The following is a 57,671-nucleotide window of genomic DNA, read 5'->3' as shown; positions in this document are numbered from 1 at the left end:
TTTCACCGAGTAACTCATCTGTTGGTGCTCCAAGTAGTACACTCCCAGCCTTATTTACATTTAAGAATATTCCATTTAAATCAATGGTGAAAATAGGGTCAGGATGATATTCATATAATGATTTGAATTTTTGTTGTTTTTGAGAAAGAGCCTCTGATTTATGAACTAAATCAGAAGTCCGTAAAGTAACTTTTTCTTCTAGTTGGGCATTAAATGCCTGCAAACGTTTTGTTAAGGAATTGTTTTGCATACGTACGATAGAATGACGAATGAGTACGAAAATAAAAGTAATACAATTTCCTGTAATGAGAGTTGAAGATGATGTTTGTTCTTTTAATGTAAACCCGATTAGTATTGCAACAGCAAGATAGGGAAATACAACTAAAGCTTTTTTTCCTATTATAGGGTTTACAAGGAAATAATTTTTATGGCTATTATGATCTTCTGAAATAGAGCCAGCTATTGCAATAAGTAATATAGGTATTCTATATAAAAGACGTAATAATATTATCGTTTCAGTTGATAAGTGGTTATTTAAGTAAAAATAAATATAGTTAAAAGTTGCAGAACTTATTAATACAAAAATAAAGATATAAATTTTCCGTTTGGAATTAAAAATTGTTGGACGGAAAAAGAGACTAACACCTAGCAGTAGAAATAATAAATCTGCAATTGGGTATAAAAATGAAAGGAAAACATCTCCTAGTGAAAGAGCGAATATATTTAAATTTGGTTGATTAAATAAATACCATTCTAATGTAAATATGGAAGTAAGCACTATGCATATATCACAAATAAAGAACGCTTTTTCCCATTTATTGCATTCCTTTAAGATTTTATAGCAGAAAGCGATAAGACAGAAAAATAGAAAAAACATGTAAAATACATCAGAAACCGTAAAACGATGTATTGGAATTTCGAAGAAGCTATCTTGATATGTATATACTATTTTCCCTAATAAAAAACTACCAATTGCTATTGTAATACATATCCAAAACGGATTTGAACTGACTTTTTTAGAATATATAGAGTAAATCAGTGATACAAATGTAATGGCTTCAACGACAAGTGAAGCGAAGCGTACATCTGAATTTGAAAAATGAGTAGGGAACAGATAGAAAAACATAAAATAGATTGAATAGCATATTAATGTTCCGATTAATATACATAATTGTAAATTTTTATTTAATTTCAATGAAATCACCTTCTTTAATTATGCACTATGTTCGTTATATCTATACATAATAATATTATTTAAGAATTGTATCAGATTTCCTTATAAAAATCATGTTTATAAGGAAAGTGTTAAAGAGTGTAAGTATTCTTAAGGTTGAAAAAATATTGCGGTTGATAGTATAGACTGTATCAAGACTTTAAATAGAAATTGTATATTTAGTCATCCTTTGAATTGTAAAGTTTTTTTAGTGATTTGTAAGTGGAGATGCAAAATTGCATATAAAATGATGAGTATCTTTTTTTGGTGAGCTTTTTATTTTTAATCTGAAGATTAATATTTGTGAAAATGTTGAGAAAAGATATAAAATAAGAACGTGTATTCTTACAGAGTGGAATAGTATTGCCACTAAATAGGGAGGCTTTTTTATGATATATCGAATTAAAGATTCAGAAATATACTATGAAATTGTGGGAGAGGGTAAACCGGTCATTATCATACATGGCTGCGCCCCTGACCATAGGTTAATGATGAAATGTATGGAATCAGTATTTCAGAAATATGAAGGTTATAAGCGAATATATATTGATTTACCTGGAATGGGAAAATCGAATGCTCCAAATTGGATAAATAGTTCAGATCGTATAGTAGAAGTGCTTATCACATTTATTGAGGAAATCATTTCTACTGAAAAATTTTTATTGGTAGGAGAATCATATGGAGGCTATTTAGCCAAAGGTATACTTGCAAAGATGTTTGAGAGAGTTAGCGGATTACTATTAGTATGTCCTGTTGTTGTAGCGGAGCCAGAAAAAAGGATTCTTCCAGATAAACAGGTAATTGTACAAGATGAGGAATTTTTAAATACGCTCACTTCCACAGAAAGAGAGGAGTTTTGTGAGTTAGCTGTAATAGCAAATGAATATACATATAAGCGATTTAAAGAAGAAATTAAGCCTGGGTTAGATGTTGCTAATTATGAATTTATTGAAAGGTTGCAAAAGAATTACTCTCTTACTATGGATTTTCAGCATGAAAAATATGAAAATCCCGTTCTTTTACTGACTGGAAGACAAGATATATCAGTAGGTTATCAAAATATTATAGAAATTATTGAAGAATATCCAAGGGCAACATTAGCAGTGTTAGATATGGCAGGGCATAATTTGCAAATTGAGCAGCCTGAATTATTTGAGAGTTTAGTAGGAGAATGGATTAGACGAACAAATCAGCACAGTTTATAAAGTATTTTAGTATTACCCCTAAGTGTTGAAATGGGATAAATGAACGTGATTTATTAACTTATCTCGCTATTTGCCGGGCAGCCCGATTAGTGAGGGCTGATTAAAGTTTCACTTTATAAAAAATTTTAAGGAGAAATTATGAGCACATATATTTATATGGTTAGACATGGTGAATCACCAAAACTAGAAGGAAATGAAAGAATGCGTGGATTAACTGAGAGGGGACATATGGATGCCCGTAGAGTAACTGACATATTAAAAGCGGAGAGGATTGATACTTTTATTTCCAGTCCTTATAATCGGGCTATGCTAACGATAGAGGAGTCAGCTAATTTCCATGAAAAAGAAATAGTAGTATATGAAAATCTTAAAGAGTGTATGTTTTCAAGTGAGGATCAGGTTATATCAGACAAAGAGGTGTATCCACTTGTACAGAAGATGTTCTCTAATCCGGACTTTGCACGAACGGAAGGAGAGTCATATGCAGATTGCCAGAGAAGAGTAGTGAAAGTATTAAAAGAAATCTTAATGGATTTTCGAGGATGCAAAATTGTAATTGGTACACATGGGCTTGTCATGACATTAATGATGAACTATTTTGATAAACAATATGGTTTTGAATTTTTAATGAATACGTCAAAACCGGATATATATAAGATGGAATTTAAAGAAGAACAATTAATGAATGTAGAGAGATTATGGAAAGTTGAATAAAATTAGTTGCATGGATTTTGTTGTAAAAGTTACTTTTATAGCAAAGTCTTTTTTTGAATAGAAAGCATCTTTATCAACTATTGTTAGAATGTTAAATAAATAAGTAATTATTCAGTCTTTGAATAAATTATGGAGAAATTGGTTTAGGGAAACAATTTTAAATGTGCCAAAATTCCAAACGTTGGATTTATATTCAATAGGAGAAAAAGATGTAGAATTTTGTCTTACAGTCCCCGTTTACTTTTCATTTCATTACATATAGGCTTTGTGGTGTAAGGGAGGACATTGCCTTTACGTAAAATCTATAAGGAGGTCATTGTAATGAAACAGATTAAAAAGTTTGCGGGAGTTGCTTTAGCGGGGACGATTGGATTAAGTGGATTACTGTTTTTAGAACCAAGTGTAAGCGTTGCGGAAGCACAGCAAGTGAAAGTAGAAAATTTCAATACAATTGATGTAACGATGAATCTAAATGAATTGTATGTATTAAGTGGCAGAAGCATTGATATTCTTTCTGGAGATAAAGAAGCAATTCAGTTAAATAAATACACAATTAGTTTTAATAAACCTGGGAAGTATGTGATTAAAGTAAATGGCTGTATTTATGATGATGTATATACTTTTATTGTAAATGAGTAGTATATATTCTTAAATTGCGAGATAAAAACAGAAACACCCTATTTGCGATGAGAGTCGTAAATAGGGTGAATTTATTTGTATTAAGCTGTACTTTAAATATGTTCACTAATATTCTTTTTGTTATGTAAAAGTGTTAACAATGTAAATGAAATATACATCTTCACAGTCAAAAAAGTTAAAATATTTCGTTTTAAGGATTATAATGGAGGGAGGAACATAAAAGGGAGTGAATGAACTTGAAACAAGAACTTATTGAAAGATTTACGAGATATGTAAAAATTGATACGCAATCAAATGAAGAAAGTCATACAGTACCAACAACACCAGGACAAATTGAGTTTGGTAAGTTATTAGTGGAAGAGCTAAAAGAAATTGGTTTAACAGAAGTAACGATGGATGATAATGGCTATGTAATGGCAACACTTCCAGCTAATACGGACAAGGATGTTCCTGTAATCGGATTTTTAGCCCATTTAGATACGGCAACAGACTTTACAGGGAAAAACGTCAAACCACAAATTCATGAAAATTTTGATGGTAATGCAATTACGTTAAATGAAGAGCTAAATGTTGTGTTAACACCAGAGCAGTTCCCGGAATTACCATCATATAAAGGACATACCATTATTACAACTGATGGTACAACACTTCTAGGAGCAGATGATAAAGCTGGTCTTACAGAAATTATGGTTGCAATGAACCATTTAATACATAATCCGCAAATTAAGCACGGGAAAATAAGAGTAGCATTTACACCGGATGAAGAAATTGGTCGTGGGCCAGCGCATTTTGATGTAGAAGCGTTTGGTGCATCATTCGCTTATACGATGGATGGAGGTCCATTAGGTGGTTTAGAGTATGAAAGTTTTAATGCTGCAGGTGCTAAGTTAACGTTTAACGGAACGAATACACATCCTGGAACAGCGAAAAATAAAATGCGCAATGCTACTAAACTGGCTATGGAGTTTAACGGGTATTTACCAGTAGAAGAGGCGCCAGAATATACAGAAGGCTATGAGGGATTCTATCATTTACTTTCTTTAAATGGTGATGTTGAGCAAAGTAAAGCGTATTATATTATTCGAGACTTTGATCGTGAAAATTTTGAGGCACGTAAAAATAACGTTAAAAATATTGTGAAGACTATGCAAGAAAAATATGGCGAAGATGCAGTCGTTTTAGAAATGAATGATCAATACTATAACATGCTTGAAAAAATTGAACCGGTAAGAGAAATTGTTGATATTGCATATGAAGCAATGAAAAGTTTAGACATTGAACCAAATATTCATCCGATTCGCGGAGGCACAGATGGATCACAATTATCATATATGGGATTACCGACGCCGAATATTTTCACTGGTGGTGAAAACTATCACGGTAAATTTGAGTATGTTTCGGTAGATACTATGGAAAAAGCTGTTCAAGTTATTGTGGAAATTGCAAGACGTTTTGAGGAGCAAGCTTAAAAAAGAACCAAGTAGTACGAATGTGCTACTTGGTTCTTTTAATATAGTACTCGCCACAAATAAAAAGTCGCATAAGACTCCCAATTAGCCCAGTTTGCCGCGAAATCTTTTATTTCATTTTTTGTCGGTTTATTTTCGGAACCTGTTATAAATTTAATTGCATTATGCAGACCAACATCATCAATTGGAAAAGCCGAAGGAAATCTTAAACAACGCATTAAAACATAGTTGGCAGTCCATGGCCCTATACCATGGATAGCAGTTAATTGTTTCTCAGCAACCTTTACATCTTGTGTTTGCAGTAAATCCTCTTTTAATAGTTTTCTCTCTGTAATAAGCTTCGCAATACCGATTAAATATTCACATTTTCTAGTCGTCATTTTTAATTGTTGGAGATCTTCTACATGTAGATTTGCAATTGTTTCAGGTGATGGGAATATCCAATGCTTTCTACCGTCCCATTCTACATAACTTCCAAATTGCTCAACTAATCTCCTTTTTAGTGTATAAGCATATGTTAGGTTAATTTGTTGACCGATAATTCCCCAGGAAAGTGCCTCAAATAAGTCTGGAATGCCTAAAGTACGAAGGCCATAATATTGTTCAATTGGTCCTTGAAGGAGTAAATCATGTTTAGCTAATGTATAAAATGGGGCTAAATCAGTAGTTAAATCAAACCATTCTTTTACATAGTTAACTACAGCTTCACGTATCGATTTTTCAGATGTATATGGTTCTTCTAAACAACGTATTTGAATATTCCCATCTGTATTCACACTAATTTCAACTAAAGGATTTACATCTTGAACAGGGATAACTTTATAAATTTTGTTATCTTCAATATGGAACATACATTCATTGTTAGAGCGTGATAGATAACGTAAATTTTCTTGGAAACAAAATTCTTTTGGAACTGCTATAGATAATGCGCTATTATATTCTGCTGTCATATGAATTCCACCTGCAACTTTTCTAATGTAAGCAATTTTTTCTTCATTTCTAATCCACCCCTAAATCCGGTTAGTTTCCCATTCTTCCCAATAACGCGGTGACAAGGAATGGTAATAAGAAGAGGGTTAGCAGCAATAGCAGAAGCAACGGCGCGCACAGCTTTAGGTTTTTGAATTCTTTCAGCAATTTCTGTATAAGAATATGTCTTTCCATAAGGAATTTCACGTACCGTATTCCAAACAGATAATTGAAAATTAGTTCCATAAGCATCGATAGGAAATGTAAAAGTTTCTCGCTTGTTTTCTAAATACTCGATAACTTCTTGCGTATATATTTGCAAGTAATCTGGACTATGGGTCAATATATGTTGGGGCAGTTTTTTTCTAGCCCATATATTTAATTCTTCAAAGTTTTCGTCTTGTGATCCAATGAAACATAGTCCATTTTCAGTTGCAGCAATATGAAATCGCCAATTTTTATGTGTAAGTAGCGTCCAATATATATAATTATTTTTGTAGGAATTCATTATCGTATCCCTCTTTCATTTCGTTCTTTTTTCGATATTCAGTAGGAGTAAATCCGGTTTTCTTTTTAAATAAAGTTGCGAAATACTCTGGGTTTTCTATCCCGACAGCAGTACTAATTTCTTTAATAGATTGATTTGTGTGTAAAAGGTATTCGGTTGCTTTAAGAACCCTGAATTGTTGCATATATTCTATAGGAGTTAACCCTATTATTCTTTTGAAAGTACGTTGTAAATGAAAAGGGCTACCGTGACACATTTCCGCAAGCATGTCGAGAGTTAAGGATTCGTCATAATGCTTTTCGATATAGTCTTTAATTTGTTCTACCCACTCTTCATTAGGTAAAGTGATTCCATTTGGCTTACAACGTTTGCACGGGCGAAAGTTCTCACTTAATGCTTGCTCTGCATGATGAAAAATTCGTACATTGTTTCTATTCGGTATTCTTGATTTGCATGATGGCCTGCAAAAGATTCCAGTTGATTTCACAGCATAAAAGAATTTGCTATCATAGGAAGAATCATTATGAATAATTGCTTGCCAATACTCATTTGTTAATGTAACTCCTTCATTGTGCATAGAACATCACCTCTGAAATTAGTATAACCTGAATAAAGTGCGTATGTATGTATTCATAAATGTAAGAGCAAGATTACAAAGGTGAAAATATAATTGTTTTCTATTTTGTGATAGCATGAAATTTGGAAATAAACATCAAGAGGAGGACTATAGATGAAGTTAATTTCATGGAATGTAAATGGTTTGCGAGCTGTTATCGCAAAAGGTGGATTTTTGGAATATCTTGAGGAATCAAGTGCTGACATATTTTGTCTACAAGAGATTAAATTACAAGAAGGGCAAATTGATTTAAATTTAGAGGGATATTATACATACTGGAATTATGCTGTGAAAAAAGGATATTCAGGAACTGCTATTTTTTCGAAAAAAGAACCGCTTTCAGTTACATATGGTTTAGGCATTGAAGAGCATGATCAAGAAGGGCGACTTATTACTTTAGAATTCGAAGATTTTTACATGATAACGTTATATACACCAAATTCAAAACGTGGATTAGAACGATTAGATTACAGAATGAAATGGGAAGATGATTTCAGGTCCTATATCAAACGATTAGATGAGAAGAAACCAGTTATTTTTTGTGGAGACTTAAATGTTGCTCATAAAGAAATCGATTTGAAAAATCCGAAAAGTAATCGTAAAAATCCTGGATTCTCTGATGAGGAACGAGAGAAATTTTCATGTATTTTAGAAGAAGGATTTATTGATACATATCGTTACCTTTATCCTAATCAAGAAGGTGCATACTCGTGGTGGTCGTATCGTATGGGCGCGAGAGCGAAAAATATCGGATGGCGTTTAGATTATTTTGTTGTTTCGGAAAGAATGAAAGACCAAATAACAGAAGCGAAAATTAATAGTGAAGTAATGGGGTCAGACCATTGTCCAGTTGAATTACATATAAATTTCTAAAAAAAGAAGTATCTCCCTAATATTAGGGAGATACTTCTTTTTTTAATTCAGTTTGTTAAAATTTTTCAAATCATTCTTGAAATAATTTCATATTAAATATATACTTAGTAACGATAATCATTATCAGTGAAAATGATTATCAAGTGATGAAGGCGTAAAAGAATTATAGTCTAGGGGAAGTGAACGGGAATGAGTTCTGGATAAAATTATTAATCTAATGAAATATATATATGGGACAAAGTTCATATAGTTAAATTTTATTGAGAATATAGTTTGAAAATTCGAGAGGAGACATATAAAGATGAACAAGAAATTATTTACTTTAGGGATGGTTACAGTTTTAAGTGTAGGTTTAGCGGCATGTAATAGTGCGGATAAAACTTCAGGCGAGCAAAAACAACAGACAAAAGCTACGGAAACGAAAAAAGATGAAAAACGAAAAATCACATATTTAGGTAAAGAGTATACAGTGCCAGCAAAAGTAGATAAAATTGCGACAGCTAGTTTAGAGTCAATGGAAGATGCGGCAGTACTTGGAATTAAACCAGTTGGTGCCATTACTGTAGGTGGTAAATTACCAAAATATCTTGAAAAAGAGTTAGAAGGTGCTAAATCTGTTGGTGAGAAAATGCAACCCAATTTCGAAACATTACTACAATTAAAACCAGATGTTATTACATCGAGTACGAAATTCCCAGCAGAAACAGCTGAAAAGTTTACGAAAGTAGCTCCTACATTCCCGGTATCACACGTTTCAACAAATTGGGAAGATAACTTAAAGTTAATGGGAGAATTAACTGGTAAAAAAGATAAAGCAGAAAAAATTATTAAGGATTACAATTCGGACGCTGAAAAAGCAAAAGCAAAACTAGGAGATAAGTTAAAAGATAAAAAAGTACTTGTCATAAGACTAAGAGCAAACGAATTATTCCTATATCCAGAAGGAGTATACTTCAACCCTGTAATTTATAAAGATCTTGGACTAACTGCTCCAGAACAATTGAAAACTGTAAAAGCACAAGAGAAAATTTCATTTGAAAAACTTGCTGAACTTAACCCAGATTATATTTTCTTACAATATGAGGCAAGTGAAAATAAAAACCCGAAAGTGTTAGAAGAAATTGAAAGTAATCCAATTTGGCAAAGTATGAATGCTGCGAAGGAAAAGAAAGTATTTGTAAATGTTGTAGATCCAATGGCACAAGGTGGTACAGCTTGGAGTAAAACAGCATTCTTAAAAGAAGCCGTGAAAAATTTATCTAAATAATACAATAAGTAAGGTGCGTTGAATGATATGCAGAAAACAAATGCAGTACCAGTAACTATATTATGTATAGCACCCATACTCATCTTATTTACAATTATACTTTCGATTTTGTATGGGGCAAAAAGTATTGACGCTGAAACAGTGTGGAACGCATTATTTCATTTTGATTCAAGCGATGTAAATCATAATATTATTATTACTTCACGTTTACCAAGGGTAGTTGCAGCTCTTTTAGTCGGAGCATTTCTAGCCATATCAGGAGCACTTATGCAGGGGATGACAAGAAACTATCTTGCATCCCCTTCTATTATGGGTGTGACGGATGGCGCTGCCTTTGTTATTACACTTAGCATGATTTTTCTTCCGGGAATGTCATCAATTGGTATGGTTGTATGTTCAATGATTGGTTCTGCACTAGGAGCCGGTATCGTGTTTGGTTTTGGTTCGCTCCTTCAAAATGGCTTATCACCAGTTAGGTTAGCGATTATAGGAACAGTTATTGGAACATTTTTAAGTAGTGTATCGGCTGCAATGGCTTCGTATTTCCAAATTTCTCAAAATGTTAGTTTTTGGTTTAATGCAAAGTTAGATCAAGTAGATCTTAATATCATTAAAATCACGATACCGTTTGGGATAATTGGAATAATTTTAGCATTGTTAATATCAAAATCTATTACCATTCTTTCATTAGGCGAAGAGGTTTCTATTAATTTAGGGCAACGTACAAAACTAGTTAAAGCGATGGCAATTTTATCGGTAATTTTCTTAACAGGAACAGCAGTTGCTTTAGTGGGGAAAGTTGGTTTTGTAGGTTTAATTATTCCGCACATTACGCGCTTTATAATTGGGGTAGATTATAAGTGGATTTTGCCATGTGCAGGTGTTATTGGTGGCGTTTTCTTAGCGTTATGTGACGTTTTGAGTAGATTTGTAAACTATCCATTTGAAACACCTATTGGAGTCGTTACCTCTTTAATTGGAATTCCTTTCTTCCTTTATTTAATCCGTACTAGAGGAGGAGAGAGACATGCTTAAAAGTTCAAGTCAACGTTTCGGAATGACGATGGGGATTATTATATTTTTAATACTATGTGCTATTTATATTAGTTTAACAAATGGTACGTTCGACATTACGATTACAGATATATTTAAAACACTGTTTAGAATTGATCCAGTACCAGAACATGATTTAGTTATTTTTGAGTTTCGCCTTCCGCGCATCGTAATTGCTGGATTAGTAGGATTAGGCCTTGGTGTTGCGGGTGCCGTTATTCAAGGGATTACGAGAAATGGGTTGGCGGACCCAGGTATTTTAGGCGTAAATGCCGGAGCAGGAACAGCGATTGTCATTTTTATGTTTTTCTTTCAAGGGCAATTAAAAAGCACAGACTGGGTTTCTATTATGATGATGCCAATGTTTGGTTTAGTAGGCGGATTAGGTGCAGCTATCATCATTTATCTGTTTTCTTGGAAAAACGGTAAATTAGATTCGCAGCGACTTTTATTAACAGGGATTGCAATTGGATCAGGATTTGGAGCCTTTTCTATGTACTTATCACTCAAAATGAAGTCAACTGATTTTGAAATGGCCGCAGTGTGGGTGTCTGGAAGCATATATAGTGCAAACTGGAAGTATATTGTGGCTATGTTACCATGGCTTATTATCTTAATTCCGCTTATACAAAAGAAAGCTTATTTATTAGATTTATTTCAATTGGAAGAAACGAGTATTACAAGTTTAGGTGTTTCAGTAGAAAGAGAGAAATCGATTTTACTATTAAGTAGTATCGGGCTTGTGAGCGCATGTGTTGCTGTTTCAGGGAGTATCGGTTTTATTGGCTTAATGGCACCGCATATAGCGAAAAGGCTTGTCGGTATTCAACATAAGTATATAATTCCTACGTGCGGCGTAATCGGAATGTTTCTTGTAATTGCTTCAGACTTTATTGCGAAAACAGTTTTTACACCTGTAGAGCTACCAGTTGGAATCGTTATTTCTATTGTCGGTGTACCGTATTTCTTATATTTACTTTATAAGGCGAAAGCGTAAGAGGAGGAATAAAAGTGAGTATTTTAAGTGCAAAAAATTTAGAAACAAGTTATGAAAAGCTTACAGTGTTTCGCGATTTAAATGTGGAAATACAAGAAGGAAAAGTAACGACAATTATAGGTCCAAACGGTTGCGGTAAATCGACATTGTTAAAAACAATGGGAAGAATTTTAAAACAAAAAAGCGGTAAAGTATATTTGCAAGGACAGGATTTACATACAATTCCAACGAAAGAAATTGCGAAGCAGTTAGCTTTACTCCCGCAAACTCCAATTGCACCAGGTGAGCTTAAAGTGGAAGAATTAATTTCTTATGGACGCTATCCACATCGAAATAACGTAAATAAGTTAACGACAAAAGATAAAGAAATGATTGATTGGGCATTAGATATAACGAAAACTTCTGAATTTCGAACGAGACAAATTGCAAATTTATCAGGTGGTCAAAGACAAAAGGTATGGCTAGCGATGGCATTAGCACAAGAGACAGAAGTGTTGCTATTAGATGAGCCAACTACATACCTTGATATGTCTCATCAATTAGATGTATTACAAATTGTAGAGAAGTTAAATAAAGAACATAATTGTACGGTTGTTATGGTATTACATGATATTAACCATGCATCAAGGTTTTCAGATGAAATTATTGCAATGAAGGAAGGCGAAATTGTTACAACTGGTAGCCCAGAAGAAATCATTACAAATGAAGTGTTAAAAGAAGTATTTCATATTGATGCGCGTGTCATGATTGATCCGTATAATGGGGCTCCTGTTTGTTTCGGTTATGATAGCGTTGTATCTCAAGAAGAAAAAATCGAAATATATGTAACAAGTTAAAAGGGGGGGATAGGGTGAATACTATAATTGAAAAACAGCAGATTATAACATCTAATACAGAGCAGTGGAAAATGTATTCAAAATTAGAAGGTAAGGAATATCAAATTCATATTTCAAAGCCGAGGCAACCAGCACCGGATTCAGGATATCCCGTTATTTACGTATTAGATGGCAATGCCTTTTTTCAAACATTTCATGAAGCAGTTAAAATACAATCAGTAAGAGCGGAAAAAACTGGTGTTTCACCAGCTGTTATAGTTGGAGTGGGTTATCCGATTGAAGGCGCATTTTCAGGGGAAGAAAGGTGCTATGATTTTACGCCTAGCGTAATTTCAAAAGATGCCCCTTTAAAACCAGACGGTAAACCGTGGCCTAAAACAGGAGGAGCACATAATTTCTTTACTTTTATTGAAGAAGAACTGAAACCACAAATTGAAAAGAATTTTGAGATTGATAAAAGTAAGCAAACGTTATTTGGACATTCTTTAGGTGGACTATTTGCTTTGCATATACTATTTACAAACTTGAATGCTTTTCAAAATTATTTTATTAGTAGTCCATCTATATGGTGGAATAATAAATCCGTTCTTGAAAAAGAAGAGAACCTTATAATTGAATTAAACAATGCTAAGTTTGAAACAGGAGTGTTCCTTACAGTTGGATCACTTGAACGAGAGCATATGGTTGTAGGTGCAAATGAATTATCAGAGCGCCTTCTCCAAGTAAACCACGATAAACTTAAATTTAAGTTTTATGAAGCTGAAGGGGAGAATCATGCATCTGTTGTGCCGACGTCTTTAAGTAAAGGATTGAGGTTTATTAGTTACGTATAGGAAAAAAGGTTATGGATGAAACATTCCATAACCTTTTTTAATGTGTAGAATTGTCCTTTTCGAAAGTTTTGTTTCAACTTTTCGTCTAAAGAGACAAAAAGTTGTCACAATTCGGTCACAATTAGCATAAACATGAAATAGACGAAATGAACTTATTTCCAAAAGGCTTGGTTTATTACAATCAGGATTCGTAGAGCTGAAAAAGCATGGATGAAAAGTTCACTATATTCCCAAGGAGGTAGATCGTATGAAAACAATTCTTGCTATCGCTGGACTTATTTGGGTTCTATCACATGGCATTCCAATTTATGAAGGAGAACAAATTCGCAGTGCTCTAAATAAAAATTTTAATGAATATCATATCATTGATCGGCAAGATAATGTTGTGACAGTTCGAGTAAATGACTGTTTTCATACGGTAACCGTTGAAGGAACTTCAGTAGTGAATGATACAAAAGTATGTGATCAGCAATAATTATATATGGAAAGAAAAAATTCTCAGGTTAAATATCTGAAAATTTAAATTAAAACATTATAGACGAAGAATAAGCGGGGGCGGGTAATCCCCGCTTATTCTTGTTTCACTTTATTGAATTTTGATGAGAGATATAATGATTTTTTGACAAAAAGGAAAGGGTATACTGAAAATTGAGATTAAGAAGCTAATGCGTTGTTAAGAATAATCATAAAGTGTAAATATACTCTTATGGGGTATCATGCGTAGATATTTAATGCTATAATTGGTATACTCATAAAAAACAATTGTTTTATTGGATGAAGAGAAACTTTAAGAAGGTGATAATATGGATCATAAAGAGCATGAAGCAGTAACACATAGATCAGAAAAAGAAAAAGAACAGATTATAAATAGATTAAAGAGAATTGAAGGACAGGTCCGCGGTATTCAAAACATGATTGAAAATGATCGTTATTGCGTAGATATTTTAGTGCAAATTTCAGCGATTAATGCAGCGATGAAAAAAGTAGGAATGGGCGTTCTCAAAAATCATACGAGTCATTGTGTTTCAGGAGCTATTAAAAATGGAAATGGTGACGAAGCAATTGAAGAATTAATGACAGTATTTGAACGTTTTTCAAAAGCGTAAAAACAAGCTAGTATTTAACTGGCTTGTTTTTTTGTTTACCCTCATATTGGATTTGGGTGTATTGTAGTGAAAAAGTGTGTGTAAAATAAACTTTTAGAAAATAATTGAAAAATCATGATACAAAACCATTGATTACCTTAGGGGGGTATGGTAAGATGTAATTGTGATTAACAAACAATGAATAAACAAGAGGAGGATTTTAAATGGAACAGTTAACATTACAGGTTGAAGGTATGTCTTGTGGACATTGTGTAAATGCTATCGAAAGCAGTGTGAAAGAGCTAAACGGTGTTGAACAAGTGAAGGTTCAATTAGCAGAAGGAACTGTTGAAGTTACTATCGACTCGTCTGCTGTAACATTAAAAGATATCGTTGCTGTAATCGAAGATCAAGGATACGATGTTCAATAATTATTTTTAGATATGGAAATAAATCGTACTTTAAATGAAGTACGATTTATTTTGCTAATCATTATACCTCATAAGGGTATATAGAGGTGAGAGACATGAATGAAAAAAAAGAGGCCAATCTTCAAATATTAGGAATGACATGTGCGGCATGTGCAAATAGAATTGAAAAAGGTCTAAAAAAAGTAGAAGGTGTTCATGAGGCAAATGTAAATTTTGCGCTTGAAAAAACAAAAATAATGTACGATCCAACTAAAACAAATCCGCAACAATTTAAAGAAAAAGTTGAATCATTAGGATATGGAATTGTAAGTGATAAAGCTGAATTTACTGTTTCAGGAATGACATGTGCAGCATGTGCAAATAGAGTTGAAAAGCGTTTAAATAAGTTAGATGGTGTGAACAAGGCGACAGTAAATTTTGCTTTAGAATCAGCCACAGTAGACTTTAACCCTGATGAAGTTAATGTAAATGAAATGAAGAGCGCGATTACGAAGCTAGGATATAAATTAGAAGTGAAACCAGATGATCAAGATGCATCAACTGATCATCGATTACAAGAAATTGAAAGACAAAAGAAGAAGTTTATTATTTCGTTTATTTTATCTTTCCCACTATTGTGGGCAATGGTTAGTCATTTCTCATTTACGTCATTTATTTATTTACCGGATATGTTAATGAACCCTTGGGTGCAACTAGCACTTGCAACTCCTGTTCAATTTATCATTGGTGGACAGTTTTATGTTGGGGCTTATAAAGCGTTACGCAATAAAAGTGCTAATATGGATGTTCTCGTGGCGCTTGGAACGTCGGCCGCGTACTTCTATAGTGTATATTTAAGTATTCAATCTATTGGTTCTTCGGAACATATGACAGATTTATATTTTGAAACGAGTGCGGTACTTATTACATTAATTATTTTAGGTAAATTATTTGAAGCGAAAGCAAAAGGGCGCTCATCAGAAGCAATTAAAAAATTGATGGGTTTACAAGCGAAGACAGCTACAGTTGTGCGAGATGGAACAGAAATAAAAATTTTGATTGAAGAAGTAGTAGCTGGTGATATCGTCTATGTAAAGCCTGGTGAAAAAATACCAGTAGATGGTGAGATTGTAGAAGGAAAGTCAGCAATTGATGAATCGATGTTAACGGGTGAAAGTATTCCTGTTGATAAGTCAATTGGGGATGTAGTAATAGGTTCGACAATAAATAAAAATGGATTTTTAAAAGTGAAAGCAACTAAGGTAGGAAGAGATACTGCATTAGCTCAAATTATTAAAGTAGTAGAAGAGGCACAAGGTTCAAAAGCTCCTATTCAAAGGGTAGCAGATCAAATTTCAGGTATTTTCGTACCGGTTGTAGTTGTGATTGCGATTATCACATTTGCAGTATGGATGATATTTGTTACACCTGGTGATTTTGGCGGAGCACTTGAGAAAATGATAGCAGTACTTGTTATTGCTTGTCCATGTGCATTAGGTCTTGCAACGCCTACATCTATTATGGCAGGATCAGGAAGATCGGCTGAGTATGGTATTTTATTTAAAGGTGGAGAGCATTTAGAAGCAACGCACCGATTAGATACGGTTATTCTAGATAAAACGGGTACAGTGACAAATGGGAAGCCGGTATTAACAGATGTAATTGTAGCAGATGGATTCAATGAAAATGAACTGCTTAGATTAGTAGGGGCAGCAGAAAGAAATTCTGAACATCCGCTTGCAGAAGCGATTGTAGAAGGAATTAAAGAAAAGAAAATTGATATCCCGAGTTCAGAAACGTTTGAAGCGATTCCGGGATTTGGTATCGAATCAGTTGTAGAAGGAAAACACTTATTAATTGGTACACGTCGATTAATGAAGAAATTCAATATTGATATTGAAGAAGTTTCTAAATCAATGGAAGCGCTAGAACGAGAAGGAAAAACAGCAATGCTTATTGCAATCGATAAAGAATATGCTGGTATAGTTGCCGTTGCAGATACTGTGAAAGATACTTCAAAAGCAGCTATCGCAAGACTGAAAAAAATGGGTCTAGACGTTGTGATGATTACAGGAGATAATACACAAACTGCTCAGGCAATTGCAAAGCAAGTTGGTATTGATCACGTAATTGCAGAAGTATTGCCAGAAGGAAAAGCAGAAGAAGTGAAAAAACTGCAAGCAAATGGTAAGAAAGTAGCGATGGTTGGAGACGGGATAAATGATGCTCCTGCTCTTGCTACAGCGAACATTGGTATGGCAATTGGAACGGGAACGGATGTAGCGATGGAAGCAGCGGATATAACGTTAATCCGCGGTGACTTAAATAGTATTGCTGATGCGATATTTATGAGTAAAATGACGATAAGAAATATTAAACAAAATTTATTCTGGGCATTAGCTTATAACGCGTTAGGAATTCCAATTGCGGCATTAGGTTTCTTAGCCCCTTGGGTTGCTGGAGCAGCGATGGCATTTAGTTCTGTATCCGTTGTATTAAATGCATTACGATTACAAAGAGTTAAATTAAAACCTTAAAAAGCTACATTAAGTAATTGAATAGAATTAAAAAACAATACTTGAATAAGTATTGTTTTTTTGTTCGTATAGAAATTAAAACGATATAATAAAGCAGAAATATAGAATCGTATGTAGTAGAAAAGTTAAGAGGTAGTTTGGTAAGGAGACTTATATATGTTAAAAGATATTATAATTAGAACATTCCAGAAAAAAGATTTAGATCAAGTATTACAATTGTTCTATGAAACAGTTCATACGGTTAATGCAAAAGATTATAATGAGTTACAGCTACAGGCGTGGGCACCGGAGCGACTAGATAGAGAAAATTGGTTACAGTCTTTAGAAAAGAATATTAGCTATGTAGCGGATCATAAAGGTATGATTGTGGGGTTTGGGGATTATAACGATGATCGTTACGTAGATCGTTTATTTACGCATAAAGATTATCAAGGGAAAAGAGTCGCTTCATACATACTACAGAAGTTAGAAAAAGAAGCAGTGAACTTGGGACATAGGGAGATATATACAGAGGCGAGCATTACCGCAAAACCTTTTTTTGAAAGTAAAGATTTTATTTGCATAAAAGAACAAAAGAAACAGCATAATGGTCAGATTTTTATTAATTATGTTATGAAAAAATATCCTTCTCATAAATGAGAAGGATATTTTTCATTATTTTACAGCTTCTTTTAGTTCTTTACCAGCTTTGAAAGCAGGTACTTTAGAAGCTGCGATTTGCATTTCTTCACCAGTTTGTGGGTTACGGCCTGTACGAGCAGCTCTTTCGCGAACTTCGAATGTACCGAATCCGATAAGTTGTACTTTTTCACCAGCGGCTAAAGTGTTAGTGATTGATTCTACTACAGTTTGTACAACTACAGTAGCTTCTTTTTGAGAAATCTCAGCATTTTGTGCTACGTTTTTAATTAATTCTGTTTTGTTCATGTTTTTCACCTCATATGTAAATAATGCTATTTAAGTTGTTATTATAACGTATAAAACATTCGAGAACAAGTGTACGTACATATATTCGCAAAAAAAATGAAATTTGTAATATTTTTAGGGTTCTTTATAGACATTCTATTTAAGCCGACAGAGATTTGTTCTTCATTTCAGTCTTCTCTTGATAAGAAGATAGTTTCTTATTATAAGATATGAAGTAAGGTAGTGCTACAAATAACATACCTCCTACTAAATTTCCAAAGAAAACAAAAATAAAGTTTGGAAAATATTCAGCCCAAGTGAAATGACCGGCAAAAATTGCGGCTGGGATGACAAACATATTTGCTACAACGTGTTGAAATCCAATCGTAACAAAAGTCATAACTGGGAACCAAATACCGATAATCTTTCCGATAAATTCTTTACTTCCCATACTGAGCCAAACAGCTAAACAAACGAGCCAATTACATCCGATTGCAGAAATAAATGCTTGCAATGGTGTATCTTGTAGTTTCGCTTGAGCGATAGAAATAGTTTTCGCTAAAAAAGCTCCTTCAGTTAAGCCAACGATATGGCCAAAAAAGTAGGCTACAAATACAGCCCCTATGAAATTGCTAAACGTAACAATAACTAAATTTCGTATGAAATGAAATAAAGTAATTTTCTTTTGAAGCCAAGCCATAGAAACTGTCATCATGTTACCAGTTACTAGTTCACCGCCTGCAAGAATAACGAGAATAAGACCGATAGGGAATACAGCAGCGCCTAGAAAACTAGTAAATGATCCCCAATATTTTGGCATTGTTCCAATAACATGAATATCGAGTAAATACCCTAATGCGATAAAAGCACCGCCAAAAAAACCGAGAATTAGCATAGGGAGTAATGATAAATGAGCTTTTTTCCTTCCGGAATTCGCAGCAAGTTCCGTAATTTCTTCTGGTGTAAATACAGACATGAATAACCCCTCCGTAATAAAATGATGGAATGAATAGAAAAAGATTCGAAAATATATGTATTATAAAAATATGGTATGACTTCTGTATAAAATTGTCAAAGTGAATAGGGAGGAAATTACATATTAATAACATTGTTCATGTTGTCACATTAATGTAACAATAAGGATTTAAAGTGTTTCTAGAGGTGAAAACATGAATACGAATCATGTAAAAAAAGAACGAAAAAAATCAATCGTAAAGATATTTATTATTAGTTTTATAAGTATATTAATGATACTAGTAAGTTTGTATTATTATGCGACAGAAATAGAACGAAAACTAGTAACAGTTACATGGAATGAAATAGAAGCTTCTGCAATTCCTAAAGAATTTAATAATAAAAAAATATTACAGTTTTCAGATGTACATTTAGGGCCAGAGTTTACATTGAAGCAACTTGAACATTTGGTGGAGAAGATGAATGAATTACATCCAGATATAGTAGTTTTTACCGGAGATTTAATAGATAAATTTGGTTCTTATAGTGCAGAAAGAGAGGGAGCGAAGGCTATTTTGCAGAAAATTTATGCTCCCTTAGGGAAATATGCTGTGTTTGGGAATCATGATAGGGGCGGGGGCGGTAGTTTATTTTACAAAAAATATATGGAGGAAGCTGGTTTTTCTGTATTAGTAAATGAAGTGCAGAAAATTAAAGTGGAAAACGGCAAATATATTACAATATCAGGTTTGGATGATTTTCTATTAGGGAAGCCGAAAATAGATTCAACTTTAAAAAACTTGAAACAAAATGATTTCAACATGTTATTAGTACATGAGCCGGATGTTGTAACCAAAATAAATCGTTACCCAGTTGATCTTCAACTGTCAGGACATAGTCACGGAGGACAAGTCCAAATCCCTTTTGTAGGTCCGTTAATTACTACCAAACTAGCTGAGAGTTATGTTGAAGGTATGTATGAAGTGGAGGGGAAGAGTAAGCAGTTATATTTATATGTAAATCGTGGTATTGGGACTACTAGGATGCCTGTTAGATTTTGTAGTGTACCTGAACTTTCAGTTTTTGTGTTGAAGCAAAAGAGTGACTAGAATATTTAACAATATGATTCGGAGGAACGTGCGATGTTGGGCGATGGAAAACAGTTTCTTAAAACTTTAGATGTGACAAAGTAATTTTCATAAATAAAAAACAACAATAGGACCTATAAAGGGTCCTATTGCTGTTTTTATCCTGCATTGATTGCCCATAAATGTCCGATTGATGGGGGCTAATTATAGTTTTACTTTGTTATTTTTGCAAGGAAAGACCATCAAAATATGTTCTATAGTTATTTGAGAATTCGAAGTTGTTTTTTGCATCCCAATTAATAGACCAAGACATTAGGCCGCGGAATGCAGGATAGCCACTCTGGTTAGAAAGTTTATACTTTCCTCCGAACGGAACTCCTTTAATGATATAATTTAAAGCTTTTTTCATTTCAGTTGGCGAAATGTATCCACCACTTGGAGCTGCCGCTGGTGCTGCTGGAAGCCCAATCATGACTTGATCTGAACGAAGAGCTGGGAAAATGTTATTTGCATTACCACCTACAGGAAAACCATGTAAGAGCATATCTGCCATAGCGACCTCGTAGTCTGCAGTACCTTGATTGTAGTTATTACCGTCCATTCCAATCCCGCTACCAGCGTTGTAGTGTTGAACATGAATGTATGTTAGTTTATCTTTCACTCCGTAAATAATTGGTAAATATGCACCCCATATGCTTCCATATGCGCTATAACCGCCTTGAACATAAGCTGTTTCAGGAGCCATGCTTAATAGAAAATCTGGACCATAATGATCTGAGATTGTTCGAATAGCTGATATAAGATTTACGATTTGGGGAGTAGTTGGATTTTTGAAATTAGTATCATTTCCGTTTAAGTAAATACCTGATTCAAGGTCAATATCTATTCCATCAAAACCGTATTTATCGATTAGAGACTGTATGGAATTAATAAAACGATCCTTAGCGGCATTGTCAGGAAGTAAAACGACTCCATTTTGTCCACCTATTGAAAGAACTACTTTCTTTCCTTTACTTTTTAAATAAGAAATATCTGATTTGAAGTCTGCATCTGTACCATACACAGGAGAAAATTCAACAGTGGAACGATCACCACCAGTTTCACCAAAAGATACATTGATTACATCCCATTTTGGTGAAACGTCTTTTAATTTAATAATGCCAGTACCGTTATCAAAGTTATGCCAATATCCAACGAGTAATTTTGAACCTAAATTGTTTGCTGCTTGTGCTTGGAAAGGGGATAGCGGTAGAAGTAAGAACATTACTAAAATGCAACAAAAAAATTTGAACTTGTTTAACATATCAACACTCCTATACAAAAAGTTGTCTAGATGTATAATCTTGTTTATTTAATAATATCTGAAAATTCTTTCTTTTGAAAGGGGACTATAATTTTCTCAACAATTGTGTATGGGAAAGTATTAAACCTAATGTAATAATTTTTGAAGAAGGTTGAATTGTAATTGTTAAATTCAGAATATTTTGATATATTTTAACGTATAGAACAAAATCTTTCGCACAGTACTCTTACATAAGTTTCAAAATTTAGTTTGGAAGGGGATGTACAAGATTTGGATAAAAATCTAAAGAAAGACCTCAAAATACGCCACATTACAATGATTTCAATTGGCGGCGTAATAGGGGCTGGTTTGTTTGTTGGAAGTGGTGCAGTTGTACATTCGGCAGGACCAGGTTCTATCGTTTCATATGCATTAGCAGGACTTCTAGTCATTTTCGTCATGAGAATGCTAGGAGAAATGGCAGCTGTTAATCCGACAAGTGGTTCATTTGCAACGTATGCAAGAGAAGCGATTGGTCCTTGGGCGGGTTATACAATAGGCTGGTTATACTGGTTTTTTTGGGTAATTGTTATTGCAATAGAAGCCACAGCAGGTGCTGGTATTATCCAATATTGGATTCCACAAATACCGCTTTGGTTATTAAGTTTAATATTAACAATTTTATTAACGCTGACGAACGTTTTTTCGGTGAAATCATTTGGAGAGTTTGAATATTGGTTTTCTTTTATTAAAGTAATAAGTATTGTTTTGTTCCTTTGTCTAGGTCTTGCTGTTATTTTAGGATTTGTTCCAGGAACAGAAGCACCCGGCACTTCGAATTTAATTGGACAAGGTGGATTTATGCCAAACGGTATAAGTTCGGTCCTGCTTGGAATTACTGTTGTTATATTTTCATTTATGGGATCAGAGATTGTAGCAGTAGCCGCAGGTGAATCTGCAGAACCTGTAAAAGCAGTAAAAACAGCAACAAACAGTGTGATTTGGCGTATTCTTGTATTTTTTATTGGGTCTATAGCAGTAGTTGTTACGCTACTGCCATGGAATTCAGCAAACATATTAAAAAGTCCATTTGTAGCTGTACTTGAACATATAGGAATACCAGCGGCAGCACAAATTATGAATTTTATCGTTTTAACAGCTGTACTTTCTTGCTTAAATTCAGGCTTATATACAAATTCAAGAATGCTTTTTTCAATGGCAGAAAGAGGAGATGCTCCAAAGTCATTTTTAAAATTGAACAGTAGTGGTGTTCCCGTTCGAGCGGTTTTATTTGGAACTTTCTTCGCTTATATTGGAGTTGTGTTTAGTTACATTTCTCCAGATAAAGTCTTTTTGTTTTTAGTGAATGCATCTGGCGGGATTGCGTTACTAGTTTATCTCGTTATTGCAGTTTCGCATTTAAAGATGCGTAAAAAAATGGGGAAAGTAGAACAACAAAATTTGAAAGTGAAAATGTGGCTTTTTCCGTATGTAACGTATGTTACAATTGCTGCTATTATAGCAGTTTTAGTTGCGATGTTCGCAATTGATACTTTACGTTCACAAGCATTTTTAACAATGTTTGTTACTGTTCTTATCATACTTTCTTATTTTATTTTTAATAGAAATAAAAATAGCACAGTTTTGCATCCTAAAAGTAAGAATGAGGAATCTGTTCGATTCTAATTTTCTTATTTTCGAAGAGAGTTACACCCAATCATTGCTATAAAAGAATCATATATAATCATAGAAACAAGTAATTACTATTGTCATAGTGAATATAAACTTTTTTCTTGACTTTTTATACGAAGGCGAGCAAAATGGTAAAAAAGGAAGGGGGGATGATGATGGAAGAGTACGTATTAGAGCTGTATAACCTGTTATATACGACAGAATGGCAAGATATTGTTTCGTTTCTAGGAATCGTATTTTGCATGAAAATTGTAATTGTATATATGGAAGAGCAAGGTATGTTCTATTCCTTCTCATCTCCGTTCGATGTGCAGCGCGAGCCGTTGCTAAACTATGCCAATGTGAATTACGAACAATTTCCTTTTGTAGTTTTCTTTATGATTCGATTTATTACAGCAATTGTAAGGAAAAAGGAAAGTGATGATGAAGAGTGCCACGCAACTTGTAAGGTAGCTAACGTTTTTTAAGCTAAATACAAGGAGGAGATTTATATGTGGTTTCGATTTCTTATGATTGGTTTCTTTTCATTAACAGCAATTTCATTAATGGGATATCAAGTGTCTGAAATTTTTCAAGCATATAGCGATACATTTTTTAACAAAAACTAATCGCATTGCTATTTGAATAATAAAGCGATAAAATCCTTCTTAAGAAGTTTTATTAAGAAGGATTTTTTTCTTTGTCTGGTCTTGCTGTGTCAAACTATTGTCACATTTACACTGTGAATAATATGTTAAAATAGTGAGGTTATGTATACATACTTAAAGGAAGAGGGAGTGACCATTTTGGTGGATCAATCAACAAATCAGAAAAGCTATGCTCCTATTGTGATAACGCTTTCTGTAATTGTAAATGCGATTATTTTATTTTTGTTCTTTGGACCTGTTGGCTATGAAGGAGAAGTACATTTTGATGTAACGATTTTACCAATGTTAAACGCGATTTTTAATAGCTTTACGTTCGTATTTTTATTAGCAGCGTTATTCTCTATCATTAAAAAGAATGTGAAAATGCATCGTGGTTTTATCCTTGCAGCATTTACGACAACTTTACTATTTTGTGTGTCGTATTTATCGTATCATTACTTAGCACCGGCAACACATTTTGGCGGAGAAGGATTCATTAAATATGTGTATTTCATCATTTTAATTACACATATTATCCTAGCAGCAATTATCGTACCACTTGCATTGTTTGCGCTTGTATTTGGTTTTACAAATCAATTAACACGTCACCGTAAAATTGTACGTTGGACGATGCCGATTTGGTTATATGTAAGTTTATCTGGTGTTATTGTTTACTTAATGATCTCACCTTATTACCAATAAAAAAATCTCAGCCTGTAGGCTGGGATTTTTTTATTAAGCAAATATTTTTGTGAAATGAAAAAAATATGGTATACAAAAGTATAGTTGCTTTTCATATAGAAGGGATGGTAAAGAAATATGCAAAATTTTGTATTTCGTAATCCAACGAAACTTATTTTCGGTAAAGGTCAATTAGAACAGTTAAAAACTGAAATTCCACAGTTCGGTAAAAAAGTTCTTCTCGTATACGGGGGAGGCAGCATTAAAAGAAACGGTATTTATGATAATGTAATTTCTATTTTAAAGGATATTAATGCAGAAGTATTTGAATTAACAGGTGTTGAACCGAATCCACGTGTATCAACTGTAAAGAAAGGGATTCAAATTTGTAAAGAGAATGGTGTTGAATTTATTTTAGCAGTTGGTGGAGGAAGTGTAATCGACTGTACGAAGGCAATTGCAGCTGGTAGTAAGTACGATGGAGATGTATGGGATATTGTAACGAAAAAAACATTTGCTAATGAGGCATTACCATTTGGTACTGTACTTACTCTTGCAGCAACAGGATCTGAAATGAATGCAGGCTCGGTAATTACAAACTGGGAAACGAATGAAAAGTATGGATGGGGTAGCCCGGTTACTTTCCCGCAGTTTTCGATTTTAGATCCAGTTCATACTACTTCTGTACCGAAAGATCAAACAATTTACGGTATGGTAGATATTATGTCGCACGTATTAGAACAATATTTCCATCATGGAACGAATACAGAACTGCAAGATCGTTATTGTGAAGCTGTTTTAAAAACAGTAATTGAGACAGCTCCTAAGCTTTTAAGTGATTTAGAAAATTATGAGCATAGAGAAACTATTTTATATTGTGGTACTATGGCGTTAAACGGCATTTTAGCAATGGGAGTAAAAGGAGATTGGGCGACTCATAATATTGAGCATGCAGTTTCTGCTGTTCATGATATACCACACGGGGGTGGCCTTGCGATTTTATTCCCGAACTGGATGAAGCATGTTGTAGAGGGAAATGTAAGTCGTTTTAAACAGTTTGCTATTCGAGTATTCAATGTAGAAACAGATGGAAAGACTGATCGAGAAATTGCGTTAGAAGGAATTCAGGCGTTACGTCAATTTTGGACTTCAATTGAGGCGCCAGTAACATTATCTGATTACGCTATTGGAGAAAATGAAATTGATTTAATGGCGGATAAAGCGATGGCGTATGGTGAATTTGGTAACTTTAAAAAATTAAATAAAGATGATGTTTTAAGTATATATAAAGCTTCTTTATAAGTGAATTTAGAAAAGAAATCTATTTGATTGTTTGATCGAATAGGTTTCTTTTTTTGCTGTTTATAAATGTTTGTGGATGTTTTTGATTATTTTTGATTGTTTATGGTTGATTTTTGTGACCGTTTTCATTATACTGTAATCAAAGAAGAGGTGAATAAAATGTTAACTCCTGAACGTCATCAAATGATATTGCAACTTGTAAAAGAACAGAAAGTTGTAAAATTACAGCAATTAGTTGAAAGAACAGAAAGCTCTGAGTCGACAATTCGCCGTGATTTAGCACAATTGGAAAAGCAAAGGTTATTAAAAAGAGTTCATGGTGGTGCCGCTGTTTTAACAGGAAAAGGGCAAGAACCAACGATGGTCGAAAAATCATCCAAAAACATTCAAATAAAACAACAAATTGCTAAGTATGCGGCTAGCGTTATTGAACAAGGTGATTGTATTTATTTAGATGCAGGAAGTACAACATTTGAAATGATTCCATTTTTAATAAATAAAGATGTTACTGTCGTTACGAATGGACTTATGCATATTGAAGCTTTAGTTGAAAATAATATTCGTGCGTATTTACTAGGCGGAATGATGAAGAGTAGGACGAAAGCTTTAATCGGTGCTATGGCACAGGAAAGTATGCAGAAGTATCGTTTTGATAAATGTTTTTTAGGTGCAAATGGTGTACATGAACAGCTTGGCTTTACAACGCCAGATCCAGAAGAAGCGCTCTTAAAACAAATGGCATTAACATTAGCAAACGAAGGATATTTCTTAATTGATGAAAGTAAGTTTTCAGAAGTTGCGTTTGCGAAAATTGCAAATGTTGAAGATGCAAATATTATTACAAACCATTTAGAAATTGATTTAGAAAAATATAAACAACAAACCAATGTAATTGAGGCTGATAAACAATGATCTATACAGTTACTTTAAACCCATCTATTGATTATGTAGTGCAAGTTTCTTCCTTTGATTTAGGAACAATAAATCGAACGGAAAAAGATATGAAGTTTCCTGGAGGAAAAGGAATTAATGTTTCTCGTGTTCTTCAGCGTTTAGGTGTTAAAAATATAGCACTTGGATTTACTGGTGGATTTACTGGTCAATTTATTAAAGAGGTATTACAGACGGAAGGTGTAACAACAAACTTCGTCCAAGTAGATGAAGATACTCGCATTAATGTGAAAATAAAAGGGGAAGAAGAAACAGAATTAAATGGCCAAGGTCCTATTGTAACAAAAGAGCAGTTCGAACAGTTAATGAAAAAAATTGAGAGTATGCAACCTGGAGATTGTGTTGTACTTGCTGGGAGTGTACCAGTTTCTATTCCAAGTACCTTTTACGAATCAATTGCTGCGTTTGGAGCTGAAAAAGGTATTCGTGTAGTAGTAGATGCAAGTGGAAGTGCACTGCAACATGTAATTAAAAATAAGCCATTTTTAATTAAGCCAAACCACCATGAACTTGGTGAGTTGTTTGGAGTGGAGCTTTCAACAGTAGAGGACGTTTTACCTTATGGAAGAAAATTAATTGAACAAGGTGTAAAACACGTTATCGTATCGATGGCTGGAGAGGGAGCTTTATTATTTACGGCAGAAGGTATATATGAAGCGACTGTTCCAAAAGGTGTTGTAATTAATTCAGTTGGGGCCGGGGATTCTCTTGTTGCAGGGTTTGTAGGCAAATATGAACAGACAAAAGATATTGAAAAGGCATTTCAATACGGCGTTGCAACAGGGAGTGCAACAGCATTTTCAGCTGATTTATGTAAGAAGGAAAAAGTAGAAGAATTATTGTCGCAAGTAATTGTAGCTAAGCGATAGGGGGAAGCAACATATGAAAATTACAGAACTATTAAAAAGGGATACAGTCATTATGGATTTGACAGCTTCAAATAAAGAAGCTGTCATAGATGAATTAGTTGAGAAATTAAACGGGGCAAATCGTTTAAATAGTAAAACGGAATTTAAAGAAGCTATTTTAAAGCGGGAGGCCCAAAGTACGACTGGAATAGGGGAAGGTATTGCAATACCTCATGCGAAGACAAAGGCTGTTAAACAACCATCGATTTGTTTTGGTAGAAGTGTAAGCGGTATCAATTATGAGTCGCTTGACGGACAGCCAGCACACTTATTCTTTATGATTGCTGCAAGTGAAGGAGCGAATAATACTCATTTAGAAACGTTGTCTCGTTTATCGACATTATTAATGGATGAAGGATTTCGCAAGCAACTATTAGAAGCAAAGGATGAAAGTGAGCTTCTTCAACTATTTGATGAAAAAGAGAATGAAAAAGAAGAAGAGATTGAAGTCGCAAAACCAGAAGGAAATGAACCGTACGTACTTGCTGTTACAGCTTGTCCAACTGGAATCGCTCACACATATATGGCAGCGGATAGCTTAAAAGCAAAAGCGACAGAGTTAGGAATAGCGATTAAAGTTGAAACAAACGGATCAACAGGTATTAAAAACGGTTTAACGAAAGAGGATATTGAACGTGCAACAGCTATTATTGTTGCGGCGGATAAACAAGTAGAAATGAATCGTTTTGCTGGTAAACATGTCATTCAAGTGCCAGTTGCTGATGGGATTCGAAAAACGGAAAATCTGCTTAAGCGAGCTGTCAAACAAGATGCACCAATCTTTAAAGGTGTAAAAGAGGACGGGAAATCAGAAAGTATTGAGGGAGAAAAAGGATTAGGAATTTATAAGCATTTAATGAGCGGTGTAAGTAATATGCTTCCATTCGTTGTTGGTGGCGGGATTTTAATAGCGCTAGCGTTTTCGTTTGGTGGTATAAAGGCGGAAGGTCCTTTAGCTGAATTGTTCATGTCAATTGGTGGAGGAAAAACAGGTGCGTTTTTATTCCTTGTACCAATTTTAGCTGGATTTATTGCAAGTTCTATTGCTGATCGTCCTGGTTTTATGCCTGGTGTTGTAGGTGGATTTTTAGCGGCGAATGCGAATGCTGGATTTTTAGGTGGATTAATTGCTGGTTTCTTAGCTGGATATGTTGTTTTAGGGTTGAAAAGATTATTTTCAGGACTACCAGTACAATTAGAAGGAATTAAACCTGTATTGTTATATCCAGTCTTTGGATTATTGATTACAGGAGTTGTAATGCAAAAAGTAGTAATTCCGCCTGTAGTAGCATTAAATGAAATGTTGACAGGGTGGTTAAATGGTTTAAACGGTACGAATGCTATATTACTAGGTCTTATTTTAGGTGGTATGATGGCAATTGATATGGGGGGGCCAATTAATAAAGCGGCATTTACGTTTGGTATTGCTGCAATAGAAGCGCAGAATTTTGGAGTGCACTCAGCAGTTATGGCTGGTGGGATGGTACCACCACTTGCGATTGCATTCGCAACTACATTCTTTAAATCAAAGTTTACAGAAGCGGAACGTAAATCTGGTTTAACAAATTATATTATGGGAGCGTCGTTCATTACAGAAGGTGCGATTCCGTTTGCAGCTGCAGATCCGGTTCGAGTAATCGTAAGTTGTGTTGTTGGTTCAAGTATTGCAGGTGCGTTATCTATGTTATTCCAAATTACATTACCGGCACCGCATGGTGGATTATTTGTAATAGCGTTAGTAAATAAACCGTTACTATATATTTTCTCTATATTAATTGGAACAATTGTCTCGGCTGTTATGCTAGGTGTTTGGAAAAAGAAAGTTCAATAACAAATAAAAAGAGAGCAGTTTTTAGTAGCTGCTCTCTTTTTATTACAAAAAAATAGGTTAACAATTGAATATTGATGTTTTTTGGTAAAAGATGTAACGAATTGTGAATTTTTTGTAACAAAAAAGTAACACTGTAATTTTTTCTGGAAAAAAGTTCTTGTGCTCGTATATGAAAAATATATGAAAACCACTGGAGATTGTATTAGAAATGCATTTTATTAATATGGAAATTTATGTTACAACTCGTTAATCGTATATTACGAATGCTTTGTAATTGTGTGATTTCTAAAAATTCTAAAAATCTGTTGCTATAATGAAAATACGAAAACAAAGCAAATGGAGGCTATTCATGAAAAAATTATTAGGTATAGCAACAGCAGCAGTTTTTGGTCTTGGGATTTTTGCGGGTTCTGCTAAAGCGGAAACAATTGTAACAACAGACGTATTAAATGTTAGAGAAAACCCAAATGTAGAGTCAAAGCTTGTAGGTAAAGTGTTCAGTGGGAATACACTAGATGTTATAAATACAGAAAATGGATGGACAAAAATTAAGTTGAACGGTAAGGAAGCGTTTGTAAGTGCCGATTTTACAAAGAGCACATATTATGTAACGGCGGGCGTATTAAATGTTCGTGCTGGAGCGAATACTGATTCTGAAATTTTAGGTAAACTTAATAAAAATGATGTGATTGAAACGACGAATCAAGTTCAAAATGAATGGTTACAATTCGACTACAATGGAAAAGTTGGATATGTTCACGTGCCATTTTTAACAGGAACAGCACCTGTAATCGAAAAGAAAGAGGTTGTAGCTCAAGAAGAAGCGCCAGCTAGAACAAATACGCCAGTTAAAAATAATACAGTAGTTAAGAATAAAGAGTCTGTTAAGAGTAACGATTCTATTAAGAATGTAGAATCAAGTAAACCTGTAGTAAAAGAAAAACCGGCTGCAAAACCAGTTGCAAAATCTACTGAAACAAGTGCGCCTACTGGTGGTCGTGAAATTACAGTAGAAGCGACGGCATATACAGCAGATCCGAGTGAGAATGGTTCGTATGGTGGTCGTGTATTAACTGCAATGGGGCATGATTTAACAGCAAATCCAAATATGAAAGTAATTGCTGTTGATCCGAAAGTAATTCCGCTTGGATCAAAAGTATGGGTAGAAGGATATGGAGAAGCGATTGCTGGAGACACCGGTGGTGCGATTAAAGGAAATCGTATTGATGTATTAGTCGGTTCAGATGGTAGTGCTAATAGCTGGGGGCGCAAATCTGTAAAAGTGAAAGTTATACAATAGGTTATCGATATTAATATAAAAAGCGGTTGCTTGAAACTATGTAAGCAGCCGCTTTTTATGGATTATTGAAATGGATAAATAGTTTTACCTGTAATAATTTTATATGCACTGCAAAATTGCGTTTGTATATATTCTGTATTTTTATTTTCTGGATGTAATGTTGTTTCATGGAGAGTAGAATGAAAAGCCCGTAGTAAACAATTTAGGGCGAAGTATAATTCCTCTTGTGAACAATTTTGTTCTTTTGTAGAAGTGGCTAAAATGAGGTCTTTTGTCAAAGATGAAAAATTGATGGTGGATTGTTTCATAGTTAACTCATCCTCTCGAAACTATTTTTATCATGTATATGCAGAATTGGACAAACTATGTTCTTTTTTCTGTATAATTTCATGTACCGAAATGAAAGAACTTGCAATCATGCCGTTAAAATTGGTAAGATTGGGTATAATCAATAGATGGAGTATATTACATAAAGAGAGTTGAATGATATGGGAGAAGTGCAACGTGAAAAAGTTGCTGTCATCATTGGACCAACTGCTGTTGGAAAGACGAAGTTAAGTATCGATCTTGCCAAAGCGTTGAACGGTGAAATTATTAGTGGTGATTCCATGCAGATCTATCGAACGATGGATATTGGAACCGCAAAGGTAACAAAAGCAGAGATGGACGGAATTCCACATTATATGATCGATATAAAAAATCCGGAAGATTCATTTTCTGTCGCGGAATTTCAAGAACGTGTTCGCAAGCATATTCGAGAAATTACAGAACGTGGTAAATTACCAATTATAGTTGGTGGGACCGGTCTTTATATACAATCTGTTTTATTCGATTATCAGTTTACAGATGATGCTGGTGATGTGATATACCGAGAGCAAATGGAAAAGTTAGCTTTAGAACGCGGTGTGGAATATGTACATAAAAAATTGCAAGAAGTAGATCCAGAAAGTGCGGAGCGTATTCATGCAAATAATGTACGACGTGTCATTCGGGCGTTAGAAATTTTCCACACGTCGGGTGAAAAAATGAGTGAACAAATTGAGAAACAAGAAAAAGAGTTACTCTATGATGTTTCATTAATTGGCTTGACAATGGATCGAGAAATGCTATACGATCGCATTAACTTACGAGTGGATTTGATGATGGAACAAGGCCTATTAGAGGAAGTAGAAGGGCTGTATAATAGAGGGATACGAGATTGTCAATCTATTCAAGCGATTGGATATAAAGAAATCTATGATTATTTTGAGAATCGAGTCTCTTTAGAAGATGCGGTATCACAATTAAAGACGAATTCGCGTCGTTATGCAAAACGTCAATTAACGTGGTTCCGTAATAAAATGGATGTCACGTGGTTTGATGTTACAAACGGTGAAAAAACGTCAGAAATTTTACGATACATAGAAGGAAAGTTACAAGTAAAGTCGAATAATAGTAAGTAGAGAAAAAGAGGAGGATTCGACATGAAGCAATCAATCAATATTCAAGATCAGTTTTTAAATCAACTCCGTAAAGAAAATACGTTTGTTACGCTGTACTTATTAAATGGTTTCCAGCTTCGTGGACTAATTAAAGGATTTGATAATTTTACAGTCCTGCTGGAAACAGAAGGTAAGCAACAGCTTATTTATAAACATGCAATTTCTACATTTGTACCACAAAAAAATGTTTCAATTGAATTAGAATAGTAATGAATTATTGTACATAACAAAAAAGAGCGAGTTTCCTCGCTCTTTTTTTATTTGTCATAAACAATATATAGTGAAATTTAAGCGATTCTAAATACAGTAAGGCGGATGTTAGTATTTCCTGTCGCAGGGATCGTAATCTCATTAAGAGTAGATTGGACAGAGATTCTTGCACCAGCTGCTAATGTTTCGATTGTAGTAAATGAAAGTGAGTCGCCTATTAAATTTGAAGAGAAATTATCAGTTGCGACTGCTCCATTAATTGAAATTCCTACTCCGAGTGGAGCGCATCCTGGCGCAGTTGTAGAAATGGATACGCTAATTACATAAATACCACCGTTAATAACAGTAACTGTATCTGTGCCGTTGAAGATAATATTGTTTACGTTAATTGCAGTACTAAAAATAAAGTTATTAAATTGCAGTACTGTTTGCTGAATATTGTTTGTTACAACAATTGTTGCTATAGGGAAGCTAGGTCCAGTTGGCCCAGTAGGTCCAGTAACTCCTATGCCAGTAGCGCCGGTAGCACCCGTTGGTCCTTGAATGCCTTGAGGCCCGGTAGAGCCTGTGTTACCTTGAACACCTTGAGGTCCAGTGGCACCGGTAACGCCAGTAGCACCCGTGTTACCTTGAACACCCTGAGGTCCAGTAGCGCCGGTAGCACCTGTGTTACCTTGAACACCCTGAGGTCCAGTAGCACCAGTAGCACCAGTAGCGCCGGTAGCACCTGTGTTACCTTGAACACCTTGAGGTCCAGTAGCACCAGTAGCGCCAGTAGCACCTGTGTTACCTTGAGGTCCAGTAGGTCCAGTAGGTCCAGGAGGCCCGCCAGAAGGTCCAGTAGCGCCAGTGGCACCCGTGTTACCTTGAGGTCCAGTAGCGCCGGTAGCACCTGTGTTACCTTGAACACCTTGAGGTCCAGTAGCACCAGTAGCGCCGGTAGCACCTGTGTTACCTTGAACACCTTGAGGTCCAGTAGCACCAGTAGCGCCGGTAGCACCTGTGTTACCTTGAACACCTTGAGGTCCAGTAGCGCCGGTAGCACCTGTGTTACCTTGAACACCTTGAGGTCCAGTAGCACCAGTAGCGCCGGTAGCACCTGTGTTACCTTGAACACCCTGAGGTCCAGTAGCACCAGTAGCACCAGTAGCGCCGGTAGCACCTGTGTTACCTTGAACACCTTGAGGTCCAGTAGCGCCGGTAGCACCTGTGTTACCTTGAACACCTTGAGGTCCAGTAGCGCCGGTAGCACCTGTGTTACCTTGAACACCTTGAGGTCCAGTAGCACCAGTAGCGCCGGTAGCACCTGTGTTACCTTGAACACCTTGAGGTCCAGTAGCGCCGGTAGCACCTGTGTTACCTTGAACACCTTGAGGTCCAGTAGCGCCAGTAGCGCCGGTAGCACCTGTGTTACCTTGAACACCCTGAGGTCCAGTAGCGCCGGTAGCACCTGTGTTACCTTGAACACCTTGAGGTCCAGTGGCACCAGTAGCACCTGTGTTACCTTGAACACCTTGAGGTCCAGTAGCGCCGGTAGCACCTGTGTTACCTTGAACACCCTGAGGTCCAGTAGCGCCGGTAGCACCTGTGTTACCTTGAACACCTTGAGGTCCAGTAGCGCCAGTAGCGCCGGTAGCACCCGTGTTACCTTGAACACCCTGAGGTCCAGTAGCGCCAGTAGCGCCGGTAGCACCCGTGTTACCTTGAACACCCTGAGGTCCAGTAGCGCCGGTAGCACCTGTGTTACCTTGAACACCCTGAGGTCCAGTAGCACCTGTGTTACCTTGAACACCTTGAGGTCCAGTAGCGCCGGTAGCACCTGTGTTACCTTGAACACCTTGAGGTCCAGTAGCGCCGGTAGCACCTGTGTTACCTTGAACACCTTGAGGTCCAGTAGCACCAGTAGCGCCGGTAGCACCTGTGTTACCTTGAACACCTTGAGGTCCAGTAGCGCCAGTAGCGCCGGTAGCACCTGTGTTACCTTGAACACCCTGAGGTCCAGTAGCACCAGTAGCGCCGGTAGCACCTGTGTTACCTTGAACACCCTGAGGTCCAGTAGCACCAGTAGCGCCGGTAGCACCTGTGTTACCTTGAACACCCTGAGGTCCAGTAGCACCAGTAGCGCCGGTAGCACCTGTGTTACCTTGAACACCCTGAGGTCCAGTGGCACCAGTAGCGCCGGTAGCACCTGTGTTACCTTGAACACCTTGAGGTCCAGTAGCACCAGTAGCACCTGTGTTACCTTGAACACCTTGAGGTCCAGTAGCACCAGTAGCGCCGGTAGCACCTGTGTTACCTTGAGGTCCAGTAGGTCCAGGAGGCCCGCCAGAAGGTCCAGTAGGTCCGGTAACTCCTATACCAGTAGCGCCAGTGGCACCCGTGTTACCTTGAGGTCCAGTAGCACCAGTAGCGCCGGTAGCACCTGTGTTACCTTGAACACCCTGAGGTCCAGTGGCACCAGTAGCACCTGTGTTACCTTGAGGTCCAGTAGCGCCAGTAGCGCCCGTGTTACCTCGAGGTCCAGTGGCACCAGTAGCACCTGTGTTACCTTGAGGTCCAGTAGCGCCAGTAGCGCCCGTGTTACCTCGAGGTCCAGTGGCACCAGTAGCACCTGTGTTACCTTGAACACCTTGAGGTCCAGTAGCGCCAGTAGCGCCCGTGTTACCTCGAGGTCCAGTGGCACCAGTAGCACCTGTGTTACCTTGAACACCTTGAGGTCCAGTAGCGCCAGTAGCACCCGTGTTACCTCGAGGCCCAGTGGCACCAGTAGCACCTGTGTTACCTTGAGGTCCAGTAGCGCCAGTAGCGCCCGTGTTACCTCGAGGCCCAGTAGCGCCCGTGTTACCTCGAGGTCCAGTGGCACCGGTAGGTCCAGTAGCGCCTGTGTTACCTCGGGGCCCAGTGGCACCGGTAGGTCCAGTAGCGCCCGTGTTACCTTGAGGTCCAGTGGCACCAGTAGCGCCCGTGTTACCTCGAGGCCCAGTGGCACCAGTAGCGCCCGTGTTACCTCGAGGCCCAGTGGCACCAGTAGCGCCTGCTGGTCCAGTAGGTCCGGTAGGTCCTTGAATGAACGAAGCAGAATTAACTAGAGCAGTTTGTAATGCTGCTATTAATTTAAGGAGCTCTTGAAGTGTGCAAGGGTCAATTCGGAATAATTTTGTAATGTATAGTAAATAGTTAATGAGATTTTGAAGCTCAATAAATACAGCGCTTGCTACAAAGGTTGGATTTCTTAATATAGTTATTAAGTTTTTAATAATAGCTAACCCTTGTGCTTTCAGGGAGGAAGTAGCGTCTAGTGAACAAATAAATTTACTCAGTAGGTTCAATGTATCGATTAGATCTTCAATATTTTGGGGAGATGGATTTGCGAAAAGTTTTGGGATTATTTTTGTTAAATCAATAATAATCGCACGAAATGTTCTAAGTTGAGCTTTAGTAATTGGGATTGATGGAGTATTTGGAATTCGTCCGGCGCTACTTGGAAAGCATGGTTTGGAGAATTTGTTTTGATTGTCGTTATAACGAGACATTAAATCTCTCCTTTCTCACGAAAATGTGAACGAAACTCATCATAGTAGATGCAGAAATTAGTTAAATGGTCATAATAAAATCGTTTGTTTAAAGAAAAAATAGAAAAAACGCCTTACAATAAGGCGTTTTTTCTATTTTCTGCGTATTGATAATATCGCTTTAATGAAATTTTTGATTTGAATCCAGCGAGTTTTATAATTTCTGATTCAGGAGTTTCTTTTTTTATTAAGTTTAAAATATAGGTGTTACGAAAATGTTGTCCTGAAATTCCTTTACGTAAATTGGCTCTAGCCACTTCGAGGCGAATCATTTTTTGTATAGCAATTTCCGTTAATGCCTTTGGTGCATCATTTTCATATACCCACCTGTATGTTCCACGGTTAAAATCGAATGCGACAAATAATGGATCATCACTATGGTATTTAGGACGAACTGGTTCCGGGATGCTTTTGTAATAATTATATAGTTGTTTTTTGTCTTCTTTTGCTAATGTAATTGTTCTTTCTACACCTGCGGTTGCTGGGATTGATAATGTGTTAGTTTCAAAGTGAACGTGATGCATTGTTAATGCTGTAAGTTCTTGTAAGGATAAACCGTAGTCAATCAATAGATTTAAAATAGCAATATTGCGATCCATTAATAAGGGGCGCACAGGAAGTTGTTTTTCTGAAAGTCCTTCTAATGAAGTGACTATATACTTTAACCTTTTTTCTTCATCAGGTGAAATGAAATCTTCGTTACGAAGTGTACGGTCTGGTTGAATAGATATCTCCATATTTTTCAATGGATTAGGAATGTTTAGAAAATGATGCATTCTATTTAGTACAATAAATACACGATGCATCGTTTTTTCTGAGTAATGTCGATTCGTTTTTAAATCGGAAAAGTAATCTTCGTAGTCTTTTGTACAAAGTGTAGCCCATATATTACTGGAAGGGAGCTTTTTGTTTTTTTCTAACCAATGTCCGAAGTCTTCAACGTCATAAACATAACGTTTAATAGTTGAGGGTTTTCGGCCTTTATTCAATAAAAAAATAGAAAAGGCTTGTATTGTATCATGGAATTCCGTTGTCTCCATAGTCCCACCACCTTAATTATTTCTTATATTATAGCAAACTTTTCTGAAAATAGGCATTTACAAGGGGGACAGGAATAATAATATTTGGTGAGTGGATAAAATGAGGTGATTGTATGGAACAATCGATGCGAAAGAAAAACAATAATCAAATTAATATTGTGTTAAACCATCGAAAGAAAATTTCTTTGCCAGCCGCAGAAAATAAAACGGTAATTTCAAATGAAACTACAATTAAACATGAAATGCTGCAGAGAATTGAAGAAGAGATGGGGAAGCTTGTTGGGATGGATGATATAAAAAAGATAATAAAAGAAATATATGCTTGGATTTATGTGAATAAAAAAAGACAAGAGAAGGGATTGAAGTCAGAGAAGCAAGTACTTCATATGCTGTTTAAAGGGAATCCAGGTACAGGGAAGACAACAGTTGCTAGAATGATAGGAAAATTGCTGTTTGAGATGAATATTCTATCGAAAGGCCACTTGGTTGAAGCTGAACGTGCTGATCTTGTAGGAGAGTACATCGGCCATACAGCCCAAAAAACAAGAGACTTAATAAAAAAAGCAATGGGAGGTATTTTGTTTATTGATGAGGCGTATTCTTTAGCTCGAGGAGGAGAGAAGGACTTTGGAAAAGAAGCAATTGATACGCTTGTAAAACATATGGAAGATAAACAACATGGTTTTGTATTGATTTTAGCTGGATATTCAAGAGAGATGAATCACTTTCTTTCATTAAATCCAGGGCTGCAATCTCGTTTTCCATTTATTATTGAATTTGCGGATTACTCGGTAAATCAGTTGTTGGAAATTGGGAAAAGAATGTATGAAGAGCGTGAATATCAGTTATCGAAAGAGGCTGAATGGAAATTTAGGGATCATTTACATGCTGTAAAGTATTCGTCGCAAATTACATCGTTTAGTAATGGGCGGTATGTACGGAATATTGTTGAAAAATCAATTCGTACACAGGCGATGCGGTTGTTGCAAGAAGATGCCTATGATAAAAATGATTTAATTGGAATATCGAGCATGGATTTGATGCTCGAAGAGGAGACGCACAGTACATAAACTGTGCGTCGATTTTTGTGTATAAGTTCGTTTACTCTTTTTTTGCTTTTTCTTGGTGTGCTTTATGGAAGTGTTCCATTTTAGCGCTCTTTTCGTGTGCTGAATTAGGATCGTGCCCGAATTGATTTACTGAGCTTTTTTGAGCTCCTTTATTAACGTGGTTTGTCATTTGTATTCACCTCACTTTAAAAATTAGTATAAACATTATATAAAGAAAAAATCGTTAGAAAAGAAAAACCTCTTTACGATATGTAAAGAGGTTAGATTGCTATTTATGCATTGAACGTTCTTTCGTTTCGATACGTCTGTGCGGTAAATGCCATTTGTAATGAATAGAAACCATGCGGAAGCAAACAATTAAAATGAATAAAATGTAAAGAGCCCAATCGCTAACAATAATTTGAGCGCCAATTAAGAAACCTGCTAAAATTGTCCAAAAGGCATATACTTCAGCTCGAAGAACGAGAGGTTTTCTGCGGGCTAAAAGATCGCGAATGATACCGCCGCCGATACCAGTTAAAACAGCTGCTACAATTGTGGCGCTAATTGGTAAATTTAATTTTTGGGCATATAATGCTCCTTGTACAGCAAATGCTGATAAGCCGATAGCGTCAGTGATATTTTCCCACTTTTTCCAATGTCTAATTAACTTATTTGGAAAAAGAAAAATAATAGTCATTGATAAAAGTGCGATTTGGAATAACATGTCTTGTTGCCAAAATGCGACAATTGGATAACCGATTAATAAATTACGAAGGGCACCTCCCCCAAATGCGGTTGCCATTCCTAAAATATACACCCCGAAAATATCATAATCCTCTTCCATTGCAACAATGGCTCCGCTTAGTGCGAAAGCGATTGTGCCTATGATGCTAAAAATCTCCCATGCCATGAATTTTCTCCCCCGCTAACTAGATGAAATGTGCTTCCTCTGCTATTATATTAGAAGGTTTAAATTTCGAAAAGGATGAGTGAACATATTTGATGGAAGAAAAAGAAAAAGTCATATTAGTAGGCTGTCAATTGCCACAAGATGATGATGAAAAATTTATGCATTCCATGAAAGAGCTTGCATCACTAGCGAAGACTGCACGAGCAGAATTGTTAGTGTCAACAACGCAAAAACGACCAAAGTTTCATCCGGCAACTTACATAGGTAAAGGGAAATTAGAAGAGCTTACAATGTTAACTGAAGAATTAGAGCCGGATGTTATTGTATTTAATAATGAATTAACGCCGAGTCAAATTCGGAATTTATCCTCAGTATTAAATGCGAGAGTAATTGATCGAACGCAACTAATACTGGATATTTTTGCGCAACGTGCGAAGTCGAGGGAAGGTAAGCTTCAAGTAGAATTAGCTCAGTTGCAATATACAATGCCGCGTCTTATGGGGCAGGGATTGTCCTTATCGCGTCTTGGTGGTGGTATTGGAACGAGAGGACCGGGTGAGACGAAATTAGAGACGGATCGTCGTCATATTCGATCCCGTATTGATGAAATAAAGAAACAACTTGCAGTTGTTGTGGAACATCGAAAAAGATATCGTGAGAGAAGAAAAGATAATAAAGTATTTCAAGTTTCGTTAATAGGGTATACAAATGCAGGGAAATCGACACTGTTTAATAGATTAACGGAAGCTGATACGTTTGAAGAAAACCTTCTGTTTGCAACATTAGACCCAACGACGAGGAAGATGCCGTTACCTTCTGGTTATACAGTATTACTAACTGATACTGTTGGTTTTATACAAGATTTACCCACTTCATTAATCGCTGCTTTTCGTTCGACACTGGAAGAAGCGGGGGAAGCAGATGTCATTTTACATGTAGTTGATTCCGCGGATTCTAACTACATAGGGCATGAAAAAACAGTAAAACGATTATTATCAGAACTTGAAATTAACCATATTCCTATTATTACGTTATATAATAAAAAAGATGAATTACATCAAAACTTTATTCCGTTTCCGAAAAGTGATTTCTTAATGACTAGTGCTTTTGAAGAAAGTGATTTATTGCGTATAAAAGAAGCGATAGAAACGAAGATGAAGAAAGAAATGGATTGTTATCGAGTGGAAATCCCTCCGAGTGAAGGTAAGTTGTTAACGCTTTTAAAGACGGAAACTCTATTAGCAAAGATGGAGTTTCTAGAAGATAAATTTGTATATGATTGTGCAGGGTATATTTTTACTCATTCATCGCTTAATGTGCAATTAAAGAGATTTTTAGTGGAAGAAGGAGAAAATAAAAATGTTTGATCGTTTGAAAAATGGAGAAAAAATTGCTCCAATTGTAAAAGAAGTAGAGAGTCAGATTACAGAAGTACATAAACGTGCGGATGAAGTGATTGAAAGCAATCAGTTTCGTGTATTAGAAAGTTTTCGGAAACATAAAATTAGTGACTCGCATTTTATCCCGACAACAGGTTATGGTTATGATGATATTGGCCGTGATACGTTAGAAAAAGTGTATGCTGATGTATTTGGGGCGGAAGCTGGACTTGTTCGTCCGCAAATTATTTCAGGTACTCACGCTATCTCTACAGCGTTATTTGGTATTTTACGCCCGGGAGATGAGTTATTATATATCACTGGGAAACCGTATGATACGTTAGAGGAAATTGTTGGTGTGCGTGGGAAAGGTGTAGGTTCATTTAAAGAATATAATATCGGTTACAATGCAGTTCCGCTAACTAGTGCTGGGCTTGTTGATTTTGAGGCTGTTGCAGCGGCGATTCATAATAATACGAAAATGATCGGTATTCAGCGTTCGAAAGGTTATGCTACTCGTCCATCGTTTACTATTTCTCAAATTAAAGAGATGATCGCGTTTGTTAAAGAAATTAAACCTGATGTTGTTGTGTTTGTAGATAACTGTTATGGCGAGTTTATTGAAGAGCAAGAGCCATGTCATGTTGGTGCAGATTTAATGGCGGGTTCACTTATTAAAAACCCGGGCGGCGGAATTGTTAAAACTGGCGGTTATATTGTCGGGAAAGAACAGTATGTTGAAGCGTGTGCATATCGTTTAACATCTCCGGGAATTGGTGCGGAAGCTGGAGCGTCTTTATACAGTCTGCAAGAAATGTATCAAGGGTTCTTCTTAGCGCCACATGTTGCAGGACAAGCGCTGAAAGGTGCAATTTTTACAGCTGCGTTTTTAGAAAAGTTAGGAATGAACACGTCACCAGCGTGGAATGCGCCAAGAACAGACTTAATTCAATCGGTTCAATTTGATGATAAAGACCGTATGATTGCCTTCTGCCAAGCGATTCAATATGCATCTCCAATTAATTCGCATTTTACTCCGTATGCAAACTATATGCCAGGTTATGAAGATGATGTAATCATGGCGGCGGGAACGTTTATTCAAGGTGCAAGTATTGAATTGTCTGCTGATGGTCCAATTAGACCACCGTATGTTGCGTATGTGCAAGGTGGCTTAACGTATTCGCATGTTAAAATTGCGATTTGTTCTGCGATTGACGAATTGATTGAAAAGAATTTATTAATAATTTCTTAATGGGAAGCTGTCGATTTTGGCAGCTTTTTTCGTATAAAAGTAATGATTTATGCGATTAGAAAAAAGAATGAAAAAATTCGTAAAAAAAATTATAAAAAATCATGTGAGAAAAGCTAACATCTATTGACACTAAACATAACATGGTATAAAATGAGAAGCAGTTAAGGCGAAGGAGGAACTGAAAAATGAAAGAAGATAGACGTTCTGCCCCGCTGTTTCCTATTGGTATTGTTATGGATTTAACACAATTGTCTGCACGTCAAATTCGCTACTATGAAGAGCATAATCTTGTTTCTCCAACCCGTACAAAGGGGAATCGTAGATTATTTTCATTTAACGATGTAGATAAGTTGTTAGAAATTAAAGATTTGTTAGATCAAGGCCTGAATATGGCTGGTATTAAACAAGTGTTACTAATGAAAGAAAATCAAACAGAAGCAGTGAAAGTAAAAGAAGAAACGAAAGAAATTTCAAAAACTGAGCTTCGCAAAATACTTCGAGATGAACTACAACATACAGGTAGATTCAATCGAACTTCATTGCGACAAGGTGACATTTCAAGATTTTTTCACTAAAGATAACTGATTCTGAAGGCGATTAGAGGGACTAAGGAGGAATTTATAATGTCTAGATACACAAAAGAAGATATTTTCCGTTTGGCGAAAGAAGAGAATGTAAAGTATATCCGTTTACAATTTACGGACCTTTTAGGGGTAATTAAAAACGTAGAGATTCCAGTGAGACAATTAACGAAAGCTCTTGATAACAAAATGATGTTTGATGGATCTTCGATTGAAGGTTTCGTACGTATTGAAGAGTCTGATATGTATTTATATCCTGATTTAGACACTTGGGTAATTTTCCCTTGGACAGCTGAAAAAGGTAAAGTAGCTCGACTAATCTGTGATATTTACAATGCAGATGGCACTCCATTTGATGGAGACCCACGTAACAACTTAAAACGTGTGTTAAAAGAAATGGAAGCTTTAGGATTTTCAGACTTCAATCTTGGACCAGAGCCAGAATTCTTCCTATTTAAGGTTGATGAAAAAGGAAATCCAACATTAGAACTAAACGATAACGGTGGATACTTCGACCTTGCGCCGATGGATCTAGGGGAAAACTGTCGTCGTGATATCGTTCTTGAACTTGAAGAAATGGGATTTGAAATTGAAGCATCTCACCATGAGGTTGCTCCAGGACAGCACGAAATTGACTTTAAATATGCAAATGCAATTCGCTCATGTGATGACATTCAAACATTCAAACTTGTTGTAAAAACAATTGCTCGTAAACATGGTTTACACGCAACGTTTATGCCAAAACCACTATACGGTGTGAACGGTTCAGGTATGCACTGTAACTTATCATTATTTAAAAATGGTGAGAACGTATTCTTTGATGCAAACGGTGACTTACAATTAAGTGATGATGCTCGTCACTTCATCGCAGGTATTTTAAAACATGCACCAGCATTTACAGCGATAGCAAACCCAACTGTAAACTCATATAAACGTCTAGTACCTGGATATGAAGCGCCTTGTTACGTAGCATGGTCTGCACAAAACCGTAGTCCGTTAGTACGTATCCCTGCATCTCGTGGTATTAGTACACGCGTAGAAGTGCGTAGTGTTGACCCAGCTGCAAACCCATATTTAGTAATGGCTACATTATTAGCTGCAGGTCTTGATGGAATTAAAAACAAATTAACTCCACCAGCAGCAGTAGATCGTAACATCTATGTAATGACAAAAGAAGAGCGCGAAGAAGCAGGTATCGTTGACTTACCAGCAACATTAGCGCAAGCATTAGTTACATTACAATCTAATGAAGTAGTATGCGGTGCACTAGGAGAACACTTACTTGAGCACTTCATCGAAGCGAAAGAGATTGAGTGGGATATCTTTAGAACACAAGTTCACCAATGGGAACGCGATCAATATATGTCTCTATACTAAGAGGCTTGAACCCTTGATACAACTAGTATCAAGGGTTTTTTAATTCCCTATTATTACAATTTTATGTGGTTGCAAAATGAAAAACAACCACATAAAAGCCAATAATTAATAACAAGTAGTGATATCATAGAAAAACATTATCAGATAAACGTAAGTTTTATATAATTTATGAACTAAAAAAGCCTTGATACTACGGTATCAGGGCTTTTTTAGTGAAGTTATTGGATATATTAACTACTAGATAATGGATTGTTTTTGGTTATTTTGAATCATGTTACTAAGAAAATCTTTTCAAAAGAATTGATTTTATCTTTTTTAAATCACTTGTGCTATAACTTAATAATTCTTTACTGCCTGTACAACGCGAGCGATGATTTTTATGTCCTCATCTGCAAGGCTATAAGTTTGTGGCTTGTGAATCAGATTATCACTCAATGATATTAACGTAATGATGCTTAGTTATAACGCAGTCTTATTCAGGATTTCGTTAGTTCATTTTCTAAATTTAGGGAATAAATATAGTTTAGTACCTTGCAATAAACAATACTAAGTGGTATATTATGGATAAAACAGGTACCGTGTATTGAACAGTACTAAGATAGGAAAGGAGGATGGCACTTGAACGTTCAATTTAAAAAAGGTGTGCTTGAACTTTGTGTATTAGCACTTGTAAAACGTAAAGATAGTTACGGTTATGAACTTGTTCAGCAAATTTCTAATAAATTTTTAATATCGGAAGGATCAGTATACCCTTTATTACGTCGTTTGACGAAAGAAGGGTATTTTCAAACGTATTTAAAGGAATCTACGGAAGGGCCACCTCGTAAATATTATCAATTAACAGAGCAAGGGGAGACGCAATTTCATTTGTTAGTAACAGAATGGCGTGATTTTGCGAAAGGGGTACAAGAAATTATTGAAGGGGTGGAATGGGATGAGTAAAGAAGGGTTTCTTAAAGAATTATCAAGTTATCTTAGAAAGTTACCAGAGGAAGAGAGGCAAGATATTTTATTGGATTATGAAGAGCACTTTCAGTTTGGACTAGAAGAGGGGAAAACTGAATCGGAAATAATACAGGGCCTTGGTTCTCCGAAAGTAATCGCGAAAGAATTACTTGCGATGTATCGCTTCGATGAAATGAAAAAAAATCCATCGACTTCAAATGTGACAAGAGCTGTTATGGCAGCGATTGGACTTAGTTTGTTTAATTTTATTATTGTGTTAGGCCCGTTAGTCGCAATTATTGCTTTTATATTTTCTTTTTGGATCGGTGGTATTGCTAGTGTAGTAACACCATTTTTCGTTATTGGAAAAGTATTTATGGGTACTTTTATATGGTTGGATCTTTTCGTTAGTATAACGTTTGTTGGGGTAGGTTTATTGTTATGTATTATCGCTTTTTATAGTACAAAGTGGTTTAAGAGATTGTGTGTACGATATGTAATATGGAACTTCAAAATGATAAAAGGAGAGTAAATGATGAAAAAACTATTTTTAATCGCTATCGCTTGTATCATTATTGGAGTAATAGGAATTTCCCAAACATATGAAAAAGCAGTACAAACTGCTGAAAAAGGCGATAAAGAAAATGTAATTAAAAACGAAACATTAAAAAATATAGAAGTTAAGTTAGATGCCGGGGATATTATTGTCCAAAAATCTCCTGACTCTTCTTTTTATGTAAAGCAATCGGGAGATGTACGTAAACAAGAGATTCGTATCGCAGAAGATGGTGACACATTAAAAATTATTGGGGAAAGAGAAAAAGGTGCTTCATTTGATTTTTCTTTTTACGATTTTAGGTTTCAAACGTCTAAATTGACTCTCCTTGTGCCCGAACGCTCTTACCAAGATGTAAAAGTAAATTCATCTGCTGGACAAATCGAAATGAGTGATGTGAAAAGTGATAGCGTAAGTGTTAGAACACTTGCTGGAGAAGTAGAGTTGAAACAAGTAACGGCTAAGAATGTGGAGGGATCGACAAAAGCTGGTGAGGTGAACTTTAAGAAGGTATTAGGGAAAGTGACCGCAAAAACAACAAGTGGGGAAATAAATATTCAAGATCATGATTCTAAGTATAATCTAGAAGCAAGTTCAACTGCGGGAGATATAGATATTACTTTATCGGAAAAACCACAAGATGCGGTAATTACTGGGCAAAGTGCTGCTGGAGATGTAACAATTTTTAATGAAGAAAATAAAAATGTAACAATTGGAAATGGCAGTAAAAAGATTAGCGGTAAAACGGCTGCGGGAGATGTGACGATTGAAACTCGTTAATAAGAAATAGAATGCATGGAAATCTATCAAAATACAAAAAGAAGATAATTACCGTATATAAATAAGGTAATTATCTTCTTTTTGTTATTTTTAATGTAAATCACGATATACGCCAATTACTTTCCCGATAACTGACACTTGTTTTAAAATGATAGGTTCTAATGAAGAGTTTTCTGGTTGTAGACGGAAATGGTCTTTTTCTTTATAGAAACGTTTAACTGTTGCTTCGTTATCCTCTGTTAAAGCGACTACAATTTCACCATTATATGCAGACTGCTGTTGGCGAACAACAACTAAATCTCCATCGAAAATACCAGCTTCAATCATACTATCTCCAGAAATACGTAACATGAACACTTGGTCTGCTCCAGCAACAATACTAGCTGGAAGTGGGAAATGTTCTTCTACGCTTTCGACCGCTGTAATTGGTAAACCAGCAGTGACTTTTCCGACAATTGGAACTTGAATAACAGATTGTGTTTCCGTATCCATTCGGTCTTCACCTAAAATTTCAATGGCACGTGGTTTTGTTGGATCGCGTCGAATGTATCCTTTTTCTTCTAATCGTGATAAATGTCCGTGCACTGTAGAACTAGAAGCGAGGCCGACTGCTTGACCAATTTCACGTACGGAAGGTGGATATCCTTTTTCTTGTACTTTTAGCTTAATAAAGTCGAGAATGTCTTGCTGGCGTTTCGTTAACTTTTCCATGTTTTCTAACACCTCGTTTTCTTTCATTTTTCTTATTAATAAGTATAACATGTGAAAAAATATTCTACAAACATAAGTTCGAACAAATGGCGGATTTATGTTACACTATAGGGAAATAATAGGGAGAAAGAGGGGTTCAAAATGAATGCAATTATTTATGCACGTGTGAGTACAACGAAAGAAGCGCAAGAAACATCATTATTACGTCAAAAAGATGAATTATTGCATTTAGCTGAGCGCTATCAAATGAATGTTACTAAGGTGATTGAAGAGCAGGCTAGTGGATATACAATTGAACGTGACGGTATATTAGAGGTGTTGGATACAATTCGAGACGAACAAATTGATGTGTTACTTATACAAGATGAAACGCGTCTTGGTAGAGGAAATGCGAAGATCGCGTTAATGCATTGTTTACATAAAGAAGGCATAAAAGTATATACGCATACACATAATGGTGAATTACAATTGTCGGATTCTGATTCAATGGTATTAGATATTATTGGTATTGTTGAAGAATATCAAAGAAAGATTCATAATTTGAAAATTAAACGAGGTATGCAACGTGCAGTAGAAAAAGGTTATCGTCCAGAAAAAAATTTAAAAAATCGTCATTTAAGTGTAGGAAGAGAGAAAAAAGAAGTGCCAATTGAGGAAATTGTACGTTTGCGAAAAAGTGAACTCACGTTTGAAGAAATTGCAGCAACATTACGTGGATTTGGTCATAATGTTTCAAAGGCGACTGTACATCGTAGATATGTAGAGTATACGAAGCAATTGCTTGATAAAGAAGAGTAACTATTGTATGATAATAATCAGTTTTGATTAGAAGGGGGATTCGAGATGATTAATCACGAACTCGTTGAACGCATTAACTTCTTAGCGAAAAAAGCAAAAGCTGAAGGTTTAACTGAAGAAGAGCAACGTGAGCGTCAATCGCTACGTGAACAATATTTAAAAGGATTTCGTCAAAATATGTTAAACGAACTTAAAGGTATTAAAGTTGTTAACGAAGAAGGTACAGATGTTACACCGACGAAATTAAAAGCTTTAAAAAAGCAAGATAATGCAAAATTAAATTAAAAGATGGGCGAAGCCCATCTTTTTTATATGTAAAAATCGTTATTTAATAACTTTCCAGTTGTTATTAACTGTTGCTTCTATCGTTTTATGTTCCAATATATAATTAGCGATAAGTTCAGACATATCTGTGGGTATATCTTTTACTACCGGTTTGTTTTGAAACATAAAGAAATTTCCCCCGCCACTTGCACGATAATTATTCATTACAACGTCATATTCTTCATTCATATTAAGAGGAGCACTGTTATACTGTAAAGATTCTACTCTTTCACCAATTGGTTTTGAAATGTTTAATACGTATGAAATCCCTTCCCACATATCATAATTATAATGTTGTGGCTTTGGTTCTATGTAGGTAGGACTTACGGTGATGGATCCATCTGTTTTTAATGTGAAATAAGAAGCAGAGAGTTCAAGAGCATTTTTTATATCCGCTCCAGTTATTCTAATTACTTTTAATGTGTTTGGATAAATATAATTAGAAACGATGTCACGCATTGTTACATGTTCCGGGAAACCTGGAGATGTATTATGGAACAAACTTGTACAAGAAATTGATACATTAGCTATATCCATCTGTATTTTATTTATGAATTCGATAAAAGGATGATCATGCAAACGAGTTTGCATAGCATCTGAAATTTGCATATCCCCCTGAATGATTCCAATAGGTTGATCAAGCCACTTTTGTGTTTTCTCTTCGTAATCGGCTACCAATGAAAGTACATCTTGGTCAGCCTCAACTCCTTGTACAGATAATAATTCAGAAGAACTCTCTTTTTTAACCCATTTATGTTTTGTTTTTTCGAATGTTATTTTTACTTTTCCAACTGAGTTTCCATTACATCCGGTCTGTAAAATTGTTACACCGTTAGCCATTGTGTGAGCAATTTCCCGGTGTTGGTGGCCTGTTAATAAAATATCTATGTCGTCAATTTCATGGCACATTGCATATCCTTGGTTTTCTCCTGTTAAAACTTCAGTCGGTACCCCGGTTTGTAAATCTCGTTCAACTCCCCCGTGATACGCTACGACTAGTAAATCTGGTTTCTCATGTTTGCGAATGTAAGAAACCCACTTTTTCGTTGTTTCTAATGCATCTTCAAATTGTAAGTCTTTAATGTGATGGGGTTGTTCCCAATTGGTAATGTAGTGCGTTGTCACCCCTAAAATAGCAATTTTTATATTGGATTCAATCTGTTTGATTATATAAGGTTTTCCGAAATAAGGTTTCTTTATGTTTTTATCTAAAATGTTTGCTGATAGGTACGGGAAGTTCGCAGTAGTCACAGCGTTATTTAATATACCCATCCCGTAATTAAACTCATGATTGCCGATAATTGCAGCGTCATACTGTAAGTAATTTGCTAATAAGGACATTGGGTTTTTTTTGTTTTTTTCGTATGTAACATAATGATAAGTAAATGGTGTTCCTTGAATAAAGTCGCCATTATCAATTAAAAGAACGTTTGTATTTTGGGAACGTTCTTTTTTTATAAGAGTAGAAATTTTAGCTAAACCAAGTTCTGCTGGGGAGTTATCTTGGTAGTGAATAGGATAAACAGTGCCATGTATATCGCTTGTTAATAAGATGTTTAAAGTTACAGTTTGATTTTGTTCCAATATGACTCACCTTTTCTATTGTTATCTTCCAATTCATCATATCAAATATGTGAAGAGAATTTTAATGTGAGTGTATAGAATGTGTAAAGATTCTGTAAATAATCAATTATTTGTAAAAATATGTGATATATTTCTTCATGTTTATGAAAGGTTATTTTATAACAATGAAAAATGGAGGCATTAATATGTTGAAAAAAGTTTTTGCAATGAGCACAACAGTTGTACTAGCAGCGGGATTATTAAGTGGCTGTGGAACGAAGGAATCAAGTGCAAGTAAAAATGAAGATACGAAAAAAGGGTATGTACCGAAGACTTTAAATGTTCAATTTGTTCCTTCTCAAAATGCAGATACGTTAGAGGCGAAGGCAAAACCGCTTGAGAAGCTATTAAGTGATAAGTTAAATATTCCAGTAAAAGTTAGTATTTCAACGAACTACAATACAATTGTAGAAGCGATGGCATCTAAACAAGTAGATGTAGGATTTTTACCGCCAACAGCGTACGTATTAGCACATGAAAAGAAGGCTGCAAATGTAATTTTACAAGCACAACGTTTTGGAGTAGAGGATGAAACAGGAGCTCCTACAAAAGATTTAGTAGATTATTATAAATCTGAGTTTGTTGTTAAAAAAGACTCTAATATAAATAGTGTAAAAGATTTAAAAGGTAAAAAGATTGGTTATCAAGACGTAACATCATCAGCAGGGTATGTATGGCCTGCAGCTGTTCTATTAAAAGAGGGAATTGATCCGTTAAAAGATGTGAAACCTGTTACATTAAAAGGTCACGATCAGTCGCTTATTGCTCTTTTAAATGGTGACGTAGATGCAGCTGTTGTATTCCAAGATGCTCGTAATATTGTAAAAAAAGATTATCCGAATATATTCGAGCAAACGAAAATAGTGAAATTTACGGAGAAAATTCCAAACGATACGATTTCGGTACGTTCTGATTTAGATGAAGAGTGGAGCAAGAAATTACAGGATGCTTTCATTGAAATTGGAAAAAATGAGGAAGGTCACAAAATCATTAAAGAAGTATATTCACATGAAGGATATGTTAAATCTGATGATAGTAAATTTGACATCGTTCGTGAATATGGGAAGAAAGTAAAAACGCAATAATACATATGGAAATGGCAGCTAGCTGAAAGGGAATGTTTTCAGTTAGTTTGCCGTTTTGAATACATAGAAGGTAGGTAAGATGTGTGATAGAATTTCGAAATGTCTCCAAAGTGTATCCAAATGGTACAAAAGGATTGAATAATATAAACTTGAAAATTCAAAAAGGTGAGTTTGTTGTAATGGTAGGGCTGTCCGGAGCTGGAAAGTCTACACTTCTAAAATCGGTAAATCGTCTTCATGAGATTACAGAAGGCGAAATCATGATTGAATGTGAGTCTATTACTGCTGCAAAAGGAAAAGATTTACGACGTATGCGCCGGGATATTGGTATGATCTTTCAAAGTTTTAACCTTGTAAAGCGATCAACAGTATTGAAGAATGTATTAGCTGGCCGTGTTGGATATCATTCGACATTGCGTACAACGTTAGGTTTGTTTCCGAAAGAGGATGTGGAGCTCGCATTTCAAGCGTTAAAAAGAGTGAATATTTTAGAAAAAGCATATGCACGTGCTGATGAATTATCAGGAGGACAACAACAACGTGTATCGATAGCTAGAGCATTGGCGCAAGAAGCAAAAATCATATTGGCAGATGAACCTGTTGCGTCGTTAGATCCGCTAACAACAAAGCAAGTATTAGATGATTTAAAGAAAATTAATGAAGATTTTGGAATTACAACAATTGTAAACTTACATTCTATTGCTTTAGCTAGGCAATATGCGACGCGTATTATTGGATTACATGCAGGCGAAATTGTTTTTGATGGTTTAGTAGAAGCAGCAACGGATGAAAAGTTTGCTGAAATTTATGGTGACGTAGCACAGAAAAGTGAATTGTTAGAGGTGGCAGCTAAATGAATGATGTGACGATATATTCGAAGTCGATACCGAAGCCGCCGAGTAAGTTAAAACATATGTTAACGTTTATTCTATTCATTTTACTGTTGTGGGGAAGTAGTATACAGGTCGACGCATCATTTTCAAAGCTAGTAGTTGGTTTTCCTAATATAATGGATTTGTTAAAAGAAATGGTGCCGCCAGATTGGAGTTATTTTCAAGTTATTACAACAGCAATGTTAGATACAATACGTATGGCGATTATTGGGACGACTTTAGGAGCGATTTTAGCTATTCCACTTGCACTGTTTGCGGCAAGTAATGTGTTTACTAGTACATTTTTATACAGTCCAGCTCGATTGATTTTAAATTTTATTCGAACGATACCAGATTTATTATTAGCGGCAATTTTCGTAGCTATTTTTGGAATAGGACCACTTCCGGGTATTTTAGCTCTTACTTTTTTCTCAATTGGGCTCGTGGCGAAATTGTTGTATGAATCAATTGAATCAATTGACCCTGGCCCACTAGAAGCGATGACAGCTGTAGGGGCTAATAAGGTGCAATGGATTGTTTATGGAGTCATTCCACAAGTAAAAGCACACTTTGTTTCCTATGTACTATATACATTTGAGGTGAATGTACGGGCAGCGGCTGTCCTAGGTTTAGTAGGAGCAGGTGGTATTGGACTATATTATGATCGTACACTTGGATTTTTACAATATCAACAAACTGCATCTATTATCATCTATACTCTTGTTGTTGTATTGGTAATTGATTATGTAAGTACATTGTTGCGGGAGAAATTATAATGAGTAAAACGACGATAATCGTACCAAAACCGAAGAAACCGAGTGTGTATCGCTCGTTTATTTTTATAGCACTTACATTTGTTTATATATGGGCTTTTTCAGGAGTACCGCTAGAGGGAATAAAGGAAACGGCGGGAGAAATTACAAAAGCAATTATGACAGGGATATTGACTCCAGACTGGTCGTATGTATCTTTGCCAGATGGTGAAGATTTATTACATGGATTAATTGATACGTTGGCAATTGCGATATTAGGTACATTTATTTCTGCATTTTTATCTGTTCCGTTTGCTTTTTGGGCGGCAACGAATATGAGTAGTGGAAAATTAACTTCAGGATTTGGGAAATTTGTACTTAGTTTTGTTCGTACGTTTCCTGAATTAGTTATGGCTCTTTTATTTATAAAAGCTGTTGGTCCAGGCTCTTTTGCAGGAGTATTAGCCTTAGGATTGCATTCTATTGGAATGTTAGGAAAACTATATTCAGAAGGAATTGAAAACATAGATAAAGGACCGACGGAAGCATTACTAGCAACAGGAGCAAATCGTTTTCAAATACTTTGGTATGCGGTGTTACCGCAAGTGTTACCAGATTTTCTATCGTATACGTTATACAGATTTGAAATTAATGTACGATCCGCTGCGATTTTAGGAGTTATCGGAGCAGGAGGGATTGGTACACCTTTAATTTTTGCGCTGAGTTCACGGAATTGGTCTCGTGTTGGTATTATTTTATTAGGTATTATTTTAATGGTAATTATAATTGATTTGATTTCAAGCTCGATTCGGAAACGGATTGTTTAACTTATTTGAAAAGCATCGAAGTTAGATGCTTTTTTATGTTTTTAAAAACTTATTTAAAAAAGTAAGTATAGAAGAAATTTGTATAAATATACAGATAATTCCCTTTCTTTTTAAAATAAAAATAATGAAAAAGTATGTCATATTGAATGCCCATACATTCCCGGAAACATTGATTTTTTTATAAAAAATCAAAAAAATATCAACATATTTGTCGATACATGTTGTATAATCTTGCGTGGGAAGCTATCATATAAATGTATAAAACGTTTACTAATATAAGCGAAGGGAAGAATAGCATGTCACATTCAATCGAACAACTTTCTATCAACACGATTCGCACATTATCCATCGATGCGATTGAAAAAGCAAACTCTGGTCACCCAGGAATGCCAATGGGTGCAGCACCAATGGCTTATACATTATGGACTCAATTTATGAAACACAATCCAAATAACCCAACGTGGTTTAACCGTGATCGTTTCGTATTATCTGCAGGTCATGGTTCAATGTTATTATACAGCCTACTTCACCTATCTGGTTATGATGTAACAATGGATGACTTAAAGAACTTCCGTCAATGGGGAAGCAAAACTCCAGGACATCCTGAGTATGGTCATACAGCTGGTGTAGATGCAACGACTGGTCCACTTGGACAAGGTATTGCAACTGCTGTAGGTATGGCAATGGCTGAAAGACATTTAGCTGCTAAATATAACCGTGATGCGTATAATGTAGTAGATCATTATACATATGCTATTTGTGGTGATGGAGATTTAATGGAGGGCGTTTCTGCTGAAGCATCTTCATTAGCTGCTCATTTACAATTAGGTCGTCTTGTTGTGCTTTACGATTCAAACGATATTTCATTAGATGGCGATTTAAATCGTTCATTCTCTGAAAGTGTAGAAGATCGTTACAAAGCATACGGATGGCAAGTAATCCGTGTTGAGGATGGAAACGATATTGAAGCAATCGCGAAAGCAATTGAAGAAGCGAAAGCTGACGAAAAACGCCCAACGCTAATTGAAGTAAGAACGACAATTGGTTTCGGTTCTCCAAACAAATCAGGAAAATCAGCTTCACATGGTTCTCCACTTGGTGTAGAAGAAACAAAATTAACGAAAGAAGCATATGCTTGGACTGCTGAGCAAGACTTCCACGTAGCAGAAGAAGTATATGACAACTTCCGTAAAACAGTACAAGATGTTGGTGAAACTGCGCAAGCTGAGTGGAACACGATGCTAGGTGAATATGCACAAGCATACCCAGAATTAGCAAACGAATTCCAAGCAGCAATGAACGGTCAACTTCCAGAAGGTTGGGAGCAAAACTTACCAACTTATGAATTAGGATCAAAAGCAGCAACTCGTAATTCTTCTGGTGCTGTAATTAATGCAATTGCAGAGTCTGTACCATCATTCTTCGGTGGATCTGCTGACCTTGCTGGTTCTAACAAAACATACATGAATAACGAAAAAGACTTTACAAGAGATGATTACAGCGGTAAAAACATTTGGTACGGTGTACGTGAGTTCGCAATGGGTGCAGCAATGAACGGTATTGCACTACATGGTGGTTTAAAAACTTACGGTGGTACGTTCTTCGTATTCTCTGATTACTTACGTCCAGCAATTCGCCTTGCAGCATTAATGCAATTGCCAGTAACGTATGTATTCACACATGACAGTATCGCTGTTGGTGAAGATGGTCCAACACATGAACCAATCGAGCAATTAGCAGCGCTTCGTGCAATGCCAAACGTTTCTGTTATCCGTCCTGCTGATGGTAACGAATCTGTTGCAGCTTGGAGACTAGCTTTAGAATCTACAAACAAACCAACTGCTTTAGTATTAACTCGTCAAGACCTTCCAACATTAGAAGGTGCAAAAGATGATACGTATGAAAAAGTAGCAAAAGGTGCATATGTAGTTTCTGCAAGCAAGAAAGAAACGGCTGACGTAATCTTACTTGCAACTGGATCTGAAGTAAGCCTAGCTGTTGAAGCTCAAAAAGCATTAGCAGTAGACGGCGTTGACGCAGCTGTTGTCAGCATGCCATCTATGGATCGCTTCGAAGCTCAAACTGCAGAGTACAAAGAATCTGTATTACCAAAAGCAGTAACAAAACGTTTCGCAATCGAAATGGGTGCTACATTCGGATGGCACCGTTACGTAGGTCTTGAAGGAGATGTGTTAGGTATCGATACATTCGGTGCTTCTGCTCCTGGTGAGAAGATTATGGAAGAGTATGGATTTACTGTAGAGAACGTTGTTCGTAAAGTAAAAGAAATGCTTTAATCATTTCAGAAAAATCTCTCCGGCATGGAGAGGTTTTTCTATGTAAATGAGTTTTTTCGACAGAAAAAGTTTTTTATCTCTCCGCAGTCAGACAATCATTGCAAATTTTCTTATATATAATGAAGAGAAAAGGTTGTCCAGATTGGGAGTGGAAAAATGAAAACGTATGAATTGTATTTAATTCAAGAGGATATTGCGAAAGCTTATTTTGGTCGTGAATATTTGTTTTTTGATTTATTTGCTCGATTTTCAGAATCTGGGTCCCTTTCGGAGAAAAAAGTGTTATATAAGCAAATGATGTATATAACGATGCCATTGCAAGTAATGAAAATTCATCATAAATTAGAACAAGCTTTGCGCGTTCTTGGTAAATATGATAGAACACATCATACACATACACTTTATACGGGAGCGGAGTACGGCGAAATAATGGTGAAACCGCACTATATTCGTATGAATACCTCTGGAAATGTCTCTATGGAAACGACGTTCTTTGAGGTGTTAAGAAAGTGTGAATTAACATTTTTAGCTATGGATTATGAAAATACAAAGTACGGATGGCTGAATCCTCTAAAACAAGTACGAACATATGTGTAAAAAATGTCGAATTGTATCTTGTCTTATTGAAAAGGTTTTAGTACACTGTAAGGTAGACAACATGAAGGAGGAAAATATATGCCAATTTGGTTAGGTATTCTAGTGGGCGTAGTAGCACTAGTAGCAGGCGTGGCGTTAGGATTTTTCATTGCCCGCAAATACATGATGAATTACTTACAAAAAAATCCACCAATTAACGAACAAATGTTAAAAATGATGATGATGCAAATGGGACAAAAACCTTCCCAAAAGAAAATCAATCAAATGATGAGCGCAATGAACAAGCAACAAATGAAATAAGCGCTAAAAGACACTCGCTAAGAGTGTCTTTCTTTTTGTTAGTTATAGTTTTTAAAACTTTTAAAAATTCTGTATTTTTGGTAAACTGAAAACATCGCTCATTTTAAGGGAGGAGGAAAAAAATGAAAGTGTTTATGAATTTAGCGTGGTTTTTTAAACAAGAAAAACGAGCGTACATAACTGGAATTATTTTATTGTTTGGCGTTGCACTTTTAGAACTTGTAGCACCAAAAGTAATTGGAATCGTTGTAGATGAAATTAATGATGGAACATTGACGACCGATAAGTTACTAAAATGGGTTGTACTATTAGTAATTGTAGGTATTACGATGTACATATTACGTTACATATGGCGTATTATGATTTTCGGGTCTTCATTAAAATTAGCTCGCCAATTACGAAAAAATTTGTATGAACATTTTACAAAGATGAGTCCATCTTTCTATCAGTCAAATCGGACAGGTGATTTAATGGCACATGCGACCAATGATATTCAAGCGATCCAGCAAACTGCTGGAGCAGGTGTTTTGACGCTTGTTGACTCATTAGCTGTCGGAGGATGTGTACTCGTAGCGATGGGTTTTACAATTAGTTGGAAGTTAACATTATTAAGTTTAATTCCAATGCCGATTGTAGCTATTTCGACAAATTATTATGGAACTTTATTACATAAAAGGTTTCATAAAGCACAGCAATCGTTTTCGGAAATCAATGATAAAGTGCAAGAGAGTATGAGTGGAATGAAAGTGATTCGCTCGCTTGGACAAGAGAAAGAAGATTTACAGGCGTTTCGAAGAAAATCAGAAGATGTTGTACATAAAAATGTGTTAGTTGCACGTATTGATTCGTTATTTGATCCGACAATCTCTCTTATCGTTGGATTTTCTTTTTTAATCGCAGTATGTTACGGATCGGTATTAGTTGTAAGAGGTGAATTAACAGTAGGTGATCTCGTTACATTTACGACATATTTAGGTACCCTCGTTTGGCCAATGTTAGCGTTTGGATGGTTATTCAATATTATGGAGCGTGGGCGTGCTTCATATGACCGTGTAGAAAAAATTCTTTCACAAAAATCAGATGTAGTAAATAGCGAAAATGCTGTACATACAATAGCGAGCGGTAATGTTTCGTTTGCCGTTGATTCATTTTCGTATAAGAAAAATGAATTGTTACATTTAAACGATATTCACTTTGATTTGAAGAAGGGCGAAACGCTAGGAGTTGTAGGACGTACAGGCGCAGGGAAAACGACTTTATTAAAATGTTTAATCCGTGAGTATGATCATTTTAATGGTGAATTAAAAATTGGGGAGCGAGATATTCGAGATATAACACTTCATGGTGTCCGTTCTGCCATTTCATACGTGCCGCAAGATCATTTTTTATTTTCAGCAAGTATTGGCGAGAATATTGCCTTTGGAAAGGCGGATGCTACATATAATGAAATTACCCAAGCAGCAGAGATTGCTTGTATTCATAATGACATCCTCCAATTTTCAGAAGGATATGAAACAGTAGTAGGGGAAAGAGGTGTTTCGTTATCTGGTGGTCAAAAACAGCGAATCTCTATTGCTCGTGCTTTATTAACAAATGCTGAAATTT

Annotated in this window: 58 protein-coding genes and 1 pseudogene (2 of these 59 cut by a window edge); 44 read left to right on the top strand and 15 right to left on the bottom strand. The window is 35.8% G+C overall.

Features of this window, described 5'->3' with window-relative positions:
* On the bottom strand, positions 1-1,195 hold the beginning of the coding sequence (locus ACTL4X_RS19005) for a sensor domain-containing protein (RefSeq protein WP_000773558.1). It extends 1,526 nt beyond the left edge of the window; the window shows 1,195 of its 2,721 coding nt (coding positions 1-1,195); the start codon lies at positions 1,193-1,195; its stop codon lies off the left edge, out of view.
* A 407-nt stretch (positions 1,196-1,602) separates the two neighbouring features.
* Between ACTL4X_RS19005 and ACTL4X_RS19000 the strand changes: the two genes are divergently transcribed.
* The 4 genes from ACTL4X_RS19000 to pepT all read left to right on the top strand — a co-directional run bounded on the left by ACTL4X_RS19000 (position 1,603) and on the right by pepT (position 5,240).
* Positions 1,603-2,418, top strand: coding sequence for an alpha/beta fold hydrolase (locus ACTL4X_RS19000; RefSeq protein WP_000640346.1), 816 nt, complete (start codon positions 1,603-1,605; stop codon positions 2,416-2,418).
* A gap of 138 nt (positions 2,419-2,556) precedes the next feature.
* The gene (locus tag ACTL4X_RS18995) at positions 2,557-3,132 is read left to right on the top strand and encodes a histidine phosphatase family protein (RefSeq protein ID WP_086401004.1); all 576 of its coding nucleotides are present in this window, start codon (positions 2,557-2,559) and stop codon (positions 3,130-3,132) included.
* Between the two features lie 321 nt (positions 3,133-3,453).
* The gene (locus tag ACTL4X_RS18990; RefSeq protein WP_000809495.1) at positions 3,454-3,771 is read left to right on the top strand and encodes a hypothetical protein; all 318 of its coding nucleotides are present in this window, start codon (positions 3,454-3,456) and stop codon (positions 3,769-3,771) included.
* Between the two features lie 236 nt (positions 3,772-4,007).
* Positions 4,008-5,240, top strand: a complete 1,233-nt coding sequence (gene pepT, locus ACTL4X_RS18985) for a peptidase T (RefSeq protein WP_000807014.1) — start codon at positions 4,008-4,010, stop codon at positions 5,238-5,240.
* Positions 5,241-5,278: 38 nt separating this feature from the next.
* Here pepT and ACTL4X_RS18980 read toward each other — a convergent pair whose 3' ends face one another.
* Genes ACTL4X_RS18980 through ACTL4X_RS18970 form a run of 3 tightly spaced genes read right to left on the bottom strand, consistent with a single transcriptional unit; the run spans position 5,279 to position 7,294 of the window.
* A complete protein-coding gene (locus ACTL4X_RS18980) occupies positions 5,279-6,190 on the bottom strand; it encodes a DNA glycosylase (protein WP_086401005.1) in 912 nt (303 codons plus the stop codon).
* Positions 6,187-6,717, bottom strand: a complete 531-nt coding sequence (locus ACTL4X_RS18975) for a methylated-DNA--[protein]-cysteine S-methyltransferase (RefSeq protein WP_001089840.1) — start codon at positions 6,715-6,717, stop codon at positions 6,187-6,189. The genes ACTL4X_RS18980 and ACTL4X_RS18975 overlap by 4 nt, the downstream gene beginning before the upstream one ends.
* Positions 6,698-7,294, bottom strand: coding sequence for a bifunctional transcriptional activator/DNA repair enzyme AdaA (locus ACTL4X_RS18970; protein ID WP_151639895.1), 597 nt, complete (start codon positions 7,292-7,294; stop codon positions 6,698-6,700). Before ACTL4X_RS18970 ends, ACTL4X_RS18975 begins: the two co-directional genes overlap by 20 nt.
* 153 nt (positions 7,295-7,447) lie before the next feature.
* Here ACTL4X_RS18970 and ACTL4X_RS18965 point away from each other — a divergent pair, with 153 nt between their 5' ends.
* The 11 genes from ACTL4X_RS18965 to ACTL4X_RS18915 all read left to right on the top strand — a co-directional run bounded on the left by ACTL4X_RS18965 (position 7,448) and on the right by ACTL4X_RS18915 (position 17,863).
* Positions 7,448-8,206, top strand: a complete 759-nt coding sequence (locus ACTL4X_RS18965) for an exodeoxyribonuclease III (protein ID WP_000767621.1) — start codon at positions 7,448-7,450, stop codon at positions 8,204-8,206.
* Positions 8,207-8,507: 301 nt separating this feature from the next.
* A complete protein-coding gene (locus ACTL4X_RS18960) occupies positions 8,508-9,473 on the top strand; it encodes an iron-hydroxamate ABC transporter substrate-binding protein (RefSeq protein WP_001035506.1) in 966 nt (321 codons plus the stop codon).
* A gap of 27 nt (positions 9,474-9,500) precedes the next feature.
* Positions 9,501-10,508 (top strand): FecCD family ABC transporter permease, encoded by a 1,008-nt coding sequence (locus ACTL4X_RS18955; RefSeq protein WP_001173041.1) that lies wholly within the window; start codon positions 9,501-9,503, stop codon positions 10,506-10,508.
* Positions 10,501-11,523 (top strand): FecCD family ABC transporter permease, encoded by a 1,023-nt coding sequence (locus tag ACTL4X_RS18950; RefSeq protein ID WP_000920438.1) that lies wholly within the window; start codon positions 10,501-10,503, stop codon positions 11,521-11,523. The genes ACTL4X_RS18955 and ACTL4X_RS18950 overlap by 8 nt, the downstream gene beginning before the upstream one ends.
* Positions 11,524-11,537: 14 nt before the next feature.
* On the top strand, positions 11,538-12,359 hold the full coding sequence (locus ACTL4X_RS18945; protein WP_000025766.1) for an ABC transporter ATP-binding protein: 822 nt from the start codon (positions 11,538-11,540) through the stop codon (positions 12,357-12,359).
* 14 nt (positions 12,360-12,373) lie between these two features.
* Entirely contained in the window at positions 12,374-13,192 is an 819-nt protein-coding gene (locus ACTL4X_RS18940; RefSeq protein ID WP_086401009.1) for an alpha/beta hydrolase, read from the top strand.
* A gap of 247 nt (positions 13,193-13,439) precedes the next feature.
* Positions 13,440-13,667, top strand: coding sequence for a hypothetical protein (locus tag ACTL4X_RS18935; protein ID WP_000849103.1), 228 nt, complete (start codon positions 13,440-13,442; stop codon positions 13,665-13,667).
* Positions 13,668-13,995: 328 nt separating this feature from the next.
* Entirely contained in the window at positions 13,996-14,298 is a 303-nt protein-coding gene (locus ACTL4X_RS18930) for a metal-sensing transcriptional repressor (RefSeq protein ID WP_000349637.1), read from the top strand.
* Positions 14,299-14,501: 203 nt separating this feature from the next.
* Entirely contained in the window at positions 14,502-14,708 is a 207-nt protein-coding gene (gene copZ / locus ACTL4X_RS18925; protein WP_000436973.1) for a copper chaperone CopZ, read from the top strand.
* A gap of 95 nt (positions 14,709-14,803) precedes the next feature.
* Positions 14,804-17,224 carry a heavy metal translocating P-type ATPase gene (locus ACTL4X_RS18920; protein WP_098214141.1) on the top strand — a complete coding sequence of 807 codons (2,421 nt, stop codon included), beginning with the start codon at positions 14,804-14,806 and terminating at the stop codon, positions 17,222-17,224.
* A gap of 156 nt (positions 17,225-17,380) precedes the next feature.
* Complete coding sequence (locus ACTL4X_RS18915; protein ID WP_000910167.1) at positions 17,381-17,863, top strand: GNAT family N-acetyltransferase; 483 nt, start codon at positions 17,381-17,383, stop codon at positions 17,861-17,863.
* Between the two features lie 15 nt (positions 17,864-17,878).
* Here ACTL4X_RS18915 and ACTL4X_RS18910 read toward each other — a convergent pair whose 3' ends face one another.
* Positions 17,879-18,151 (bottom strand): HU family DNA-binding protein, encoded by a 273-nt coding sequence (locus ACTL4X_RS18910; protein WP_001043904.1) that lies wholly within the window; start codon positions 18,149-18,151, stop codon positions 17,879-17,881.
* A gap of 139 nt (positions 18,152-18,290) precedes the next feature.
* Positions 18,291-19,106 (bottom strand): formate/nitrite transporter family protein, encoded by an 816-nt coding sequence (locus ACTL4X_RS18905; RefSeq protein WP_086401011.1) that lies wholly within the window; start codon positions 19,104-19,106, stop codon positions 18,291-18,293.
* A 193-nt stretch (positions 19,107-19,299) separates the two neighbouring features.
* Between ACTL4X_RS18905 and ACTL4X_RS18900 the strand changes: the two genes are divergently transcribed.
* The gene (locus ACTL4X_RS18900) at positions 19,300-20,193 is read left to right on the top strand and encodes a metallophosphoesterase (protein ID WP_001095336.1); all 894 of its coding nucleotides are present in this window, start codon (positions 19,300-19,302) and stop codon (positions 20,191-20,193) included.
* A gap of 199 nt (positions 20,194-20,392) precedes the next feature.
* On the opposite strand, the gene ACTL4X_RS18895 is transcribed toward ACTL4X_RS18900, so the two are convergent.
* Positions 20,393-21,475 (bottom strand): chitinase, encoded by a 1,083-nt coding sequence (locus tag ACTL4X_RS18895; protein ID WP_000932436.1) that lies wholly within the window; start codon positions 21,473-21,475, stop codon positions 20,393-20,395.
* A 270-nt stretch (positions 21,476-21,745) separates the two neighbouring features.
* Here ACTL4X_RS18895 and gabP point away from each other — a divergent pair, with 270 nt between their 5' ends.
* From gabP to entD, 8 genes are all read left to right on the top strand, one after another.
* A complete protein-coding gene (gabP, locus tag ACTL4X_RS18890) occupies positions 21,746-23,140 on the top strand; it encodes a GABA permease (protein WP_000360112.1) in 1,395 nt (464 codons plus the stop codon).
* A gap of 134 nt (positions 23,141-23,274) precedes the next feature.
* Positions 23,275-23,613, top strand: a complete 339-nt coding sequence (locus ACTL4X_RS18885) for a hypothetical protein (protein ID WP_002041693.1) — start codon at positions 23,275-23,277, stop codon at positions 23,611-23,613.
* 318 nt (positions 23,614-23,931) lie between these two features.
* Positions 23,932-24,474 (top strand): DUF420 domain-containing protein, encoded by a 543-nt coding sequence (locus ACTL4X_RS18880; protein ID WP_000228315.1) that lies wholly within the window; start codon positions 23,932-23,934, stop codon positions 24,472-24,474.
* Between the two features lie 117 nt (positions 24,475-24,591).
* Positions 24,592-25,755 carry an iron-containing alcohol dehydrogenase gene (locus tag ACTL4X_RS18875; RefSeq protein WP_001179093.1) on the top strand — a complete coding sequence of 388 codons (1,164 nt, stop codon included), beginning with the start codon at positions 24,592-24,594 and terminating at the stop codon, positions 25,753-25,755.
* A gap of 159 nt (positions 25,756-25,914) precedes the next feature.
* A complete protein-coding gene (locus ACTL4X_RS18870) occupies positions 25,915-26,667 on the top strand; it encodes a DeoR/GlpR family DNA-binding transcription regulator (protein ID WP_000957279.1) in 753 nt (250 codons plus the stop codon).
* Positions 26,664-27,575: a 1-phosphofructokinase gene (gene pfkB, locus ACTL4X_RS18865; RefSeq protein ID WP_086401012.1), complete on the top strand. Its 912-nt coding sequence runs from the start codon at positions 26,664-26,666 to the stop codon at positions 27,573-27,575. The genes ACTL4X_RS18870 and pfkB overlap by 4 nt, the downstream gene beginning before the upstream one ends.
* 13 nt (positions 27,576-27,588) lie before the next feature.
* Complete coding sequence (locus ACTL4X_RS18860) at positions 27,589-29,445, top strand: PTS fructose transporter subunit IIABC (RefSeq protein ID WP_000704605.1); 1,857 nt, start codon at positions 27,589-27,591, stop codon at positions 29,443-29,445.
* Positions 29,446-29,794: 349 nt separating this feature from the next.
* Complete coding sequence (gene entD, locus ACTL4X_RS18855) at positions 29,795-30,745, top strand: cell wall-binding protein EntD (protein ID WP_000734610.1); 951 nt, start codon at positions 29,795-29,797, stop codon at positions 30,743-30,745.
* Between the two features lie 62 nt (positions 30,746-30,807).
* Here the strand turns inward: entD and ACTL4X_RS18850 are convergent, their stop codons facing one another.
* Positions 30,808-31,053 (bottom strand): hypothetical protein, encoded by a 246-nt coding sequence (locus ACTL4X_RS18850; protein WP_000814429.1) that lies wholly within the window; start codon positions 31,051-31,053, stop codon positions 30,808-30,810.
* A 180-nt stretch (positions 31,054-31,233) separates the two neighbouring features.
* Here ACTL4X_RS18850 and miaA point away from each other — a divergent pair, with 180 nt between their 5' ends.
* Both miaA and hfq read left to right on the top strand, forming a co-directional pair.
* A complete protein-coding gene (miaA, locus tag ACTL4X_RS18845; protein ID WP_000504928.1) occupies positions 31,234-32,187 on the top strand; it encodes a tRNA (adenosine(37)-N6)-dimethylallyltransferase MiaA in 954 nt (317 codons plus the stop codon).
* Between the two features lie 21 nt (positions 32,188-32,208).
* Positions 32,209-32,433, top strand: a complete 225-nt coding sequence (gene hfq / locus ACTL4X_RS18840; protein WP_000813896.1) for an RNA chaperone Hfq — start codon at positions 32,209-32,211, stop codon at positions 32,431-32,433.
* A gap of 80 nt (positions 32,434-32,513) precedes the next feature.
* On the opposite strand, the gene ACTL4X_RS18835 is transcribed toward hfq, so the two are convergent.
* Positions 32,514-35,969, bottom strand: a complete 3,456-nt coding sequence (locus tag ACTL4X_RS18835; RefSeq protein ID WP_441394940.1) for a Gly-Xaa-Xaa repeat protein — start codon at positions 35,967-35,969, stop codon at positions 32,514-32,516.
* 113 nt (positions 35,970-36,082) lie between these two features.
* Complete coding sequence (locus ACTL4X_RS18830) at positions 36,083-37,048, bottom strand: tyrosine-type recombinase/integrase (RefSeq protein WP_000450326.1); 966 nt, start codon at positions 37,046-37,048, stop codon at positions 36,083-36,085.
* Between the two features lie 113 nt (positions 37,049-37,161).
* On the opposite strand from ACTL4X_RS18830, the gene spoVK reads away from it, so the two are divergent.
* Positions 37,162-38,118, top strand: a complete 957-nt coding sequence (gene spoVK, locus ACTL4X_RS18825) for a stage V sporulation protein K (RefSeq protein WP_000438178.1) — start codon at positions 37,162-37,164, stop codon at positions 38,116-38,118.
* 31 nt (positions 38,119-38,149) lie between these two features.
* Here spoVK and ACTL4X_RS18820 read toward each other — a convergent pair whose 3' ends face one another.
* Positions 38,150-38,287, bottom strand: coding sequence for a hypothetical protein (locus ACTL4X_RS18820; protein ID WP_000181500.1), 138 nt, complete (start codon positions 38,285-38,287; stop codon positions 38,150-38,152).
* A 99-nt stretch (positions 38,288-38,386) separates the two neighbouring features.
* Entirely contained in the window at positions 38,387-39,010 is a 624-nt protein-coding gene (locus ACTL4X_RS18815) for a trimeric intracellular cation channel family protein (protein WP_000312267.1), read from the bottom strand.
* A 92-nt stretch (positions 39,011-39,102) separates the two neighbouring features.
* On the opposite strand from ACTL4X_RS18815, the gene hflX reads away from it, so the two are divergent.
* From hflX to glnA, 4 genes are all read left to right on the top strand, one after another.
* Entirely contained in the window at positions 39,103-40,377 is a 1,275-nt protein-coding gene (gene hflX / locus ACTL4X_RS18810; RefSeq protein ID WP_000391408.1) for a GTPase HflX, read from the top strand.
* Entirely contained in the window at positions 40,370-41,641 is a 1,272-nt protein-coding gene (locus ACTL4X_RS18805) for a methionine gamma-lyase family protein (RefSeq protein ID WP_000460304.1), read from the top strand. Before hflX ends, ACTL4X_RS18805 begins: the two co-directional genes overlap by 8 nt.
* Positions 41,642-41,826: 185 nt before the next feature.
* Positions 41,827-42,216 carry a transcriptional repressor GlnR gene (gene glnR / locus ACTL4X_RS18800; RefSeq protein WP_000656783.1) on the top strand — a complete coding sequence of 130 codons (390 nt, stop codon included), beginning with the start codon at positions 41,827-41,829 and terminating at the stop codon, positions 42,214-42,216.
* Between the two features lie 48 nt (positions 42,217-42,264).
* Complete coding sequence (glnA, locus tag ACTL4X_RS18795) at positions 42,265-43,599, top strand: type I glutamate--ammonia ligase (protein WP_000092763.1); 1,335 nt, start codon at positions 42,265-42,267, stop codon at positions 43,597-43,599.
* 336 nt (positions 43,600-43,935) lie between these two features.
* On the opposite strand, the pseudogene ACTL4X_RS18790 reads toward glnA, so the two are convergent.
* Positions 43,936-44,055: pseudogene (locus tag ACTL4X_RS18790) on the bottom strand (LexA family protein); the annotation flags it as partial.
* A 162-nt stretch (positions 44,056-44,217) separates the two neighbouring features.
* Here ACTL4X_RS18790 and ACTL4X_RS18785 point away from each other — a divergent pair.
* Genes ACTL4X_RS18785 through ACTL4X_RS18775 form a run of 3 tightly spaced genes read left to right on the top strand, consistent with a single transcriptional unit; the run spans position 44,218 to position 45,880 of the window.
* On the top strand, positions 44,218-44,541 hold the full coding sequence (locus ACTL4X_RS18785; RefSeq protein ID WP_001102628.1) for a PadR family transcriptional regulator: 324 nt from the start codon (positions 44,218-44,220) through the stop codon (positions 44,539-44,541).
* The gene (locus ACTL4X_RS18780) at positions 44,534-45,076 is read left to right on the top strand and encodes a DUF1700 domain-containing protein (RefSeq protein ID WP_000031383.1); all 543 of its coding nucleotides are present in this window, start codon (positions 44,534-44,536) and stop codon (positions 45,074-45,076) included. The genes ACTL4X_RS18785 and ACTL4X_RS18780 overlap by 8 nt, the downstream gene beginning before the upstream one ends.
* Entirely contained in the window at positions 45,077-45,880 is an 804-nt protein-coding gene (locus ACTL4X_RS18775; RefSeq protein ID WP_000976237.1) for a DUF4097 family beta strand repeat-containing protein, read from the top strand.
* Positions 45,881-45,970: 90 nt separating this feature from the next.
* Here the strand turns inward: ACTL4X_RS18775 and lexA are convergent, their stop codons facing one another.
* Entirely contained in the window at positions 45,971-46,591 is a 621-nt protein-coding gene (lexA, locus tag ACTL4X_RS18770) for a transcriptional repressor LexA (RefSeq protein WP_000413738.1), read from the bottom strand.
* 141 nt (positions 46,592-46,732) lie between these two features.
* Between lexA and ACTL4X_RS18765 the strand changes: the two genes are divergently transcribed.
* Positions 46,733-47,389, top strand: a complete 657-nt coding sequence (locus tag ACTL4X_RS18765) for a YneB family resolvase-like protein (protein WP_000991469.1) — start codon at positions 46,733-46,735, stop codon at positions 47,387-47,389.
* 45 nt (positions 47,390-47,434) lie between these two features.
* Complete coding sequence (locus ACTL4X_RS18760) at positions 47,435-47,674, top strand: DUF896 domain-containing protein (protein WP_000607015.1); 240 nt, start codon at positions 47,435-47,437, stop codon at positions 47,672-47,674.
* A 39-nt stretch (positions 47,675-47,713) separates the two neighbouring features.
* Here the strand turns inward: ACTL4X_RS18760 and ACTL4X_RS18755 are convergent, their stop codons facing one another.
* Positions 47,714-49,297, bottom strand: coding sequence for a bifunctional metallophosphatase/5'-nucleotidase (locus ACTL4X_RS18755; RefSeq protein ID WP_086401140.1), 1,584 nt, complete (start codon positions 49,295-49,297; stop codon positions 47,714-47,716).
* Positions 49,298-49,482: 185 nt separating this feature from the next.
* On the opposite strand from ACTL4X_RS18755, the gene ACTL4X_RS18750 reads away from it, so the two are divergent.
* The 8 genes from ACTL4X_RS18750 to ACTL4X_RS18715 all read left to right on the top strand — a co-directional run.
* Positions 49,483-50,421, top strand: a complete 939-nt coding sequence (locus tag ACTL4X_RS18750; protein WP_000915065.1) for a phosphate/phosphite/phosphonate ABC transporter substrate-binding protein — start codon at positions 49,483-49,485, stop codon at positions 50,419-50,421.
* Between the two features lie 83 nt (positions 50,422-50,504).
* Positions 50,505-51,278 carry a phosphonate ABC transporter ATP-binding protein gene (phnC, locus tag ACTL4X_RS18745; protein ID WP_000569244.1) on the top strand — a complete coding sequence of 258 codons (774 nt, stop codon included), beginning with the start codon at positions 50,505-50,507 and terminating at the stop codon, positions 51,276-51,278.
* Positions 51,275-52,069 (top strand): phosphonate ABC transporter, permease protein PhnE, encoded by a 795-nt coding sequence (gene phnE / locus ACTL4X_RS18740; protein WP_001000763.1) that lies wholly within the window; start codon positions 51,275-51,277, stop codon positions 52,067-52,069. The genes phnC and phnE (ACTL4X_RS18740) overlap by 4 nt, the downstream gene beginning before the upstream one ends.
* Entirely contained in the window at positions 52,069-52,872 is an 804-nt protein-coding gene (gene phnE / locus ACTL4X_RS18735) for a phosphonate ABC transporter, permease protein PhnE (protein ID WP_000047897.1), read from the top strand. Before phnE (ACTL4X_RS18740) ends, phnE (ACTL4X_RS18735) begins: the two co-directional genes overlap by 1 nt.
* Before the next feature lie 296 nt (positions 52,873-53,168).
* Entirely contained in the window at positions 53,169-55,169 is a 2,001-nt protein-coding gene (gene tkt / locus ACTL4X_RS18730; RefSeq protein WP_000019766.1) for a transketolase, read from the top strand.
* Positions 55,170-55,325: 156 nt separating this feature from the next.
* Complete coding sequence (sirA, locus tag ACTL4X_RS18725) at positions 55,326-55,766, top strand: sporulation inhibitor of replication protein SirA (protein ID WP_000860645.1); 441 nt, start codon at positions 55,326-55,328, stop codon at positions 55,764-55,766.
* Positions 55,767-55,844: 78 nt separating this feature from the next.
* On the top strand, positions 55,845-56,066 hold the full coding sequence (locus tag ACTL4X_RS18720; protein WP_001123317.1) for a YneF family protein: 222 nt from the start codon (positions 55,845-55,847) through the stop codon (positions 56,064-56,066).
* A 122-nt stretch (positions 56,067-56,188) separates the two neighbouring features.
* On the top strand, positions 56,189-57,671 hold the 5' portion of the coding sequence (locus tag ACTL4X_RS18715; protein WP_000862455.1) for an ABC transporter ATP-binding protein. It continues 269 nt past the right edge of the window; only the first 1,483 of its 1,752 coding nucleotides appear in the window; its start codon is at positions 56,189-56,191; the stop codon falls past the right edge of the window.

Source organism: Bacillus sp. RE35, assembly GCF_052146655.1.
In the GTDB taxonomy this organism is placed as follows: Bacteria; Bacillota; Bacilli; order Bacillales; family Bacillaceae_G; genus Bacillus_A; species Bacillus_A cereus.
Note: the sequence above shows the minus strand (reverse complement) of the source record. Positions and strands in the feature narration are given on the sequence as shown.

What these genes read in the sequence shown, in the direction of transcription:
- ACTL4X_RS19000 (WP_000640346.1), top strand. Translation starts at nt 1,603, where the DNA reads ATGATATATCGAATTAAAGATTCAGAAATATACTATGAAATTGTGGGA.
- ACTL4X_RS18995 (WP_086401004.1), top strand. Translation starts at nt 2,557, where the DNA reads ATGAGCACATATATTTATATGGTTAGACATGGTGAATCACCAAAACTA.
- ACTL4X_RS18990 (WP_000809495.1), top strand. Translation starts at nt 3,454, where the DNA reads ATGAAACAGATTAAAAAGTTTGCGGGAGTTGCTTTAGCGGGGACGATT.
- ACTL4X_RS18980 (WP_086401005.1), bottom strand. Translation starts at nt 6,190, where the DNA reads ATGACAGCAGAATATAATAGCGCATTATCTATAGCAGTTCCAAAAGAA.
- ACTL4X_RS18975 (WP_001089840.1), bottom strand. Translation starts at nt 6,717, where the DNA reads ATGAATTCCTACAAAAATAATTATATATATTGGACGCTACTTACACAT.
- ACTL4X_RS18970 (WP_151639895.1), bottom strand. Translation starts at nt 7,294, where the DNA reads ATGCACAATGAAGGAGTTACATTAACAAATGAGTATTGGCAAGCAATT.
- ACTL4X_RS18965 (WP_000767621.1), top strand. Translation starts at nt 7,448, where the DNA reads ATGAAGTTAATTTCATGGAATGTAAATGGTTTGCGAGCTGTTATCGCA.
- ACTL4X_RS18960 (WP_001035506.1), top strand. Translation starts at nt 8,508, where the DNA reads ATGAACAAGAAATTATTTACTTTAGGGATGGTTACAGTTTTAAGTGTA.
- ACTL4X_RS18955 (WP_001173041.1), top strand. Translation starts at nt 9,501, where the DNA reads ATGCAGAAAACAAATGCAGTACCAGTAACTATATTATGTATAGCACCC.
- ACTL4X_RS18950 (WP_000920438.1), top strand. Translation starts at nt 10,501, where the DNA reads ATGCTTAAAAGTTCAAGTCAACGTTTCGGAATGACGATGGGGATTATT.
- ACTL4X_RS18935 (WP_000849103.1), top strand. Translation starts at nt 13,440, where the DNA reads ATGAAAACAATTCTTGCTATCGCTGGACTTATTTGGGTTCTATCACAT.
- ACTL4X_RS18930 (WP_000349637.1), top strand. Translation starts at nt 13,996, where the DNA reads ATGGATCATAAAGAGCATGAAGCAGTAACACATAGATCAGAAAAAGAA.
- copZ (WP_000436973.1), top strand. Translation starts at nt 14,502, where the DNA reads ATGGAACAGTTAACATTACAGGTTGAAGGTATGTCTTGTGGACATTGT.
- ACTL4X_RS18920 (WP_098214141.1), top strand. Translation starts at nt 14,804, where the DNA reads ATGAATGAAAAAAAAGAGGCCAATCTTCAAATATTAGGAATGACATGT.
- ACTL4X_RS18915 (WP_000910167.1), top strand. Translation starts at nt 17,381, where the DNA reads ATGTTAAAAGATATTATAATTAGAACATTCCAGAAAAAAGATTTAGAT.
- ACTL4X_RS18910 (WP_001043904.1), bottom strand. Translation starts at nt 18,151, where the DNA reads ATGAACAAAACAGAATTAATTAAAAACGTAGCACAAAATGCTGAGATT.
- ACTL4X_RS18905 (WP_086401011.1), bottom strand. Translation starts at nt 19,106, where the DNA reads ATGTCTGTATTTACACCAGAAGAAATTACGGAACTTGCTGCGAATTCC.
- ACTL4X_RS18900 (WP_001095336.1), top strand. Translation starts at nt 19,300, where the DNA reads ATGAATACGAATCATGTAAAAAAAGAACGAAAAAAATCAATCGTAAAG.
- ACTL4X_RS18895 (WP_000932436.1), bottom strand. Translation starts at nt 21,475, where the DNA reads ATGTTAAACAAGTTCAAATTTTTTTGTTGCATTTTAGTAATGTTCTTA.
- ACTL4X_RS18885 (WP_002041693.1), top strand. Translation starts at nt 23,275, where the DNA reads ATGGTAAAAAAGGAAGGGGGGATGATGATGGAAGAGTACGTATTAGAG.
- ACTL4X_RS18875 (WP_001179093.1), top strand. Translation starts at nt 24,592, where the DNA reads ATGCAAAATTTTGTATTTCGTAATCCAACGAAACTTATTTTCGGTAAA.
- ACTL4X_RS18870 (WP_000957279.1), top strand. Translation starts at nt 25,915, where the DNA reads ATGTTAACTCCTGAACGTCATCAAATGATATTGCAACTTGTAAAAGAA.
- pfkB (WP_086401012.1), top strand. Translation starts at nt 26,664, where the DNA reads ATGATCTATACAGTTACTTTAAACCCATCTATTGATTATGTAGTGCAA.
- ACTL4X_RS18860 (WP_000704605.1), top strand. Translation starts at nt 27,589, where the DNA reads ATGAAAATTACAGAACTATTAAAAAGGGATACAGTCATTATGGATTTG.
- entD (WP_000734610.1), top strand. Translation starts at nt 29,795, where the DNA reads ATGAAAAAATTATTAGGTATAGCAACAGCAGCAGTTTTTGGTCTTGGG.
- ACTL4X_RS18850 (WP_000814429.1), bottom strand. Translation starts at nt 31,053, where the DNA reads ATGAAACAATCCACCATCAATTTTTCATCTTTGACAAAAGACCTCATT.
- miaA (WP_000504928.1), top strand. Translation starts at nt 31,234, where the DNA reads ATGGGAGAAGTGCAACGTGAAAAAGTTGCTGTCATCATTGGACCAACT.
- hfq (WP_000813896.1), top strand. Translation starts at nt 32,209, where the DNA reads ATGAAGCAATCAATCAATATTCAAGATCAGTTTTTAAATCAACTCCGT.
- ACTL4X_RS18835 (WP_441394940.1), bottom strand. Translation starts at nt 35,969, where the DNA reads ATGTCTCGTTATAACGACAATCAAAACAAATTCTCCAAACCATGCTTT.
- ACTL4X_RS18830 (WP_000450326.1), bottom strand. Translation starts at nt 37,048, where the DNA reads ATGGAGACAACGGAATTCCATGATACAATACAAGCCTTTTCTATTTTT.
- spoVK (WP_000438178.1), top strand. Translation starts at nt 37,162, where the DNA reads ATGGAACAATCGATGCGAAAGAAAAACAATAATCAAATTAATATTGTG.
- ACTL4X_RS18820 (WP_000181500.1), bottom strand. Translation starts at nt 38,287, where the DNA reads ATGACAAACCACGTTAATAAAGGAGCTCAAAAAAGCTCAGTAAATCAA.
- ACTL4X_RS18815 (WP_000312267.1), bottom strand. Translation starts at nt 39,010, where the DNA reads ATGGCATGGGAGATTTTTAGCATCATAGGCACAATCGCTTTCGCACTA.
- hflX (WP_000391408.1), top strand. Translation starts at nt 39,103, where the DNA reads ATGGAAGAAAAAGAAAAAGTCATATTAGTAGGCTGTCAATTGCCACAA.
- ACTL4X_RS18805 (WP_000460304.1), top strand. Translation starts at nt 40,370, where the DNA reads ATGTTTGATCGTTTGAAAAATGGAGAAAAAATTGCTCCAATTGTAAAA.
- glnR (WP_000656783.1), top strand. Translation starts at nt 41,827, where the DNA reads ATGAAAGAAGATAGACGTTCTGCCCCGCTGTTTCCTATTGGTATTGTT.
- glnA (WP_000092763.1), top strand. Translation starts at nt 42,265, where the DNA reads ATGTCTAGATACACAAAAGAAGATATTTTCCGTTTGGCGAAAGAAGAG.
- ACTL4X_RS18780 (WP_000031383.1), top strand. Translation starts at nt 44,534, where the DNA reads ATGAGTAAAGAAGGGTTTCTTAAAGAATTATCAAGTTATCTTAGAAAG.
- ACTL4X_RS18775 (WP_000976237.1), top strand. Translation starts at nt 45,077, where the DNA reads ATGATGAAAAAACTATTTTTAATCGCTATCGCTTGTATCATTATTGGA.
- lexA (WP_000413738.1), bottom strand. Translation starts at nt 46,591, where the DNA reads ATGGAAAAGTTAACGAAACGCCAGCAAGACATTCTCGACTTTATTAAG.
- ACTL4X_RS18765 (WP_000991469.1), top strand. Translation starts at nt 46,733, where the DNA reads ATGAATGCAATTATTTATGCACGTGTGAGTACAACGAAAGAAGCGCAA.
- ACTL4X_RS18760 (WP_000607015.1), top strand. Translation starts at nt 47,435, where the DNA reads ATGATTAATCACGAACTCGTTGAACGCATTAACTTCTTAGCGAAAAAA.
- ACTL4X_RS18750 (WP_000915065.1), top strand. Translation starts at nt 49,483, where the DNA reads ATGTTGAAAAAAGTTTTTGCAATGAGCACAACAGTTGTACTAGCAGCG.
- phnE (WP_001000763.1), top strand. Translation starts at nt 51,275, where the DNA reads ATGAATGATGTGACGATATATTCGAAGTCGATACCGAAGCCGCCGAGT.
- phnE (WP_000047897.1), top strand. Translation starts at nt 52,069, where the DNA reads ATGAGTAAAACGACGATAATCGTACCAAAACCGAAGAAACCGAGTGTG.
- tkt (WP_000019766.1), top strand. Translation starts at nt 53,169, where the DNA reads ATGTCACATTCAATCGAACAACTTTCTATCAACACGATTCGCACATTA.
- sirA (WP_000860645.1), top strand. Translation starts at nt 55,326, where the DNA reads ATGAAAACGTATGAATTGTATTTAATTCAAGAGGATATTGCGAAAGCT.
- ACTL4X_RS18720 (WP_001123317.1), top strand. Translation starts at nt 55,845, where the DNA reads ATGCCAATTTGGTTAGGTATTCTAGTGGGCGTAGTAGCACTAGTAGCA.